The following is a 54016-nucleotide window of genomic DNA, read 5'->3' as shown; positions in this document are numbered from 1 at the left end:
TTTTGGGGCCGATGCCGGGGGCGCCGGGCACGTTGTCGACGCTGTCGCCGATCAGCGCCTGAACCTCGACCACCTTGTCGGGCGTGACGCCGAACTTCTCGAACACGGCCTCTTCTTCGAGGCGGCGGTCCTTCATCGGGTCGTACATGACCACGCCGTCGCCGATCAGCTGCATCAGATCCTTGTCGGAGCTGACGATCACCGCCTCGCCGCCCGCATCGCGGGCCTGACAGGCATAGGTGGCGATCAGGTCGTCGGCCTCATAGCCGGCCATCTCGACGCAGTGGACGCCGAAGGCCTTGGTCGCCTCGCGCACCAGGGGAAACTGCGGGACCAGATCCTCAGGCGCCGGGGGGCGGTGGGCCTTGTATTGATCATAGAGATCGTTGCGGAAGGTCTTCTCAGAGTGGTCGAAGACGGCGACCAGGTGCGTCGGCCCGTCCTCGCCCTTCATGTCCTTCAGCAGCTTCCACAGCATGTTGCAGTAGCCCTGCACGGCGCCCACGGGCAGGCCGTCCGACTTGCGGGTCAGCGGGGGCAGGGCGTGATAGGCGCGGAAGATGTAGGCCGAGGCGTCGATCAACCACAGCCGCAGGGGCGGCCCGTCTTGCGTGAGGGGGCGGGCGGCGGATTCGGCGGGCGCGTCGGTCATGGCGCGAACATAGGGGGCGGCGACGCCCCCGTCATCCGGCCATGTGACGGATTACGGCTGCCAGCCGCCCGGCGTTTCGGGGATGACGTGTTCGCCCTCGTCCGAGACCTCGCCGCGGTTCTTCTTCACCTCGGCCCAGGCGGCGCGCAGCAGTTCGGTCACGCCCTCGCCCGAGACGCCGGACACCAGATAGGGTCGACGGCCCGCGACCGCCTCCAGCTCCGCCGCCTTCTCCTCGCGCGCTTCGGGCGTCAGGGCGTCGATCTTGTTCAGCGCCAGGATTTCGGTCTTGTCGGCCAGGCCCTCGCCATAGGCCTCCAGCTCGCCGCGGATGATGCGATAGGCCTCGGCCACATCGTCCTGCGTGCCGTCGATCAGGTGGATCAGGCTGGCCGAGCGCTCGACGTGGCCCAGGAAGCGCGTGCCCAGCCCTGCGCCGTCGCTGGCGCCTTCGATCAGGCCGGGAATGTCGGCGATGACGAAGCGTTCCGACGGGCTCAGGTCCACCATGCCCAGGTTCGGCGTCAGGGTGGTGAAGGGATAGTCCGCCACCTTGGGCCGCGCCGCCGAGACGGCCGACAGGAAGGTCGACTTGCCCGCATTCGGCAGACCCGCCAGACCGATGTCGGCGATCAGCTTCAGCCGCAGCCAGATCCAGCGCTCCTGGCCTTCCTGGCCGGGGTTGGCGTGGCGCGGGGCCTGGTTGACCGGGCCCTTGAAGCGGGTGTTGCCCCAGCCGCCGTTGCCGCCGGACAGCAGCTTCACCTTCATACCCGCTTCGTCCAGGTCGACGAGCACCGTCTCCTTGTCCTCGTCCAGCACCTGGGTGCCGACGGGGACGCGCAGGACCACGTCCTCGCCCTTGGCGCCGTGCATCTGGCGGCCCTGGCCGTGGTTGCCGGTCGGGGCCTTGAAGTGCTGCTGATAGCGGAAGTCGATCAGGGTGTTCAGCCCGTCGGCCGACTCGACCCAGACGTCGCCGCCCTTGCCGCCGTCGCCGCCGTCGGGGCCGCCGTTGGGTATGAATTTTTCGCGACGGAACGAGACGGAGCCCGCGCCGCCGTTGCCGGAGCGAATATAGATCTTGGCCTGATCGAGGAACTTCATGGGCGCCTTATGACCGAAGAGAGCGGCGAATTACAGGCCGGACCCGTTCGAGATCAGCGAACTTCGAAGACGATGGAGAATTCGTGGAGCCCCTCGAGGCCTTTTGCAGCCCGCGCGGAACGCGTTGCGCGCAGCGCCGTCATGCCGAAGCCGTACCCCGTCGGGCTCTCGGCGACGATGCGGCAGGCGGTCGGCGAACCGTCCATGAAGGCGCATCGCAGGGTGGCGACGCCGCTGACCTTGTCCTGCAGGGCCTTGGGCGGCGTTTCGATACGCGGCGGCGCCGACCAGCGCACGGACGCCGCCGCGGGCGCCTCGGCTGCGGGCGTCGTCTCTTGGAACGCGACGATGGACATCATGACGAGAAGCAGCATGACCGCGCTCCTGAACAGCTAGGATCGTGTTCCTGAGTCGCCGCCTGAACGACGGCAAGCCCGATCGTGCGTCTTCAGCCGCGCGCCCAGACGCCGAAGGGATCGCGCCATTCCATGCCCAGAGCCTGGGCCACGGCCGGGTGGGTGATCTCGCCCTTCAGCACGTTCAGCCCCTTGGCCAGATGCGGATCGGCGCGCAGGGCCTCCAGCCCCCGGTCGGCCAGGGCCAGTCCGAAGGGCAGGGTGGCGTTGTTCAGGGCTTCCGAACTGGTGCGCGGCACGGCGCCGGGCATGTTGCCGACGCAATAGTGGATGACGTCGTCGACCACATAGGTCGGCTGGTCGTGGGTGGTCGGGCGCGAGGTCTCGAAGCAGCCGCCCTGGTCGATGGCGACATCGATCAGGACGCTGCCCTTTTTCATCGAGGCGAGTTGGTCGCGCCGCACCAGGGTCGGCGCCTCGGCCCCCGGCGTCAGGACGGCGCCGATCACCACATCGGCCTTGGGCAATTCTTCCTCGATGGCGTGCAGGGAGGAATAGCGGGTGATGACGCGGCCGCCGGTCAGCTCGTCGATCTGACGCATGCGAGGGATCGAGCGTTCCAACACGACCACCTCGGCGCCCAGGCCCATGGCCATGCGCGCGGCGTTCAGCCCCACGACCCCGCCGCCCAGCACCAGCACCCGCGCCGGCGCCACGCCGGGCACGCCGCAGAACAGCAGTCCCATGCCGCCCTTGTGCTTCAGCAGGGTCTCGGCCGCCGAGAAGACGGCGATGCGCCCGGCCACTTCGGACATGGGCGCCAGCAGCGGCAGGCCGCCGTTGCGGTCGGTCACCGTCTCATAGGCGACGGCGGCGCAGCCGGAAGCCAGCAGGGCCTTGGTCTGCTCGGGATCGGGCGCCAGGTGCAGATAGGTGAAGAGGATGTGGCCGTCGTTCAGCAGGGCGAACTCGGTTGGTTGCAACTCCTTGACCTTCACGATCATGTCGCTGCCGGCGAAGACGGTGCGGGCGTCGGGGGCGATGCGGGCGCCGGCCTTGACGTAATCGGCGTCGGCGAAACCAGCGCCGACGCCCGCGCCGGTCTCCATGACCACGGCGTGGCCGTGGGCGACGTATTCGCGCACGGCGGCGGGCGTCAGGCCGACGCGATGTTCATTGGTCTTGATCTCTCGGGGGCAGCCGACGCGCATCTTCTTTTCAAAGTCCTGGCCCTGTCATAGGGCGCGGCGACGCTAAATGAGCCTTCAGGGTCGCGCTAGTGAAAAATAAAACCCCGCCGGGCGAGGGGCTCGGCGGGGTTGCAGGGCAGTCTTTACGATCAGGGAAGGATCAGTTCTTGGCGTCCCTGGCCGCGCCTTCGACGGCTTGGCCGGCGGCCTGGGTGTCCTTGCCGACGCCCTGAATGGTGTTGCAGGCGGCGGTGGTCAGGGCCGCGGCGGCGACGGCCAGGATGATGAGTTTACGCATGGAATGCTCCTGAGACGTGGGACTGTCGGGACGGAAGCCCTCAGGCTTTCAGAACGCCACGCTCAAGGTCGGGTTCCACTGACCCGGAAGGCGGCGACCTCGCGCACATGGGCCGGGCCGTGGGCTTCGGGCGTGACGAAGGTCAGGCGGGCGATCGAGCCGCCCTCGGGCGCCGGGAGGATCTCGGCCTCGCCGCGCAACTGTTTGGCGAAGGCGATCATCAGGGTGCGTCCCACCCCGGTTTCAGCCGCGTCGGCGACGCCGGGCCCGTCGTCCTGCACCTCCAGCACGCTGACGTCGCCCTGAACCCGGAAACGGACCTGCAGGTCGCCGCCGCGCCCGGCGAAGGCGTGCTTCTGGGCGTTGGAGACGGCCTCGACCACCCACAGGGCCAGGGGCGCCAGCTTGTCGGGGTCGATGACCAGGGGATCCGCTTCGATCGTCGTGGTCACCAGGGGGCCGCGCACCGCCTCGCCGGCGATCAGCTGGCCGACCAGTTCGCGCAGGAAGGTCTCTGAGTCGGCCTCGCGGACGTGCTCGCTCTGGTAGAGAATGCGGTAGATCAGGGCCAGGGCGGCGATCCTCTGGCGGGTGTCGCCCAGGGCCGCGCGCGCGCCGGGATCGGTCACCGCCCGCTGCTGCATCGACAGCAGGGAGGAGATGATCTGCAGGTTGTTCTTCACTCGGTGATGGATTTCGCGCATCAGCGCGTCCTTCTCGTCCAGGGCCTCCAGCAGGGCCTTGTCGCGTCGGGTGATGTTGTCGCCCAAGGCGCCGAGGGTGCGGGCCAGGACGCGGATTTCGGCCGGAGCGTGCTCGGCCTGGACCGGGCGCACCGAAAAGCGGCCGCGCGCATAGATGGCGGCCACCCGTTCCAGATAGGCCAGCCAGCGCACCACGATCCGCTCGGACAGCAGCATGACGGCGGCGAAGGTCGCCAGCCAGGCCGCCAGCGGCAGCAGCAGGGTGCCGAAGGGGTTCAGCCGCGCCCAGGACAACAGGCCCGGCGCGGGGGCGGACAGCAGGACGAAGACGTCGCGTCCCGACAGCGGCGCGCCCGCATAGACGTGGCGGCGGCCGCGCGCGTCCTTGGCCTCGAACAGGGGGGTGTCGCCGCGCTGGGCCTGCGCGGCCCAGGCGGCGATGGCCTGGGGATCGTTGAGCTGGAAGGCCTGGGCGTCGGTCGTGGTCAGCACCCGGCCGGAGGTGTCGATCACCGCCGCCTGAGCGCCGATCGGCAGGGCGGGATCGCGAATGTCCGGCTGCAGCGCCGTCAACGGCAGGATGGCGGCCATGGCGCCCTGGAAGGCGCCCATGGGCCGTTCGGAGCGGACCGCGACCAGCAGGGCGTTCGGCTTCCCGGCGGTCCATTCCATGACCACGTCTTCGCCGCGTCTCAGCCGTTGATACCAGGATCGTTCGCGCACCTCGGCGCCCGTGGGCGGAGGAACGGCGCGGGAGGCGCAGACCGGCTCGCCCGTGGCGCTGAAACGGGCCAGGCCGGCGATGCTGTCCATCCGTTCGACCAGGGTCGTCAGGCGCGGCTCGCAATAGAAGCCGACGCCCTCGGGGGCCAGGGCCTGCAGCAGCACCACGGCGCTGTCGATGTTGTTCTTGGCGTGGGCGGCGCTGCGGTCGGCGGCCAGTTGCAGGTCGATGCGCTGCTCCGCGGCCTGACGGCGGAAGCCCGCCTCGGTCTGGATCACGGCCAGCAGAAGGATCGGCAGCAGGGCGATGGCCATGGCCACGCCCAGGCGGAAGCGGATTCCCTGTACGCTGGGCCTTCCGAGCTTGCGCCCCAGAACCCGGCCGATCCGCAGCACGACTATCTCCGCCCGGCGCCGCTCAGCCTGTCGGCGTCGGCCAGGATGGATCGCATGGCGTCCCCGGCCGACTTTCCGTCGCGGGCGTAGCCGCCGCGCTCCAGCGTGGCCTGCAACGCCTTGCGGGCGCGCGACACGCGACTCTTCACCGTGCCCACGGCGCACTGGCAGATCTCGGCCGCCTCCTCATAGGCGAAGCCCCCGGCGCCGACGAGGATCAGGGCTTCCCTCTGTTCCTCGGGCAGGGTCTGCAAAGCCTGGCGCAGTTCGTCCAGGGCGACGGGCGCCTCGGGATCGTCCACCGCGATCAGGGTGCGTTCGGCGGCTTCCTGATCCAGCTGGGTCTGACGCCAGGACCGACGCTTCTCGGAGTAGAACTGGTTGCGCAGGATCATGAAGGTCCAGGCCTTCATGTTCGTGCCCATCTGATAGCTGGCGCGCGCGTCCCACGCCTTCATCATGGCTTCCTGGGCCAGGTCGTCGGCCGCGGTCGGGTCGCCGGTCAGGGTGCGGGCGAAGGCGCGCAGATGAGGGATCAGGGTGACCAGTTCGGCCTTGAAGGCGCCGTCATCGGCCGACGGGGGCCGGGATGGGGTGCTGGTCACTGTCCCTCCTTAGTGGACGACGCTTGATCGGCGCGTCTGAGGATCTCCAGGAATTCGTCGGGAACGGGTTCGTTCACGACCTCGTCGAACATATGGCGCAGCTTCACGCCGATCGCCTGCTGGCGCAGACGGACCTCTTCAAGCCCTCGATCGTGCGACGGTGTCCCGTCGGGGTGAGCGGGGGTGTCCTTGGTGTTGATCATCGAGTTTACGGCTGCCGCCCAAGCCAGTTGAAACGCCTGTAGAAGCGGAAAACGCCGCCTTACGCATAGGGTTCCTAACGCCAGGCGTTTTTATGCTCAAGCTGGATGACGGCTCGGGAACCGTGGCCCATTTGATACGTTGAGTCCGCTGGTGCGCTGACTAATGTGCGGCGTGAAGACTGTCGGGGAAAGAACCATATGAGCCTTCTGGCCAGACTTGCGCCTCATCTGCCCTACGTTCGTCGTTATGCGCGGGCGCTGACCGGCGACCAGACGACGGGCGACAACTATGTTCGCGTGGCTCTCGAAGCTCTTGCAGCGGGCGAGCGCCAACTGCCGACGGATATGACCCCGCGGGTGGCCTTGTATCACGTTTTCCACACCATCTGGTCGGCCACGGGCGCCCAGCTTGAAGACGGCGGGGCGGTCGAGGGCGATGACGCCGCTCATCGCCTGATGCGGATTTCGCCGCGCTCGCGCCAGGCCTTTCTGCTCACTGCGCTGGAAGGTTTCACGCCGTCCGAAGCGGCTCAGATTCTCGCTGTCGATCCGCGCACGGTCGAGCGCCTGATCGCGGAGGCCCAGTCCGACATCGACGCCGAACTGGCCACCGATGTCCTCATCATCGAGGACGAGGCCATCATCTCGGCCGACATCGAAAGCCTGGTGAAGGAGCTGGGCCATCGCGTTACCGGCACCGCCACCACCCATGACGAGGCCGTGGACGCCGTGGCGCGTCACACGCCGGGCCTGGTGCTGGCCGATATCCAGCTGGCCGACGGCTCGTCGGGCATCGATGCGGTCAAGGACATCCTCAAGCGCTTTGACGTGCCTGTCATCTTCATCACCGCCTTCCCCGAGCGGCTGCTGACGGGCGAGCGTCCCGAACCGACCTTCCTGATCACCAAACCCTTCCAGCCGGAGACGGTGAAGGCGGCGATCAGCCAGGCTCTGTTCTTCCATCCGTCGCGTCAGAAGCAGGCCGCGTAAGGTCGACGCGGCGAGACTGTTTCAAAGGGCCCCGAGCGCTGTTTCGGGGCCTTTTTCGTATTCAGGTGGCGGGATCGGCCAGCGCCGCAGCCGGAGCTTCGGCCGTCGCCTCGACCGGCGCTGGTTCGGCGGCGCGGTCTTGGCGCTGGAAGCCTTTGTTGCTGACGGCCCACATGCCGATCAGCAGGACGGCGGCGGCTCCGGCTGAAAGCAGCAGGATGACCAGAATTCGCCGTCCGCCTCGGCCCTGGCGTACATATTGAGCCTCGACGGCGTGGTGGTCATGAACGGCGTCGGCGGAGTGGGAATGCGGGTCTTGATGGGTCATCGGCTCGCCTCCTTTTCGCGGTCGGAAATCCTCTATGGCCAACGCTGCGGTCGCTCGGCTGTTCCGCGACGGCGACAGGGCGTCGGAGGGGCGGCGTCCTTTGGAACCGAGTTTCGCGCGCGTCGTTATCTGGTCGTCGAGGGCTATTCCCCCGGACCGGCCTGACCGTCGGTCTTCGCCCTCGCCTCATTCTCGATGATGCGACTCCTAGGCGGATCCTGAACGGGTCCGCCTTCTTTTTTGTCGGCCGGCCGGGAGAGCGGGCGATCCGGCGTGCTTGCTCTCTGACGGCGAGGCGCCACTATGGGTTCTGAAAGAAAACGCTTGGAGACGGATGATGAGCCTGCGCAACAGACAATGGATCCTGCGTCAGCGGCCGCACGGCCTGATTCAGGACGGCGACCTGGAACTGGTCGAGAGCGTCACGCCCGATCTGAAGGACGGCGAGGTTCTGGTCCGCACCGTCTATCTGTCGATCGATCCGACCAACCGCACCTGGATGAATGACTCCGAGGGCTATCTGCCGCCCGTCGGTCTGGGTGACGTCATGCGCGGCCTGACCTTGGGCGTGGTCGAGCAGTCGCGCGGCGAACGATACAAGGAAGGCGATCTGGTCATGCCTCTGTCGGGCGCCTGGGCCGACTACGCCGTCGTGCCCGAAGCGGGGCTGCGGCCGGTCCACCGCGCGCCGGGCCTGCCGTTGACCGCCAACCTGTCCGTGTTGGGCATGACCGGCATGACCGCCTATTTCGGCGTCACCGACGTGCTGAAGGCGAAGGCGGGCGAAACCCTGGTCATCTCGGCGGCGGCGGGAGCGGTCGGCTCCATCGCCGGCCAGGTGGCCAAGCAGCGCGGCTGCCGCGTCATCGGCATCGCCGGCGGCGCCGAGAAATGCCGCTGGCTGACCGAAGAGCTCGGCTTCGACGCCGCCGTCGACTACAAGAACGAGGACGTCGGCGACGCCCTGGACCGCCTGGCTCCCGACGGGATCGACCTCAATTTCGAGAACGTCGGCGGCGACATCATGATCGCCGTCTGGAATCGGCTGAAGGTGCACGGCCGCATGGCCGTGTGCGGCCTGATCTCGGCCTACAACGCCACGCGGATGCCGCCCTCGCCCAACTTCGCCCGCATCATCACCCATCGTTTGGACGTGAAGGGCTTCCTGGTCCTCGACTACGCCCACCGCGCCAAGGAAATGGTCGCCGAGATGGGCCCGTGGCTGGCCGACGGGAAAATCCACTGGAAGGTTCATGTCGACGACGGTCTGGAAGGCGCGGTCGGCTCGTTGAATCGCTTGTTCACGGGCGACCATGACGGCAAGCTGATGGTCAGGGTGTCGGAAGAACCGGCCGCCTGACGGAGGGAAGACCACGCATGACCGAGCCGCTGCACGTCCATTTCGAGGACCTCGAGATCGGTCAGGTCATCCCCCTGGGCGCCTGCGCCGTGGATGCGGCGGCGCTGGATCTGTTCGCCGAACGGTTCCAGCCGGGGTGGGACGTGGCCTACGGCGCGCCCGAGGCCATGGTCTACGCCTTGTGGAGCCGTCTGGCCGCCGACCGCACCAGCGGCTGGGCTGGAGCCAAGACCCTGGCGGTCGACGGCCTTCGCTTCCTGCGCAGCCCCCCGGCGGGCGAGCTTCTGCGCGGACGCCTGACCATCATGGGCAAGGATCCCGTCGGAGACGAAAAGGGCGTGATCATCGCCCAGCAGGACCTGTTGGATGAGGCGGGGCGGCTGGTCTTCTCCTGCCTGACCCGAGCCCTGGTGGCGCGCCGCTAAGGTCGCGTCCCTCTCCCACAAGGGGAGAAGGATAAGAAAAAACGCCCCGCCAGTTTCCTGACGGGGCGTTTGATCTTTTGGACTTCAGGGCCTCAAGCAGCGCGAACGCGCGTTAGGCCCACAAAGAGCGCCTCAAGCAGCGTGACCGCGCGTTAGGCCCTCAAACATCAGGCGTTGGCGGCGGCCGGCTGCTGCTTGGCGGCGCGGGTCAGGGCCACGGCGATCAGACGATCCCAGCCCAGCAGCGACACCAGGTGGGCGTAGATCTGGCCCAGGGCGCCGTTGTCGCGCAGTTCTGCCAGCTTCTCGGCCGGCAGGGCCTTCAGCTTGTCTTCCGAGACGGCGAAATACTCGGCGATCTTTTGCGGCGTTCCGGCCGAGCCGTCGGCGTTGCGCGGCGTGTAGTTGGCCTCGCGCACCTCGAACAGGTCCAGTTCCTTCAGCAGGGCGACGAAGGATTCGCTGCGCACGCGCTCCTGCTCGAAGTTGTTGCAGAACTCCATGCCGAAGTTGACGTAGCCGCTGGGCTGGCCGTTCTCGAACAGAGGCGTCTCGCCGCCTTCGACCACGAAGGGGGCGGCGCGGTCGATGCACAGCACCAGGCGCTTCTGCTCTTCGTCATTGGCGAAGACGAAGGGATAGCGGCGGACGTAGGCCGGGATGTAGGCGTCGGGGCGGAAGTCGCCGTCCTCGATGAACAGGTTCTCGCCGGCGTTCAGGCCCATGGCCGCGACCGGCTGCTTGGCGTCGCCGACGAAGATGACCGGATAGGTCAGGGCGGCCGGGGCGAACTCCGTGACCGTCAGCGGCACCACATTGGTCTGGGCGACGAAGGCGTAGGGCTTGTCCGCCGGGGTCACGCCCAGCTTGCCGTGAGCCTCGGCCGACAGGGGCTCGGGCTGGGAATAGAACAGGACGTTGCCCGACAGGGGGCTGTTCGCTTGGATGGCGTCGGTCATGAAAAACGGATCTTCTGAACAGAAAGGACGGTTCTTCTAGCCCATGGCCGGGGCCGCCGCAAACGCCGCTGTTTGGCCACATTGCGCCGGCGGCGGGCGCGGCTCGAGCGGGTGCGACCGTCGATGCGGTTGCAGCGGCGGCCCTGACCTCCTAGCTGTAGGCCATGGGTCTCGTTTGCGATCATGAACACGCGGCCGGAGGGGCTGACGCCGCCGAGGTGGAACGCGCCCTGACGGCGGTCGAGGCGCGCTGCGCCGTGGACGGCGAGCGCATGACCGCCCCGCGTCGCCGGGTGCTGGAGCTGCTGCTGACGGCGGGCGAGCCGGTGAAGGCCTATGACCTGATCGCCCGCTATGGGCTGGATGGACAGGCGGCCAAGCCGCCGACCGTCTATCGTGCGCTGGACTTCCTGGAGCGCCGGGGCCTGGCGCACCGCATCGCCTCCATCAGCGCCTATGTCGCCTGCACCGCCGACGCCCTGGGCGAGGACAAGGGGCATGCCGCGGCCTTCCTGATCTGCGACTGCTGCGGCGCCGCCGAAGAGGTGGCGGTTCAGGGCGGCGACGCCTTCGCCCGCGCCGCCGCCGGCGCCGGCTACGCCATCGAGCGCACCACCATAGAGGGGCATGGCCGCTGCCCGGCCTGTCGCGTGGCGGCCTGAACCTGATGGACGCCCTGGCCCTGTCGGCGCCGCGCCGGATCAGCGTCCCCATCGACAACCGCTGGGGCGGCGGCGAGATGGCGGTGCTGGACTTCGGCGACCGCGAGCGGCCGGTCGATCTGGTCTTCGTTCACGCCAACGGCTTCAACGCCCGCACCTACCGCACCCTGTTGCAGCCCCTGTCCAGCGCCCTGCGCATCTGGGCGCCCGACCTCCGCGGCCACGGCGCGACGCGCCTGCCCGCGGAGCCCGAAGGCCATAGGAGCTGGAAGGATCACCGCGACGACCTGATCGGCCTGCTGGAGGCGATCGGCGGTCCGCCGGTGGCCCTGGCCGGTCATTCCATCGGCGGGACCAGCGGTCTGCTGGCCGCCGCCGAACAGCCCGAACGCGTGTCGCGCCTGCTTCTGCTGGACCCGGTCGTCTGGCCGCGCCCCATGGTGATGGCGCTGAACCTTCCGCTGGCGAACCGGCTGTCGCATCACTTTCCCATCGTCTCGCGCACCCTGAAGCGCCGCGCGGTGTTCGACAGCCGTGAACAGGCCCTGGCCGCCTATCGCGGACGCGGCGCCTTCAAGGGCTGGCCGGACCTGATGCTGGCCGACTATCTGGCCGACGGCCTGGCCGAGACGGATCGCGGTCTGGAACTGACCTGCAGCCCGGCGTGGGAGGCGTCCAACTACGGCGCCCAGGCGCATGACCCGTGGCGGGCGCTGGCCCGCTATCCGGGCGCGGTGCGCATTCTCAAGGGCGAGACCGGCAGCCTGTGCGCGGTTCGACCCTCGTCGCGTCGCGCGAACATGCAGGTCGAGACGGTGGCGGGCGGCGGTCATTTGTTCCCCATGACCCACGCCGAGATCACGCGCGACGCCCTGTTCGACCTGGCGGTCTGAGATCTCGTCGAAAGCGAGGCGTCCTCAGGGGTTGTCGCCGGGCGGTTCGATGCTAGTCCTGACTGCGATGACGCCGTCCGCTTCTTCTTCTCACCTGCCACGCATCCTGCTGGGCGCGCTGATCGGCGCTGTCCTGGGCCTGCTGATGCTGGGGGTGGCGCTGGCCGCCTGGTGGCTGGCGGTCGCGCGTCATGAGCCTCAGTCGATCGTCGCGCCCGAGGGGTTCGAGGCGCGGCTGGAAGAGGCGGCGGGCGGCGCCGCCTTCGGCCTCAGCCCTGTCTACGCCTATGAGCCGGACAGCCCGCGCTCCAGTGGCGCCGTCTGGTTGTCCCAGATCGCCTCCGAGCTTGAGGCTCAGGGCCATGAGATCCGTCCCGTTCCGACGGATGATCCCGAACTGAACCGTGAGATCGAGCGCTTGGCCCGCCGCTGGGCGGAGCCGCCGCGTCGGCCGTTGCTGATCTGGAGGGGGCCGACGGGGCTGATGCTGTGCCGCTGCGATCATCCGCGCGCGCGGGCGCAGGCGCGTCAGCTGTTGGCGGCCTCGGTCTCGACGCCAGCGGATGCGGTCGAAGCGCAGCCTTCTGTGGTCGCGCCGCGCCGAACGGTGGAGCCGACGGGACCGGCCTATCCGCGTCTTGGGCCGCCGCCGGCCAAGATCGCCGCGCCTTCTGCGCCGCCCGTCGCCGCTCCGGCGCGGGCAGCATCCCCGACGCCGTCCTTGCCGGGGGATCCGGCGCCCAGGCGGGCTGAGGCCAAGGCGTCGCCTGCGTCGCCCCGCGCGCCTTCTGCACGTCCCGCTTCGCCCCGGCGCACTGATCCGCCCGAGGCGCGGCGCGACGCCGAGAGCCTGTTCTTCTGAGACCTCAGTCCAGCCGGGCGCAGGCGTGGATCAGCCGCTCCACGTCTTCTTCGCTCTGATAGAGGCTGAAGCCGAAGCGGATGACGTCGTCGCGCACGTCGGCGATGACGTTCATCTCCTGCAGGGCCGCCTTCCAGCGCGGGGCGTCGGCGTGGCGCAGGGCCAGGAAGCGAGCGCGCGGCGCCGTCCCCTCGACCGGGTTCAGGATCTCGGCCTGGGCCAGCGCCCCGGCCTCGTTCGACCGGATCGCCGTCTGGAACCGGGCCTGATGGCCGCGCGCGTGATCTGCGATCATCGCTGTGGTCAGGCCGTGCTGGTCCAGCATCCGGCGCACGGCGTTGAAGCGATACAGGGCGCTGGCGTCGAAGGTGGCGCCCCAGAAGCGGCCGCCGTCGGTGCGGTACTGGACGCCGCCGGGCGGGCCTTCCAGATGGCCGAACTCGGCGAACCAGCCGGTCACGACCGGGCGCGGGCCGAAGCCGGGCGGGGCGTGCAGGAAGCAGGCGCCTTCGCCGGCCATGGCGTATTTATAGCCGCCCGCCAGATAGAAGACCTTGTCCGCCACGGCCGACAGGTCGGTCGGCGTCGCCATGAAGCCGTGGTAGCCGTCCACGACCACCCACGGCCCGGCCGGATCGGCCAGGTCCGCCAGCTCGGCGATACGTTCGAACAGGCCGCCGGTGCGGAAGAAGACTTGGCTGATGAAGATCAGATCATGCCCGCCCGCCTTGGCCGCCGCGACGAAGCGTTCGGCGAAGGTCGCGAACGGGGCCAGGGGCACGCGGGTGACGACGGCCTGCCCGGCCTCTTCCCAGCGTTCCGACTGGCGGCGGAAGGAGTGGAACTCGCCGTCGGTGGCCAGGATGCGCACCGGCGTCTTATCGACCGCCGAGACGATGCGCAGTAGGATTTCATGCGTATTGGGCGCGAAGATCAGGCTGTCGGGCGAGGGCAGGCCCAGCTCGCGCGCAACATGGCCCTGGGCCTCGGGGATGACCTCGCCGAACACCAGATCCCATTTGCGGTCGGCGAAGCGGTTGGCCTCGGCCCAGGCCTGGACCTGGCCGTCGAAGCTGACGTCGGGCCACAGGTGGTGGCTGTGAGCGGCGAAATGCAGGCGTTCCGGATCGAGGCCCAGCGCGCGCGAAAACAGGGGCTTGTAGTTCATGGCGCTACGCTAACCCGCGCCGCGAGCGGCGTCACCGGCCAAAGAAAAAGGCGGGCGCGCCGTACGCACCCGCCTCTCTTAACTCAGTCTTTGGCGCTCAAGCAGCGAGCGACCGCGTCGCGAGCGTAGCGCCGCGGACGTCAGCGCGCCTCAAATAAGACTACCGTGGCAGTGCTTGAACTTGCGGCCAGAGCCGCAGGGGCAGTCGCCGTTGCGGCTGGTGCGCTCCCAGCCGATGGGCAGGGCCTCGACCGGCAGCTTGGAGCGATCATCGCCCGTCAGTTGACCTTCCGGGTTCTGGGCCATCGGGTTCAGCATTTCATTTTCGCCGGTGCCGGGGTTCAGGTGGATTTCCTGGAACTCGGGCATCTCCATCGGCGGCGGCGCCTGGAACTGGAACTCGACCGTCATCAGCCAGCGCGTGACGTTGTGGCGCAGGTCGTGCAGCAGCGTCTCGAACAGGTTGAAGGCTTCGGTCTTGTATTCGTTCAGCGGGTCGCGCTGGCCGTAACCGCGCAGGCCGATGACGCCGCGCAGGTGGTCCAGGTGGACCAGGTGCTCGCGCCACTGCATGTCGATCATCTGCAGCATGAACTGCTTTTCGAGGCCGCGTGTCTGGTCGGCGCCGATCAGTTCGAGGCGTTCGGCGGCGCGCACGTCGGCGGCGGCGAGGATGCGTTCCTCGATCTCCTCGTTGGAGACGCCTTCCTCGGCGGCCCAGTCATGCAGCGGCAGTTCCAGGCCGAGGGTGGACTTCACCTTCTCGTCCAGGCCGACGATGTCCCACTGCTCGGCATAGGCCTTGGGCGGCATGTAGCGTTCGACCAGGTCGTTGATCGCGTCGTTGCGGAAGTCGCCGACCAGTTCCGACAGGTCTTCGGAGTCCATGAACTCCTGACGCTGCTCGAACACGGCCTTGCGCTGATCGTTCACGACGTCGTCGTACTTCAGCACGTTCTTGCGCATGTCGTAGTTGCGGGCTTCGACGCGCTTCTGGGCGGTCTCGACGGCGCGGTTCAGCCACGGGTGGCTGATGGCCTCGCCCTCGGCCACGCCGAACGACTTCATGATCGAGTCCAGACGGTCGCCGGCGAAGATGCGCAGCAGGTCGTCTTCGCACGACAGGTAGAATTTCGAGGTGCCGGGGTCGCCCTGACGGCCGGTCCGGCCGCGCAGCTGGTTGTCGATGCGGCGGCTCTCGTGGCGCTCGGTGCCCAGGACGAACAGGCCGCCGGCGGCCATGGCTTGTTCCTTGGCGGCGGCGATTTCGCCCTTGAACTCGGCTTCCTTGGCCTCAAGGTCTTCCGGCGTCACGGCGACAGCCATGTTGCGCTGTTCCTGGGTCCAGCGCTGGATGCGCATCTCCAGGTTGCCGCCCAGCTGGATGTCGGTGCCGCGGCCGGCCATGTTGGTGGCGATGGTCACGGCGCCGGGCAGACCGGCGTCGGCGACGATATAGGCTTCCTGCTCGTGCTGACGCGCGTTCAGGACGTTGTGCGGAATGCCGCGGCCGGTGACGTAGTCGATGTCATAGGCGGCGTCGCCGACCTTCTGCGCTTCCTTCTCGCGGCCCGCGTATTCGGGCTTTAGGGTGCGTGAGCGCTCGACCTTGTAGTCGTAGGTCTTGAGGACTTCGGACAGTTCCTCGGAGTTCTCGATCGAGACGGTGCCGACCAGGATCGGCTGGCCGCGAACGTGGCATTCCGCGATCTGGGCGGCGATGGCGGCGTTCTTTTCCTTGAAGGTACGATAGACCTCGTCGTCGTAATCCTTGCGCTGGATCGGACGGTTGGTCGGCACTTCCAGGACGTCCATCTTGTAGATGTCGAGGAATTCCTGGGCCTCGGTCGCGGCCGTCCCGGTCATGCCGGACAGCTTTTCGTAGAGGCGGAAATAGTTCTGGATCGTCACCGAGGCCAGGGTCTGGTTCTCGGGCATGATCTTGACGTCTTCCTTGGCCTCGATGGCCTGGTGAAGACCTTCGGACAGGCGACGGCCCGTCATCATGCGGCCGGTGTATTCATCGATCAGGACGATCTCGCCGTCCTTGATGATGTAGTCTTTGTCGCGCGTGTAGAGCGTGTTGGCGCGCAAGGCCTGGTTGGTGTGGTGGACCAGGCTGACGTTGGCCGGGTCGTACAGGTCGACGGTGTCCTCGGCGAAGTGGCCGGCGTCCTGAAGCATCTGCTCCATCCGCTCCGAGCCCAGCTCGGTCAGCAGGGCCTGGCGCTGCTTTTCGTCGAGGTCGTAGGTGTCCTTGTCCTTGACCAGCTCCTTCACCAGGGCGTCCAGCACCTTGTAGAGGTCCGAACGGTCCTCGGTCGGGCCCGAGATGATCAACGGTGTGCGTGCTTCGTCGATCAGGATGGAGTCGACTTCATCGACGATGGCGAAGTGGTGGCCGCGCTGCACCATCTCGCGACGGTCGTAGACCAGGTTGTCGCGCAGATAGTCGAAGCCGAATTCGTTGTTGGTGCCGTAGGTGATGTCGGCGTTGTAGGCCATCTGGCGCTGACCCTGCGACAGGCCGTTGACGATGACGCCGACCTCAAGCCCCAGGAAGCGATAGACCCTACCCATCTGTTCCGCGTCACGGCGGGCCAGATAGTCGTTGACGGTGACGACGTGGACGCCCTTGCCCGCCAGGGCGTTTAGATAGACCGGGGCCACGGCGACCAGGGTCTTGCCCTCGCCGGTGCGCATTTCAGCGATGCCGCCTTCATGCAGGATCATGCCGCCGGTCATCTGCACGTCGTACTGACGCTGACCCAGCACGCGCTTGGAAGCTTCGCGCACCACGGCGAAGGCTTCATTCTGCAGCTTGTCCAGGCTCTCGCCGCCTTCGATGCGGTCGCGGAACGTCTGCGTCATCATGCGCAGTTCGTCGTCCGAGAAGGCCTCGAACTTGGATTCAAGGGCGTTGATCTTATCGACCTGGCCCATGAAGGCCTTGACCTTGCGGTCGTTGGAGGAACCGAGAAATTTCTTGGCGAAGCCGAGCATGGGCGATCCGGGTCAGGCGGTCGAGCGGCTGAAGGCTCTGAGAAAGACAGTTTCACCCGGTCGGAGGGCCGCGATCACGCCGGCCCCGGGCCTTCCCTGCAGATGAGGGCGCGCGAAGGGCCGCGCAGACGATCGAAAACCCCTCGACTTGGGCGCAGGCGGGACTTAAGCACCGCCCTTATCCCTGTCAACGCGAGGGCCTTTTTAAGGCGGCGTGTTTCAGGCGCGAATGTCCGTTTCGACGGCCTGTCCACAGACCCTTGCCCGGAGCGTCCGATGCGAGCGCGACGTCCCCTCCACAGCCTGTTTCTGGTCGCCGTCGCCGGTTTGGCGCTGGGCGTCGCCGCCTGCGGGCGCGGCGGCGATGAAGCCGCCCCGGAAAAGAACGACCGCGTCGTGGCCAGGGTCAACGATCGCGCCGTCTGGGCCTCGGACGTGCGCCGCGAGGCGGTGGCGCAGGGGTTGATCGGCGAGGACGATCCCCTGGACGCCTCATCCGAACTGTTTCGCCGGGTGATGGACGAGGTGGTCGATCAGAAGCTGCTGGCCGCCGAGGCCGAGCGCCGGGGTCTCGATTCCAGCCCCGCCGCCCAACGCCGCCTGCAGGCCGTGCGCGAACGCATCCTGGGCGACATGCTGGTCGAGAAGGTGGTGTCCGGGGCCGTGTCCGAACAGGCGGTCGAACGCCTCTACGCCGAGCAGCAGCGTCTGGCCCGCGCGACCGAAGAGGTGCGGGTGCGCCTGATTCTGGCGCCGACCAAGGAACAGGCCGACGCCGTTCTGGGCGTCCTGGGCCAGGGGGCGGCCTTCGAGGCCGTCGCCGCCCAGCGCTCGATCGACGACGCCACCCGCTATTCCGGCGGCGACCTGGGCTATTCGACGCTGGACGTCCTGCCCGCTCCCTACGCCGCCGCCCTGCAGGGGCAGACGCCGGGCGCGGTCGTCGGCCCGATCCAGACCGAGACCGGCTGGGCCGTGCTCAAGGTCGAGGATCGCCGCGTCGAAACTCCGCCGACGCTGGATCAGGCGCGGCCCCAGATCGTGCGCTACCTGACCTATGAAGGCGTCCGCCAGTTGCTCGAACAGCTTCGCGGTCAGGCCGAGGTCGAGATCACCCTGGACGGGGCCAAGACCGCTCCGCCTTCAGCCCCCGTTGAGTCCGCAGTTGCGCCTGCGGCCCAGAAAACGTCCGCTTCTTCCGCCGGAAACACCTCATGAGCCAGCCGCCCTCCAAGTCCGCCTCGACCGGCAAGAAGATCGAAAACGCCATTGAAAAGGCGTTGGACCCGCTGGCCTCGGCCTTGAAGCGCGCGACGCAATCGGCCACCCAGGCGGTCGCCGCCGCGCCGGGCAAGCCCGGCCTGATGATCTCGCCGCTGGCCGTGCCCTTCCCGACCATTCCGCCGATCGGCGGGGTCGAGATCGCCACCGCCCGCGCGGGCTTCTACAAGCATGAGCGCGATGATCTGGTGGTCTTCCGCTTCCCCGTAGGCGCGTCCTGCGCCGGCGTCTTCACCCGGCACAAGGTCGGCTCGGCGCCGGTCGACTGGTGCAAGCGCCAGCTGGACGCCGACAAGGGCGGCGAGGGGGTCAAGGCCCTGGTCGTCAACGCCGGTTGCGCCAACGCCTTCACCGGCAAGGCGGGCGCCGACGCCGCGCGCCGCACGGCCTCCGAGGTCGCCAAACGCTTCGACTGCCGCCAGCGCGACGTCATGCTGGCCTCGACCGGCGTCATCGGCGTGGTGCTGGACGACAAGAAGATCACCGCCCGCCTGCCCGAGGTGGAAGCCGGTCTGAAGGCCGACGCCTGGGCGCAGGCCGGTCTCGGCATCATGACCACGGACACCTTCCCCAAGGGGTCCTATGCCGAGTGCGAGATCGAGGGGGTGAAGGTCCGCATCGCCGGGATCGCCAAGGGCTCGGGCATGATTGCGCCCGACATGGCGACCATGCTGGCCTTCATCGTCACCGACGCCGACATCGCCCCGCCGGTGCTCAAGGCCCTGCTGAACCTGCACGTCCGCACCACCTTCAACAGCGTGACGGTGGATGGCGACACCTCGACCAACGACACGGCGCTGCTGTTCGCCACGGGCGCGTCCGGCGCGCCGCGCATCGGCCGCGTCGGCGACCGCCGCCTGAAGGAATTCTCGGCCGCGCTGGACGACGTCATGCTCGACCTGGCGCACCAGCTGGTGAAGGACGGCGAGGGCGCGACCAAGTTCGTCAAGGTGACGGTGGACGGCGCCGCCAGCCCCGCCTCGGCGCGCAAGCTGGCCAAGTCGATCGCCGACAGTCCCCTGGTCAAGACCGCCATCGCGGGCGAGGACGCCAACTGGGGCCGCATCGTCATGGCCGTGGGCAAGACGGAGGAGGCGGTCGACCGCGACCGCCTAGCCATCCGCTTCGGCCCCCATGTCGCCGCCGTCGACGGGGCCCCTTCGCCGACCTACGACGAGGCGGTCATGAGCGCCTATATGAAGAACCCCGAGATCGACATCACCGTCCATGTCGCCTCGGGCCGCGCCTCGGCCACGGTCTGGACCTGCGACCTGACCAAACGCTACATCGAGATCAACGGAGACTACCGCTCGTGAGCGAGGCGCCCGCCGTTCCCACCGTCCTGGTCGTCGCCGTCGCCCTGATCGATCCCGACGGCCGCGTGCTGATCGCCAAACGGCCCGAGGGCAAGCAACTGGCGGGCCTGTGGGAATTCCCCGGCGGCAAGGTCGAGCCGGGCGAGCGGCCCGAGGCCGCCCTGATCCGCGAGCTGAAGGAAGAACTGGGCATCGACGTCAAGGAGGCCTGCCTGGCTCCCTTCGTGTTTACCAGTCACGCTTACGAATCCTTTCACCTGTTGATGCCACTCTACCTGTGCCGGCGCTGGTCCGGCGTGGTCGAGGCGCGCGAGCATGCGGGTCTGGCCTGGGTGAAGCCGGACAAGCTGTCAGCCTATCCCATGCCTCCGGCCGACGAACCGCTGATCGCCTGGCTGCGCGATCTGCTCTGACAGGCCGACGACAGGGGAGGGCCGGGCGTGAAGGGTTTCATCTGCCGGTTCCACCGCGACGAAGGCGGCGCCACGGCCATTGAATACGGCCTGATCTGCGCCCTGATCTTCCTGGTCATCATCGGCGCCGTGGCCGCCTTTGCGGCGCGGTCGACAGCCATGTACGACTACATCTCCACGAATATCAGCGCCGCCATCAGCGGGGCCTAGACCCAAGGAAGGCGGGCGTCAGCCCTCTTCGCCGGTCTGCTCCCTGACGCCCAGCGCATCGGCCAGGCGCGTCTTGGCCGAGCCGCGTTTGGCGGGCTTCTGCTGGCTGTCGTGCGGCGCCCATCCGGCCAGGTGCACCATCTCGAAGGTGGCGGGGATGCGCCCGTCCGCCTCGGCGTGGCGCTCGGCGTAGAGCTGGGCCGCGCGGGCCAGCACGGCGCGGCTGAGCGGCCGGATCGGCCCGGCCAGCACATTAGTCTCGCTCATCGCCCGCAGGTCGCGCATCAGGGCGAAGGGGTCGCCATAGCGCACCGTCACCCGGTCCACGTCCGTCACCGGCAGGGCGAACCCGGCCCGTTGCAGCAGGGCAGCCCCGTCGAAACCGTCGGCGAAGGGCGAGACGCGCGCCTGGGCGCCGCCGTTGACCTCCAGCTCCGCCTCGGTCAGCACGCCGCGCAGCTCCTTCAGCGTCGCCGCCCCGAACAGGCTGGCCACGAACAGGCCGTCGGGTTTCAGTGCGCGCCGGATCTGGCTCAGAGCGCCCGGCAGGTCGTTGGCCCAGTGCAGGCCCAGCAGGTTGACGATCAGATCGGCCGCTCCGTCCTCAAGCCCCAGCGGCCCGGCGCCCGGCGCGGCGCGCTCGGCGGTCGAGCCGGCGGCGCGCACCTGCGCCACCCTTTCGCGCGCCGGGCTGGCGGCCAGGGCGCGGGCGAAGACGCCGGGGTGCGGCGACAGGTCGACGGGCGTCTGAAACTCGCGCAGGATCACTTCGAGGCTGTTCACCGCATTGTCGGCGGCGCGCAGGTGCAGGAAGTCGGCGTCGGGGAAACGCCGCTCGGCGCGGCTCAGGCGCGCGGCGCGGCGCGCGGCGTCGAAGATGATCGGGGGACCGGAGGAAGAAGAGGGGGCGCTCATGTCGGTTCAGGATGGGGGCTGGCGGGGTCGATTGAAAGCCAGAACGGCTAATTGGACCTCGCCTTTAGCATCCGGCGCGCGCGATGCGGGCCGGGGCCTGCTGGATATCTTGCTGCCGCCCGTCGCGCATGACAGCCGCGAGGCGTCGGCCACGGCGGGCCTGTCGCCCGACGCCTGGAGTCGGGTGGCCTTTCTGGAGGCGCCCGTCTGCGACGGCTGCGGCGCGGCGTTCGAATATGACGGCGGCGACTTCGCGGCTGAGCGGTGCGCGGCCTGCACGGCCAGCCCCTACGCCTTCGACCGGGCGCGTGCGGCCTGCGTCTATGACGAGGCGTCGCGTGGCGTCATCCTGAAGTTCAAGCATGGCGATCAGCAGGAGTTCGCCCCCCTGTTCGCGCGCTGGATCAGCCGCGCGGCCGCGCCTCTGATCGAGACGGCCGACGCGGTGGTTCCCGTGCCCCTGCACCACGCCCGCCTGCTGTCGCGCCGTTTCAACCAGGCCGCCGAGATCGCCCGGCCTCTGGCCCGCGCGGCGCGGCTCGACTATCTGCCCGACGCCCTGATCCGCCCCCTGCCGACCGTCAGCCAGGGCGGCAAGTCCGCGCGTGGGCGGCGATTGAACGTCAAGACGGCCTTCGCTGTGACCGAGGCGGGGCGGCGGCGGATCAAGGGGCGGCGCCTGCTGCTGATCGACGACGTGTTGACCACGGGGGCCACGGCCGAGGCCTGCGCGCGGGTCTTGATGGAGGCCGGAGCCCGCGCCGTGGACCTGGCCGTCATCGCGAGGGTGAAAAACGCGCGCGAACCGCTTAAGTGAGGGGGAACCTTCCCATTCGCCTTCAGGAGTTCCCCTTGGCCGAAGTCGTTCTCTACACCAAACCCGGCTGCCCCTACTGCATCCGCGCCATGGCCCTGCTGGACCGCAAGGGTGCGGCCTATACGGAGATCGTCGCCTCCAACGACCCTGCCAAGAAGGCCGAGATGGTCGAGCGCTCGGGCGGCGCGGCCACCTTCCCGCAGATCTTCATCGACGGAAAACACGTCGGCGGCTCGGACGACATCCATGCCCTGGACCGCAAGGGCGAGCTGGACGCCCTGCTGGCGGCCTGAAGTGACCGACACGCTCGACATCGCGCTGATCCAGACGCGGACGCCGGCGACGGCGGCTGCGGGGCTGGCGCATGTCGAGCCCCTGATCCGCCAGGCGGCGGCCGGGGGCGCGCAGCTGATCCTGACGCCCGAGGGGACCAATTTCCTTGAGCAACGCCGCGCCTTGCGCGACGCCGCCTTGTCGGATGAAGGCGCTGATCCCGCTGTCCTGGGGCTGAAGGCCCTGGCCGCTGAACTGGGCGTCTGGCTGTTGGTCGGCTCGGCCATCGTCCGTTCGGGCGCGGCGGATGACCCGCGCGCCGCCAACCGGTCCCTGCTGATCGACCCCAGCGGAGCGATCACGACCCGCTATGACAAGCTGCACGTCTTCGACGTCGACCTGCCGAACGGCGAGACCTATCGCGAAAGCGCTTCGGTGCGGCCGGGCCAGGCGGCGTCGGTCGCCGCTGCCCCCTGGGGGCGTCTTGGCCTGACCATCTGCTACGACCTGCGTTTTCCGCATCTGCATCGCGCCCTGGCCCAGGCGGGCGCGACGTTGATCGCCGTCCCCGCCGCCTTCACGCGCCCGACCGGCGAGGCGCACTGGGAGACCCTGCTGCGCGCCCGCGCCATCGAGACCGGCGCCTTCGTCCTGGCGCCAGCCCAGGGCGGGACGCATGAGGACGGCCGCCAGACCTGGGGCCGCTCCCTGGTCGTCGGGCCGTGGGGCGAGGTGATCGCCCGGCTCGACCACGACGAACCGGGCGTCCTGCACGCCCGGCTAGACCTTTCGGCCGTCGACAAGGCGCGCGCCAGCGTGCCCGCCCTGCGCCACGACCGCCCGTTTGATCCGCCGCTATGATCCGCTACGCCCTGTCCTGCGACCGCGACCATGGCTTCGAAGCCTGGTTCGGCTCCTCGTCCGACTATGACGACCAGGCGGCGCGCGGCCTGGTCGAATGCCCCTTCTGCGGCTCGACGGCGGTGAAGAAGCAGGTGATGGCCCCGGCCGTCTCCGGCACGAAGAAGACCGCGCCTTCGCCCGACGCCCTGAAACCTGAAGCTCTGCAGCATATGCAGTCGATGATGATGCAGGCCGCGCGCGAGGTGCGCGACCACGTCGAGCAGAATTTCGACTACGTCGGCGACGCCTTCGCCCGCGAGGCGCGCGACATCCATGAAGGCCGCAGCGAAAAGCGCGAGATCTATGGCGAGGCCACCCCCGCCGAGGTCAAGAAGCTGAAGGACGACGGCGTGCCCTGCGCCCCCCTGCCCAGCCTGCCGCCCGACCCCAAGAAGGCGAACTGACCGCAGATGGGGGAGGGGGAGCGGTACGAGGAATTCGCCCCGCCTGAAACCTTACGGCCCTTCGTGCGCCTGCTGTGGACCTACGCCGCGCCTCGCCCCAGCGGCGGGGTGCAGCGCATCGCCCCGGACGGCTGTCCCGAACTGGTCGTCGATCTGGCCGCCCCCTATGAGGAACAGGACGCTGACGGCGCCTTCCGCCTGCAACCGCCGGTGATCTTCGCCGGTCAGATGACCCGGCCCATGGCTATCCGCCCGGTCGGTCCGGTCGAGATCGTCGCCGCCAAGTTCGAGCCCGACGGGGCGCGGGAATTCCTCGGCCGCCCGCTGATCGAGGCGACGGACCGGCGGCTGGACCTCGTGGCGCGGCTGGACGGCTTCACGGCTCCGTCCGGCGATCCGGCGGGACAGGCCGCCGCTTTGGGCTCTTGGCTGGAAGAACAGCGCCGGGCGGGCGATTGGCGCATCGACTCCGCCGTCCGCGCCCAGGTCGTCGCCGCCGAGGATGATCTGGAGGGGCCGTCCCTCAACTCGGCCGAGCGCCGCGCCCTGCAACGCCAGTTCCGCGACCGCGTCGGCGTGGCGCCGCGCACCCTGCGCTCGGTCTTTCGTTTCCGCCGCATCTTCGATCACGTCATGGGCGAGAGCGCTGACGCCGCCTCCTGGCTGGAGGCGGGCCTGGCCGCCGGCTATTTCGACCAGCCGCAGATGGCGCGCGACTTCCGCCGCTTCTTGGGCTGCACCGCCACCGCCTGGGCGCGCGAACAGGTCGAGCTGGCGCGGCGGCTGGCGTCGCATTCCTACAAGCCCGCGCCGTGAGGGCGGCGTAAGCTCCCTTCCGTCCTTGAGGAGGGAAGAGCCCATGTCCGTTTTCAGCCTGCTGGCCGCCGTCCTGTTGCAGACCACCGCGCCTGCGACGTCTGCGCCCGACCTGTCATGGCTGGCGGGCTATTGGCTGGACTGTTCCGACGGGCGCGAGGCCTCCGAGACCTGGAGCGACCCGCGTGCGGGGCTGATCGTCGGCCACTCGGTGACTGTGCGCAATGGCCGCAGCGGTTTTGAGAGCGCCCGTATCGGTCCCCTGAAGGACGGTGGCCTGGCCTATTTCGCCCAGCCCGACGGAGCGCCCGCGACGCCCTTCCGGCTGATCGACAGCGGCCCGCAGCGGGCGGTTTTCGCCAACCCCGACAACGACTTTCCGCACCGCATCATCTATGAACGCGCGGGGGATAGACTGACCGCCCGGATCGAAGGGGCGGACGATGACGAGAACCGGAGCGTGCAATGGCGATTCAACAGGGCGGAGCTGAACGCCCGCTGTCCACTCTGAGCTGGCGGCCGATGACGGCGGACGACCTCGACGGCGTGGTCGCGGTGGCCCAGCTGTCCTTCCCCGATCATCCGGAAGAGCGCGCCTGCTTCGCCAACCGCCTGGAGTTGCACCCCGAGGGCTGCTTCGTCCTGGCCGCCGAAGACGGGCCGGTCATGGGCTATCTGGTCGCCTATCCTTGGAAGCTGAATGCGGCCCCGGCGCTGAACGTGCTGATCGACGCCATCCCGGCCGAGGCCGAGGTGGTCTATCTGCATGACCTGGCCCTGCACCCGGACACGCGCGGCGGCGGCCACACCCGGCCGGTGGTCGAGCGCCTGGCCGAGCAGGCCAAGGCGGCGGGCTGGCCGGCGGTCGCCCTGGTGGCGGTCAATGACGCATCCAGCTTCTGGGCGCGCAACGGCTTCGAGATCCAGAACCCGCCAGGCATGGCCGAGAAGCTGGCCAGCTACGGCGACGACGCCCGCTATATGGTCAGGCCGCTGTAAGCGTCTTCAGCACGAAGGTCAGACGTTCGGCGACGGGCGCCTTCGGCAGTTCGATCAACTCATAGCCGAAGCGCGGATAGGTCTCGACCATGGCGTCGAAGGTGCGGCGGGCCTCGTCCAGATCTTGTTTGCGTTCGGCGTCCTGCCCGAAGATCTCGGGCCAGACGGGGGCGATGAAGGCGCGCCGGTCGTAGCGGATGTCCTGCGCCGCCCGCTCCATATGGGCCGGGACCGGCAGGCCGCACAGGGTCAGATAACCGACCACGTCCGGAACGCCGCGATCGAAGAAGACGGGCCCGGCGGCGCCCTCGGCGCCGGTGTGAGCCTCAAGCTCGCGATCGAGCATCAGTTCGGCGAACAGGGCGCGGTCCTTCCACGGCAGGGCCTCGCCGTCGATGGCCTGCTGGCGGCGGATGATCGCCCGCCCGGCCTCGGGCGAGGTCGCATGACCCGCCGCCGACAGCGCTTCCAGCAGGGAGGTCTTGCCCGAGCCGGGACCGCCGGTCAGGACGATGCGGCGCGGGCCGCTCATGCGTCGCGGGTCGCCATCATCATGTAGTTGATGCCCACGTCGTCGCCCTCGCTCCAGCGGTCGTTCAGCGGATCATAGGCCAGCCCATAGGGGCCGGTGACGGTCAGGGGCTCGCCGTCCAGCATGGCGCGCAGTTCATCGGGCTTGAGGAACTGGCGCCAGTCGTGGGTGCCCGCCGGCACCCAGCGCAGCACATACTCCGCCGCGACCTTGCCCAGCAGCAGCCCCTTCAGCGTGCGGTTCAGGGTGGCGACGATCATGATGCCGCCCGGCTTGATGAGCTTTGAGCAGGCGCGGATGAAGGCTTCCGGGTCGGCGACGTGTTCGATGACCTCCATCGTCAGCACGACGTCGAAGGGGCCGGCGCCCGCCTCGACCATCTGCTCCACCGTGGCGGCGCGATAGGCGATGTCCAGACCGACCTGTTCGGCGTGGGCGCGGGCGGTGCCGATGTTCTCGGACGAGGCGTCGATGGCGGTGACCTCAAAGCCCATGCGCCGCATCGGCTCGGCGATCAGGCCGCCGCCGCAGCCGATGTCGATCAGGCTGAGGCCGCTGAACGGAGCCCGTCCTCGGACGTCGCGCTCGAAATGCTCGGCCGCCCGGTCGCGCACGAATTTCAGCCGCGCCGGGTTGAAGCGGTGAAGCGGGGCGAAGGGGCCCTTGGGGTCCCACCACTCGGCCGCCTGAGCCGAAAAGCGCGCCACATCGGCCGGATCGATGCTCGGCCCCTCGGCACGATCGGTTGCAAAGGGTGAAAAACCCTCTTCGCTTTGGGGTTTGCGCGGATCAAGGCTGTCGTTAGAAGCGGGCATGGGGTGAGGCATGGACCGCCTTCGCCCGCCATGCAAGCAGGGGATCAGACGCCAGGATGACGCGGGCCGACACGAACCGGTTGGTGATGAAGTTCGGCGGCACCTCCATGGCCGACCTGGAACGCATCCGTCGCGCGGCGCGCATCGTCGCCGCCGAAGCCGGCAGGGGCAAGAAGGTGGCCGTGGTCGTCTCGGCCATGGCGGGCAAGACCAATGAGCTGGTCGCCTGGACCGACGGCGTCGGCGCGGCGGCGCCCGGCCTGTACGGCGACGGCGTCCTGTCGGATGACGAATACGACGTGGTGGTCGCCTCGGGCGAGCAGGTGACGTCGGGCCTGTTGGCCCTGACCCTGCGCAACATGGGGTTCAAGGCGCGTAGCTGGATGGGGTGGCAGATCCCGATCCTGACCGATGACGCCCACGGCCGCGCCCGCATCGAAGAGGTGCCCGGCGACGCGCTGGGGGCCGCGCTCGACGCGGGCGAGATCGCCATCGTGCCGGGCTTCCAGGGCGTGACCCGCGACGGGCGCATCACCACCCTGGGTCGGGGCGGCTCGGACACCTCGGCCGTGGCGGTGGCGGCGGCCCTGGGCGCGCCGTGCGACATCTATACCGACGTGGACGGCGTCTATACGACCGACCCGCGCATCCAGAGCCGCGCCCGGCGCCTGGAGAAGGTCTCTTACGAAGAAATGCTGGAGATGGCGTCGCTGGGCGCCAAGGTGCTTCAGACCCGCTCGGTCGAGCTGGCCATGCACAAGCGCGTGCCGGTGCGCGTCCTGTCCAGCTTCATCGAACCGGATGAAAACGGAAACCTGCCGCAACACGCCGGCACCCTGATTTGCGACGAGGATGAGATCGTGGAAAAGCGCATCGTTTCCGGCGTGACCATGAGCCGGGACGAAGCCCGGATCACGCTGCTTGGCCTGTCGGACCGGACGGATGCGCCAGCCGACGTCTTCACTCGCCTGGCCGAGGCCGAGGTCAACGTCGACATGATCGTGCAGAGCCAGGCCCGCACCGAAGGCGCGGTCAACCTGACCTTCACGACCGGCCGCCGCGACGCGCGCCGCGCCGCCGAGCTGATGACGGCCGCCAAGGCGGACATCGGCTTTGAGGAGCTGCGCGTCGACGACGACGTGGCCAAGGTCTCGGTGATCGGCGTGGGCATGAGAAGCCACGCCGGCGTGGCCCAGACCATGTTCCGCGCCCTTGCCGACAAGGGCGTGAAGTTCCAGGCCATCTCGACCTCCGAGATCAAGATCAGCGTGCTGATCGATTCGGATTACGCTGAGTTGGCGGTTCGGGCGTTGCACGCGGCCTACGGTCTGGACGCGGAAGACTAGGATAACGGAATCGCCGCCCTATCTGGAAGCTGAAACCAGAGGGCGGCAAGGCGGGAGCAGGCATGGTCAAGGGCGTGGCAGTGACGGCGAGGGGGCCCCGCCTTCTGCTGCGCCAGATTCGCGAGGCTCTGGCCGGGGCCGGCGGCGGCGCGCCTGCGCAGGACCGGCTGAACATGGTGGTGCGGATCATCGCCCGCTCCATGGTGGCCGAGGTCTGCTCCATCTATCTGCGGCGCGCCTCAGGCGAGCTTGAGCTGTTCGCCACCGAGGGCCTGAACCCCGAGGCCGTCCACAACACCCGCCTGCGCCCCGGCGAGGGCCTGGTCGGCGAGGTGGCCCGCACGGCCGCGCCGATCAGCCTGTCGGACGCGCAGTCGCATCCCAGCTTCTCCTATCGGCCCGAAACCGGCGAAGATCCCTATCACGCCTTCCTCGGCGCGCCCCTGCTGCGCGGCGGCCGGGCCATCGGCGTCCTGGTCGTCCAGAACCGCGCCGCCCGTCGCTATGACGAGGAAGAGGTCGAGGACATCCAGACCATCGCCATGGTCCTGGCCGAGACGGTGGCCTCGGGCGAACTGCTGGCGCTGGAGGAGCTGCGCGACGTCGAGGTGGCGCCCCACCGGCCCGAGCGGCTGAAGGGGCAGAAGTTCGCCGAAGGTCTGTCGTTCGGACAGGCGGTGCTGCACGAGGCGCCGATCGCGCCGGAACAGCTGCTGTCCGACGATCCCGCCGCCGAAGAGGTGCGGCTCAAGGAGGCGCTGGAGCGTCTGCGCACCAGCATCGACGCCCTGTTGGAGGGCAGCCAGGGCAAGCTGGGCGGCACCCCCTATGAGGTGCTCGAGACCTATCGGATGTTCGCTGACGACCGGGGCTGGAACCGGTCGCTAGAAGAGGCGGTGCGCTCGGGCCTGACGGCCGAGGCCGCCGTCGACCGCGTCCGCAACGAACATCGCGCCCGCTTCGCCAACGCCCGCGACCCCTATATCCGCGAGCGGCTGCACGACTTCGAGGATCTGGCCAACCGCCTGCTGCGGCTGATGGCGGGCGATCATCCGGGCCAGCGCGACCTGCCTGACGACGCCATCCTGGTGGCCAAGAACCTGGGGCCGGCGGACCTGCTGGAATATCCGCGCCACAAGCTGCGCGGCCTGCTGCTGGAAGAAGGCTCGGCCGCCGCCCACGCGGCCATCGTCGCCCGCGCGCTTCAGATTCCTTGCGTCGGCCGCCTTCAGGGTCTGCGCGATCGTCTGACCGAGGGCGACCAGGTCATCGTCGACGGCGAGACGGGCGAGGCCTATCTGCGGCCCCGCCCCGACATGCTGGCGGCGGTCGAGAGCCGTATGGCCGTGCGCGAACAGCGCCGCGCCGAGTTCGATCAGTTGCGCGACACCCCCGCCGTCACCAGGGACGGCAAGCGCATCATGTTGCTGGCCAACGCCGGACTGGCGGTGGACCTGGAGAATCTGGACGCCACCGGGGCCGAGGGCATCGGCCTGTTCCGCACTGAATTCCAGTTCATGGTCTCCGACGAGCTGCCGCGTCTGGACGCCCAAGCGGCGCTCTACAAGCTGGTGCTGGATGCCGCGGGCGACCGGCCCGTCACCTTCCGCACGCTGGACATCGGCGGCGACAAGGTGCTGCCCTATCTCGACAATGAGCGCGAAGAAAACCCGGCGCTCGGCCGCCGCGCGATCCGCCTGGGCCTGGATCGCCCGGCTCTGCTGCGGATGCAGTTGCGCGCCCTGCTCAGCGCCGCCGCCGGGCGCGAGCTGCGCGTCATGTTCCCCATGATCGCCACGGTGGACGAGTTCCGCGCCGCGCGTGAACTGGTCGATGTCGAATGCGACTGGGCGCGGCGCCGGGGGCGGCCGCTGCCGTCCTTGTTGCGGGTCGGGGCCATGATCGAATGCCCCAGCTTGCTGTGGCACCTGGACGCCCTTCTGCCGCTGACCGACTTCGTTTCGATCGGCACCAACGACCTGCTGCAGTACATGTTCGCCGCCGACCGGACGAACCCGCGCGTGGCGGACCGCTATGATCCCCTGTCGCCGCCCTTCCTGCGCGCCCTGGCCGATATCCAGCAGAAGTGCGCCGACAGCGCCACGCCGGTCTCGGTCTGCGGCGAGCTGGCCGGCCGCCCGCTGGAGGCCTTCGCCCTGATCACCCTGGGCTACAACCGTCTGTCGGTTCCGGCGGGCGGGGTGGGGCCGGTCAAGCGCATGATCCTGTCGGCCGATCTGAACGCGGCGCGGCGGGGGATGAACGTTCTGCTCGGCTCTTCGGCCGGGTCGGTGCGCGGCGAGATCGAGTCCCTGGCGCGCAAGCTCAACGTCGAAGTCTGAACAAGCGGGGCCGCTTTCCCGCGTTGCCCGCGCTTGCGGCCTCGTCTAAGCGGGGAGGACGGGCGCATCGGCGCCCCTGCGTGACGGAACCCCGACCCTATGGACCAGGATCGGCAAGCCGCGTTCGACTTCGACGCCGACGCGACGCTGGATCAGACCCCGGAGGCGACGCCTGAAGCGACGCCTGAGGAGCCCTCGGACGATTCCCTGGGCGCCTCTCTGCGCGCCGCGCGTCTGGCGTCGGGCCTGTCCCTGGCCGAGCTGTCGACCAAGACGCGGGTGCATCCGCGTTTCCTGACCGCGCTGGAGCAGGGCGAATACGCCGTCCTGCCGTCGCGTATCTTCTCCATGGGCTATGTGCGCGCCTACGCTGGGGCGCTGGGTCTGGACGAGTTGAACGCGGTTGAGCGGTTCAAGCAGGAATATCCCGATGCGGCGGTGCCGCTGCAGCCGCCGACGGGCGCCGCCCTGCAGCAGATGCGCCAGAACTCGCCCAAGATCCTGGGCGTCATCGGCGTCTTCCTGGCGGTGGTGATCGGCTGGAACGTTTTCCAGCGCATCAACCGCATCGAGGCGCCGCACCCTTCGGACCTGGTCGCCGTGCCCAAGGACTGGGCCGAGCAGGCCGATCATCAACGGGACCGCGCCCTCTATCTCGGCGCGCCCAAGGCGGCCCCGCCGGACCAGACGACGCCGGCCATGTACATCACGCCGGGGCTTGAGGCTCAGTTGACCGGGATCGACCCGGACGACCCCAACGCCGTCCCGCCGCCCGCGCCGCCGGTGCAAGCCGCCTTCAACCCGCGGGGGGCCATCTACGGCGCCTCTGCCACGGCCTCTCAGGTCATTCTACAGGCGCGCAAACCCGCCATCCTGGTCATCCGCCAGGGCGACGGGCGCATCCTGTTCGCGCGCCAACTGGCGGCGGGCGAAGCCTGGCGCGCGCCTCCGGGCCTGTCGGCCACAATCGACACGCCCGATCCGGCCGCCTTCGACGTCTATCTGAACGGCGAGCACGGCGGCGTCCTGCCCGCGCCTCAGTCGCCGCTCGGGTCGCTGAACAATCGCGCCCAGGCGGCCGCGCGTGAGTCCGAGGCCCGCGCCGCCGCCGCCGTCGAGGCCCGCGCCCGCGCGGCCCAGGCGGCCGCCGCGGCGGCGGCTGCTGCGACGCCAGCGGTCACGGCCCCCGCCGCCGCTCAAGCGCCGTCCGCCGCCCCGCCCGCGGCCGGCTGATCTTTTTGGCGAGCGGAGGCGCGATCTTTCGCCGCCTGTCGTGGTTTTGCCGCTCTTCCTGTCCTATGTTCCCGGCGTCATGAGAGACCATTCCGAACTCGGCCATATCCGTCCCTGGCGCCACATCGAGCGCCGCAAGAGCCGCCAGATCATGGTCGGCTCCGTCCCTGTCGGCGGCGACGCCCCGATCAGCGTCCAGTCGATGACCAATACGCCGACGACCGACGCGGCGGCGACGCTGGATCAGATCCGTCAGCTGGAAGAGGCCGGGGCCGACATCGTCCGTGTCTCCTGCCCGGATGGGGAGTCGACGGCGGCCTTCCGGACCATCGCACGCGAGGCTCGCGTACCGCTCGTGGCCGACATCCACTTCCACTACAAACGCGGCATTGAGGCGGCCCAGGCGGGCGCGGCCTGTCTGCGCATCAACCCCGGCAACATCGGCTCGATCGACCGGGTCAAGGAAGTCGTCCAAGCGGCTCGCGACCACGGCTGCTCTATGCGCATCGGCGTCAACGCCGGGTCGCTGGAGAAGGATTTGCTGGAGAAGTACGGCGAGCCCTGCCCCGATGCGATGGTGGAAAGCGCCCTGAACCACGCCCGCATTCTTCAGGATCTGGACTTCCACGAGTTCAAGATTTCAGTGAAGGCGTCCGACCCCTTCCTGACGGTGGCGGCCTATCAGCAACTGGCCGACGCCATCGACTGCCCGCTGCATCTGGGCGTGACCGAGGCGGGCCCCTTGCGCACGGGCACCATCAAATCGGCCATCGGCATGGGCAACATGCTGTGGTCGGGCATCGGCGACACCATCCGCGTGTCCCTGGCCGCCGATCCGGTCGAAGAGATCAAGGTCGGTTTCGACATCCTGAAATCGCTGGGCCTGCGTCACCGGGGGGTGAACATCATCGCCTGTCCGTCGTGCGCCCGTCAGGGCTTCAACGTCATCGAGACGGTGGGAATTCTGGAAGAACGCCTGGCGCACGTCTCGACGGCCATGTCGCTGTCGATCATCGGCTGCGTGGTCAACGGGCCGGGCGAGGCCCTCTATACCGACATCGGCTTCACCGGCGGCGGCAAGGGGGCGGGCATGGTCTATCTGAACGGCAAGATCGCTCACAAACAGGCCAACGACGGCATGATCGACGAGATTGTCGCCCAGGTCGAAGCCAAGGCCGCCGAACTGGACGCCGCCCGCAAGGCGGCCGAATAGTCGGGCGAAACGAGGGGGAGAGACGATGCTGAAACACGCAATCCTGGCGATGGCGCTGTTGGCGGGGACGGCCTGCGCGCCGGCGCCTGAGGTTGAGCCGTCGTCTCAGGCCGTCGGCATGGCCAACCCCGCTTCGGTCAACTGTCAGCGCGAGGGCGGCAAGTCCGAAATCCGCCGCGACGCCCAGGGCGGCGAGTACGGCGTCTGCGTCTTTGAAGACGGCCGTCAGTGCGAGGAATGGGCCCTGTTCCGCGACAAGCGCTGCGTGGCGCCCCAAGCGGCGGAGTGAAGACGGCTACAATGAAACTCTACATCACCACCCCCTCGCCCTTCGCGCGCAAGGTTCGCATCGTCGCCCGTGAAAAGGGCCTGGCCGACCGGATCGAGGAGATCGTCGTCGATCCCTATGGCGATGCGCCGGAACTGTTGTCGACCAATCCCGTAGTGCAGGTTCCGACCCTGATCGCCGAGGACGGCCTGCCGCTGACCGACAGCCCCGTCATCGCCGAATACCTGGATGTGCTGGGCGCCGGGCCGCGTCTGCTGCCGGCCGAGGGGGCGGAGCGCCTGCGGGTCAAGCGGCTGGAGACCCTGGCCAACGCCGCGCTGGAGATGGGCGTCAAGCTGGTGCTGGAGAAGCGTCGGCCCGAGCATGAACGCTCGCCGTCGTGGATCGCGCGCTGGACCGTCAACATGGGCCGCGCTCTCGATGCGCTGGAGGCCGCCGCGCCGGACGCAGAGGCCCTGGACATGGGCGTGCTGACGGCGGGGATCGCCGTCACCTGGATCGGCTTCCGCCACCCGGACTACGACTGGAAGACGGGCCGCCCGAACCTGGTCGCCCTGCAGGCGGCGCTGGAGCAGCGCCCCAGCTTCATCGACACCTTCCCGCGCTAACCGATCAGCTTCAGCAACTGGGCGCCCTGGAAGGCGGCCAGGATCAGCAGCAGGAAACCGACCGCATAGGTCAGGACCTTGCGCGGGACTTTCTTGACGATCAGCCCGGCGAAGGGGGCGGCGATCAGGCCGCCCACCACCAGCCCGCCGACGGCCGCCGCATGGTTCTTCAGCGCGCCGGCCTCCTCCCAGTGGCCGCTGACCAGGGCCCAGACGAAGGTCGCCGAGACGGCCACGGTCAGGAAGAACTCGGCCGTGTTCACCGTGCCGATGGCCTTGCGCGGCTCATGCCCGGCGCCGACCATGGTCGAAGAGACGGTCGGCCCCCAGCCGCCGCCGCCCACGGCGTCCAGAAAACCGCCGACCAGCCCCAGCGGCGCCGTGACCCAGGCGGGCAGGTGGCGTGGACGGATGTCATGGCCGGCGCGCCACAGGATCCACACCCCGACCAGCGCCAGATAGCCGACGACGAAGGGCTTGATGGTCGAGGCCTCCAATCCCGTCAGCACATAGGCGCCCAGCACCCCGCCGACCACGCCGGCGACGGCCAGGGGCAGCAGCAGCCGCCATTCGACGTTCTTGTGCCAAACGTGGCTTCCGGCTGAAGCGGCGGTGGTGAAGACCTCGGCGGCGTGGACGCTGGCCGAGGCCGTGGCCGGGGGCACGCCCAGCGCCAGCAGCACCGAGGAAGAGATGACGCCGTAGGCCATGCCCAGGGCGCCGTCGACCGCCTGAGCCAGGACACCGACCAGCAGGAACAGGAAGAAGGTGTCCATTCAGCGCCTCAGGCGGGTGGGGTTCAGGGCCATCAGACGCAGGTCGCGACCCGCCTGGCAATGGCTGTCGTATCGGGCGTCAGGCGAACTCCAGCCGGGCGATGGCGTCCAGCACGTCGCGGCCGGTGTAGGGTTTGATCACCATGGCGGCCGCCAGTTCGGCGTTGTGCGCCGCCGCGGTCACGTCGCCGGACAGGAAGATGACCGGCATGCCCCAGCGCGATTTCAGCTTGCGCGCCAGGTCCACGCCCGTCGCCTCGCCGGACAGATTGATATCCAGCAGGGCCAGGTCGATGGAATGCAGGGCTGTCGCCGCCTCGGCCGCCTCGGCGCTGTGGAAGGGGCCGACCACACGGTGTCCAGCGGCGTCCAGCGCCTCGGTCAGATGGGCGGCGGCGTCGGCGTCGTCCTCGACTAGCAGCACGGTCTTCGGCTCGATCTCGACCGGGATCGAGACGGCTTCCGGCGGCGCCTGCCGCACCAGGACGGCCCGGACGTAGGGCCACAGTTCGGCGGCCGGGCGCTGGGCGTCCAGGTCGAAGATCTTGGCCAGAGCTTTTAGCTCGCGTTCGGCCTCGGTCGACACGACGCCGCCCGTCTGCAACAGGCCGTCGTAGAGGGCGCACAGTCGCGCCGCATCAGTGTTCGCCGCGCCCGGCGGGGCGGCGTTCTGAGGCTTGATGACGGTCATGCCCCTGTCTCCTGTTTTGTTTCAGCCTTACAGGAGCTAGGGGTTTTGCAGTTGCGAAGAAACTGGGCTGACGGGCTTGTGACGGCTGTTCACAATTGCTCCATGAGCGCGTGTAGAGGCGTTTTTATCGACAGGGCGGCGCGTCGCGGGTAAGGCTCCGCGCTCGATTTTCTCAGCAAGGACACGCCGTTGCGACTGCCTCAGGCCCGGCTCGATCAGGTGCTCGACCGCTTCCATCAGGTGGAGGCGCGCATGGGCGCGGCCACCGACGGCGTCGAGATCGTGCGCCTGTCGAAGGAGCACGCCGAGCTCAAGCCGGTGGCCGACGCGGTGCAGGCTCTGGCCCGCGCCCGCGCCGAGGCGGACGACCTCAAGGCCATGGCCGCCGACCCGGAAATGGCCGCCCTGGCCGTCGATGAGCTGGACGCCCTGACCGAGCGCCTGCCGGGTCTGGAGCGCGAGGTCGCCCTGCTGCTGGCCCCGCGCGACGCCGATGAAAACGCCTCGGCCGTGCTGGAAGTGCGCGCGGGCACCGGCGGCGACGAGGCGGCCCTGTTCGCGGGCGATCTGTTCCGCATGTATTCGCGCTACGCCTCCACGCGCGGCTGGCGGGTCGAGATCGACAGCGCCGCCGAGGGCGACGCCGGCGGCTTCAAGGAGATCATCGCCACCGTCAGCGGCGAGGGCGTCTTCGGCCGCCTGAAGTTCGAGAGCGGCGTCCACCGCGTCCAGCGCGTGCCGACGACCGAGGCGGGCGGGCGCATCCACACCTCGGCGGCCACGGTCGCCGTTCTGCCCGAGGTCGAGGACGTCGAGATCGAGATTCTCGACAAGGACATCCGCATCGACACCTACCGCTCGTCCGGCGCGGGCGGCCAGCACGTCAACAAGACCGACTCGGCGGTGCGCATCACCCACCTGCCGACCGGCATCGTCGCCACTTCGTCCGAGAAGTCGCAGCACGTGAACCGCGACAAGGCGATGAAGAATCTGCGCGTGCGTCTCTATGACATGCAGCGCCAGGCCAAGGACGCCGCCCGTTCGGATGCGCGCAAGTCCCAGGTCGGCTCGGGCGATCGCTCCGAGCGCATCCGCACCTACAACTTCCCGCAAGGACGGGTGACGGATCACCGCATCGGCCTGACCCTGCACAGCCTGCCGCAGATTCTCGAGGGCGACCTCGACCCCATGCTCAACGCCCTGATCGCCGAGGACCAGGCCGCCCGCCTGGCCGATCTGGAAGCCGAACTGGGCTGATCGGGTTCAGCGGCGTCCGCACCTGACGCCGCCCGGCTTTAATCTGGCTCCGACTCCCGCTAGGAACGGAGCATGAACATGCTGGACATCATCCTGTTGGCCTTTGTGGCGATCGCCGCGGGCGGCTTTTTGTGGGCCTATATGGGCTGGCAGAAGACACGCGGCGCGCTGGACGTCGCCGATGCACGACTGGCGCTGATGGAGGAGAGCCGGGACTCCATGGCGGAGTTCCTCAAGGCCCAGGCCGCCCAGTCGGCCGAGGCCGTGGCGTCCAAGCTGGTCGCCCGCGCCACCGAGACCTTCCAGGCCCAGGACCGCGTCGCGCGCGAGCGGATGGAGGCCCAGCTCAAGCCCGTGTCCGACACCCTGGCCAAGTTCCAGGAACACGTCACGGCGCTGGAGAAGGCGCGCGCCGACGAGACCGGCGGTCTGAAGGAACAGCTCGGCCTGCTGATGGCCGCCTCGACCGCTACCCGCGACGAGGCGCGGCGCCTGACCGAGGCGCTGAAGGGCAACACCGGCCGCCGCGGCCGCTGGGGCGAGCAGACCTGCCGCAACGTGCTGGAGGCGGCGGGCATGGCCGGTCGCTTCGACTTCGAGGAGCAGAACTCCTCGGCGACCGACGAGGGCCGTCAGCAGCGCCCGGACTTCATCGTCAAACTGCCCGGCGGCGGCATGTTCGTCATCGACGCCAAGGTGTCCCTGGCCTTCGCCGACGAGGCCGACGGCGACGAAGAGGCCCAGGCCCGCGCCATGTCCCTGCGCACCGCCGCGAGCATGAAGACTCATGTGCGCCAGCTGTCGTCCAAGGCCTACCAGGACCAGTTCAAGCCCAGCCCCGACTTCGTCGCCATGTTCGTGCCGGGCGACGCCTTCCTGGCCGCTGCGCTGGATCACGAGCCGGACCTGATGACCACGGCCATGGCCTCGCGCGTGGTCATCGTCACGCCGACCACCCTGTTCGCCCTATGCAAGGCCGTCGCCTACGGCTGGCGCGCCGAGGAGCAGGCCAAGAACGCCGAGGACGTCGCCAGGCTGGGCAAGGAGCTCTACAAGCGCCTGTCGGTCATGGGCGGCCACGCCGCCTCGGTCGGCAAGGCGCTGGACGCGGCGGTCGGCCGCTACAATCAGTTCGTCGGCTCGCTGGAAAGCCAGGTCATGGTATCGGCCCGCCGCTTCGAGGATCTGAAGGTCGACCATGAGGGCAAGGAGCTGCCCGAACTGAACGCCGTCGAGCAGTCCCCTCGCGCCCTCAGCCGCCCGGAGCTGCTAAACGCCCCGGAGTGACGACTGGATGTGACAAACATGCTTGACGCCCTGCGGTCGGGCTGTAAAACTTGCTTGTCAAATCAGTTCACGTGCGGCGGGGCCCATGAAATCGACGAAACCTCTCGGCTTGAAAGGCGTCGCCGCGCTGTTCGGGTTGGTCTTGCTGATCGGCGTTGTCGGCGGTCTGGCCAGCGGTTTCCTGGCCGATCGTCCCGGTTCGGGGGCGTTCTGGACGACGTTGGCCTTCACCGTCGTGATGATGGTCGCCGTCCTGGGCGTGTCCTTCTGGTGGTGGAGCCGTCTCGACGAGGCGGCGCGCGAAGCGCACAAATGGGCCTGGTACTGGGGCGGCAGCACCGGAATGCTGATTGGCCTTGTTCTCATGATGGTGTTGACCACGCGCCCGGCGGACATCGCTGTTCCCGCCAGCCTGGGCGAGACGCCCGCCGATCTGATCGGGGCAGGCATGCTGGCCATTCTTCTGTTCCAACTCACCGGCTACGGCCTGGCTTGGGCCTGGTGGTGGTTGGGCCGTCGTTGAGGAGGATGTCGTGAGCGATAGCGCTTTCCTGGGCGACAGGCCCCTGGCCCGAACCGGTGTGTTGTTTCTGCTGAAGATGGCGGCGGGCGTCGTCTGGCTCGCCGGCGCCGCCTGGGGCGGCGCCTATCTGTCCAAGGGCGGCGACGCGCTGCCTTTGAAGGCGCTGGCCGCCGCCGCCGTTGTTCTGCCTGTCTTCGTCTGGATCGCCGTGCTTCGCCGACAGGCGGCGATCGATGAGCTGGAAGAGCGTTTGGCCCTGATGGCGCAGGCTCAGGGCGGCTGGTGGGCCCTGGCCTACGGCTCGACCCTGTTCGTCATCTCGAGCCTGATGGGCGATGGAGCCAGCCCTGTCATGCTGGCGACGCTGCCTGCAGGCGGTTTCCTGTTCGGCGAGGCGATGGCCCAGGTGGCGCGTTTCAACCTGTCGCGTCCCGGCAAGGAGGGGCGCGCATGAAGAACCGTCTCAAGGTGCTGCGCGCCGAACGCGACTGGAGCCAGGCGCACCTGGCTGACGAACTGGGCGTGTCGCGTCAGACGGTGAACGCGCTCGAGACCGGCCGCTACGACCCTTCCCTGCCGCTGGCGTTCAAGATCGCCCGGCTGTTCCAGATGCCGATCGAGTCCATCTTCATCGATGAAGAAGGCTGACGGCTGTTTTCTCCCCTTGCGACCCTTAGGAGCCTGACCATGATCCGCCGACTCTGGAGCCGCGCCGCCGCCTCCGTCTCCGCCGCCGCCCTGGCGGCCGTCCTGCTGGCGCCGACCACGCCTGCGCTGGCCCAGGCCGCGCCCGTGGCCGCCGATCCCGCCGCTGTGACCGTCGCCCCGGTCGGGTCCGGGCCGCGCCTGTGGGTGGTGAAGGATGCGGATTCGACCCTCTATCTGTTCGGCACCGTCCATGTGCTGAAACCCGAGACGCCGTGGGGCAGCGCCAAGCTGGACCGCGCCTTCGCCAGCGCCGACGAATACTGGTTCGAGATCGCCGACCTGAACGACGTGGCCGGCGCGGTGCCGATCATCCAGTCCAAGGGGGTCTCGCCTGACCGTCCCCTGTCCAGCCTGCTGACCGCCGAGGAACAGGCCGACCTCGACGCCGCCGCGCGCTCGATCGGCGCGACGGCCGCCCAACTGGACCCGCTGCGTCCGTGGTTTGCGGCCCTGCAACTGGCCATGGCCAGCATCACCAAGGCCGGCTACCTGCCGCAGAACGGCGGGGACCAGGTGTTGCACGCCCGCGCCGCCGCGACCGGCAAGCCGATCAAGGGCTTTGAAACCATGCCCCAGCAGATCGGCTTCATCGCCGACATGTCGGAAGAGGCGCAACTGGCCATGCTGCGCTCGGGTCTGAAGGAGTTCGATCAGGCGCCGGAGTTCCTGGGCCGCATGGTGGGCGCCTGGTCGACCGGCGACGTGGACGGCCTGGACGCCCTGATCGGCCAGGAGATGAAGGCGGAATCGCCCGAAATGTTCGAGGTCATGCTGACGCGCCGCAACACCGACTGGACCAATCAGATCGTGACCCTGCTGGAAGGCTCGGGCACGGCCTTCATCTCGGTCGGCGCGGGGCACCTGGCGGGGGCCGACAGCGTCCAGGCCATGCTGGCCAAGCGCGGCGTGATGGTCGAGGAAGTCCGCGACTGATCCGCCGCGACCGGCGTCAAAAAAACCAAAGGCCCGGTTCGCCGGGCCTTTTCTTTTGCCCCGCGCCCTATATCTTCGCCGCTCGCTTCGGCGACGCGGGTATAGTTCAGAGGTAGAACGTCAGCTTCCCAAGCTGAATGTCGCGAGTTCGATTCTCGCTACCCGCTCCAACACTCCCCGAAAAGACAGAGCCTTTCTGAAGCTGGCGGTTGGCTTTGCGCCGGCCTCCGAGAGACTACATCCATGAAAAGGCCGCCTGGTTGATCGCCGGGCGGCCTTTCCTGTTCGTGGCGACGCTTGAGACTCAGCGCGCCGTCGTCGCCGGGCCGTAGAACAGGGCGTTGAACAGCAGGCGGCTGGAGGCGCGAGCCTGGGCGCGGTTCACCACGTCGGGACCCAGGACGATGACGCGGCCCTGGCCGTGTTCAAGGTCCAGCACGGCGTCGGCGCCTGACAGCTTGTCCGAGCCGATGGCCCAGCCGCTGGAGACCGAGACCTGCTGCGGATAGCGCACCAGGGAGGCCCCTTCGCCCGCATGGCGGAAGCCCGCGTTGCGGTTGAAGAAGACGTCCATCTGGCGCGACGCGCCGAAGGTCAGGGGGCGGCTGTTGTCGACCTCGGTCTTCATCACCGCGCCGGGGATGAAGAAGTCGGTCGAGGCCAGAGGCTTGCCGTCCGCGCCGGTCAGCACGTCCTGCACCGGCGCGCCCATGGCGGCGGCCAGGCGGTGGGCTGAGCCGATGGTGACGACGCTGCCGCCCGCCCGCGCAAAGGCGTCCAGTTGCGGCACGGTCTTCTCGGCGGTGATGTGGCCCAGCCAGCTGCGGTATTCGGCGGGGATGCTGTCCGGCGCCGGTTGCGGGCGCTGGGCGGCGGCGGACAAATCGGCCGGGATCATGTCCGAGGCGAACAGCAGGATGTCGAAGTCCTTGTTCAGGTCGCCCGCGTCGAGGCGCTGGGGATGGACCACCTCGAACGGATATTCGAACTGTTCGAGCATCCATTTGGTCCAGCCTGAGGCCATCGAGCCGCCGTAGCGGTCGACCAGGCCGATGCGGACCGGCTTCAGCGTGATCCGTTCGCCGCCGGGGGCGCGGGCGACGGCGTGGGCGTTCAGGCCCAGGTCGCGCACGGCCGCCTCGACGATCGGACGGGCCTTGTCGTCGGCGGGAATCCACAGGGCGCCGGGCGCCAGGGTCGTGCGGCCCGCGCGGGTCTCGCCTTCCTGCCAGTAGACCGGTACGCCCGCCGCCAGCAGACGGTTGGTCAGGATGTAGCCGTTGATCGGCGCATGATCGATCAGCCAGCCGGCGCGGCCGGCGCCCTCGATCTTGCCGGGCGGCGGGGCCATGACGTCGGCGACGCGCTCGGTCGGCGCCTCGAAACCGTCGAGGATGCGGTCGAACGTCACGCCCATCTGCAGCGCTAGGGTGTAGCCGGTGGCGTCATAGGGCAGGGCGGGCGGGCCGCCCGGATACTGCAGGTCGTGCGGGTGATCCTGCGGCTCGAACATGTCGAGCACGTGCGGGCGATAGGCCTGGGCCGTCTTCACTACATAGGAGCCGGCCGGATAGGTCTTGCCGCCCACGGTGAAGGCGCGTGTGGCGCGCTCGACGTCGACGCCGGTCTTGATCAGGCTGTTCAGGAAGGCGACGGCGGTGGGCAGGTCGGCCTGATCCGCCGGGATGACATAGCCGCGCGGGTCGCGCCGGGCCGGGTCGCGCATGACCTGTTCATACAGGGCGGGGTCGATTCCGCGCCGGGCGTCGACTTGCGTTCCGGCCGCCGCGTTTAGGGCGTCCACCGCCGAGGGAGTGAGGCGCCAGGTGTCGGTCTCGCCCTTGTCGATGGCGTTCTGGCCCATGCGCCAGATGTTGAACAGCGTCCGGTCCTTGTTGCGCGAGGCGTAGTTCAGCACCGCGCGGTTGATCGACTGCGAATAGTCGATCGACTGGGCGAAACGCCAGGTCTGGGGCGCGACCGGCATGGGCAGGTCGTTGCGCGGCAGCTGGTTCTGCGGGATCAGGCTGATCCGGCTGGGCGTCGGGTGGCCGGTGATCTCGGTCAGCAGGCCGACGGCGTTGTGGAAATAGGTGACGGAGCGCTCCATCCCGTTGTTCCAGGTCGAATAGTTCGCCCCGCTGCGCATGGTCGAGCCGGGCTTGCCTTCTTCGATCAGGCGGCTGTGCATGGCGGCGCCGACCTCGGACAGGGTGCTCATGACCAGCGGGTCGTAGTTGTAGTTGAAGGGGTCGCGGAACGGCGGCATGAAGACCACGGTCCCCGCCGGCGCTGTCTGGTGGTGGTTGTAGATGATCTGCGGGAACCACTCGCGGAAGAACTGCCGGTTGACGTTGGTCGTCTCGGTCATGGCCGACAGGTAGTAGTCGCGGTTGTTATCGTGGCCGACGTACTTCTGATACAGCACAGGGATGCTGTCGTACTCGCGCTTCAGCGGATCCTCGTTGCGCATGTACCAGGTGGAGACCAGCTCCCACCCGTCCGGGTTCAGCGGCGCGAACAGGATGACCACGTCGTCCAGGATGCGCTTGGCCTCGGCGTCCTCGGCCGTCAGCCATTCATAGAGGGCGGCGATCAGGGCCTGGGGCGGTACCGTCTCGGTCGAGTGCAGGCCGCCGTCGATCCAGACCACGGCCTTGCCTTCGGCGGCCAGGGCGCGGGCTTCTTCCTCGCTGACGCCCTCGGCCTTGGCCAGGCGACGCGCGATCTCCTGATAGCGGTCGATGTTCGCCAGATTCTGCGGCGAGGAGACGACGGAGAGGTATTGCGTCCGCCCCTCTGATGATCGGCCGATCTCCAGCAGCTTCATCCGGTCCGACTGTCCGGCCAGGGTGTGCAGATAGCGCTCGAACTGGGTGTAGGTGATCAGGCGATAGTCGGCGCCGACCTCATGGCCGAACGCTTCCATCGGCGTGGTCAGGGTGCGGGCGGGCGCTGCGGTCGCCGCCGGCACGGTGGAGATGGAGGCCGCCGCCTCCAGCGCCAGGGCGCTGGTCGAGGAGAGGGCCAGGACTGCCAGCCCGGCGGCCAAGCGGCGCGCGGAACCAAGGGTGGGACGGGACATGCGGACTCCTGATGCGTTCACTCGATCAGCCTTCTGCGAGGCTTGGGCGCAGCTTGGCGTCTTCGAGGCGCGGACGCAATTTGCGTCGCGCCGGTCATCGGCGCATCGGGCGAGTATTTTCCTGCGCCGCCTCGGACAATTCGGGTGAGATCGCCCCTTTCCGGAATTTGCTTCAGGCGTGGACGAATTTTCAGACTTCAGGCCGGAAAATATTCGTTTCTAGGCCGAAATTCGACGGCCAATCCATGCTTCGCGCGCCTGGACCTCGAGGAGTTCGTTGGAGGTCAGAGGATTTTCGTTTATTCGCTGCCTCTTCCTTCTGGGCGGGTGGGGATCCTCCATCGGTTTGTAACTGCGGTCCGGCGACGTCGGGCCTGCAAAGCTGGACGACTTTTTGTATGAAACGCTTGTTCGCCTATTTCATCGTCGGAGCGATGATATTGGGGGTCCTGACGGGTTGGGGCCTCAATCATTTCCTGACGGCTGACGAGGCGTCGGCCGCGGCGTCGAACCTGAATTTGATCACCGACGTCTTCCTGCGGCTGATCAAGATGATCATCGCGCCCCTGGTGTTCACGACCCTTGTGGCGGGCATCGCCCACATGGAGGACGCCGCCTCGGTGGGGCGGATCGGGGTCAAGACCATGACCTGGTTCATCGGCGCCTCGATCGTGTCGCTGGTGCTGGGTCTGGTGATGGTCCAACTTCTGCAGCCGGGCGCGAACATGCACCTGCCTGAAGCCGTGGCGGCCGCCGCGCCGGCGGCTTCGACGGACGCCTTCTCGCTGCATGGCTTCATCACCCACCTGGTGCCGACCTCGATCTTCGACGCCATGGCCAAGAACGAAATCCTGCAGATCGTCGTCTTCTCGGTCTTCGTGGGCACGGCGGTCGCCGCCCTGGACGACAAGGCCCCGGCGGTGCTGCACCTGGTCGAACAGGCCGCCTCCATCATGCTGAAGGTGACCGAGTTCGTGATGAAGATGGCGCCCTTCGCCATCTTCGCCGCCCTGGCCTCAACCATCGCCACGCAAGGTCTGGAGATGCTGGGCACTTACGCCAAGTTCGTGCTGGGCTTCTACGGCTCCATGGGCGTGCTGTGGGGCCTGCTGTTCCTGGCCGGCGCCGTGGTGCTGGGCAAGCGGGTGATCCCGCTGTTCCAGGCCATCCGCACTCCGACCTTGCTGGCCTTCTCGACCGCCAGTTCGGAAGCGGCCTATCCGCGCATCCTTGAGGCCCTGCCCAAGGTCGGCGTGCGCCGCCGCATCGTCAGCTTCGTCCTGCCGCTGGGCTATTCGTTCAACCTGGACGGATCGATGCTCTACTGCACCTTCGGCACCATGTTCATCATGCAGGCCCACGGCGTGCAGCTCAGCGTGTCGCAGCAGATCTTCATGCTGCTGCTGCTGATGGTGACGTCCAAGGGCATCGCCGGCATCCCGCGCGCCTCCCTGGTGGTCATCATGGCCACCCTGACCTACTTCGGCCTGCCTGAGGCCTGGATCGCCATCGTTCTGGGCGTCGACCACCTGCTCGACATGGGCCGCTCGGCCACCAACGTGGTCGGCAACTCCGTCGCCGCCGCCGTGGTCGCCAAATGGGAAGGCGAACTGGACGACATCCCCGATCCCTCGGACGAGACCGGCGGGGCTGAACAGCCGGCCGTCGCCTAGTCTTCTGAGGCGCTCACATGGAAACGGCGGTCCTGCGAAGGGCCGCCGTTTTCAATTGCGCCCACCGACTTGAAGGCGACGCCCGCCGTATCCGCGTGAGGATGAGATTGGGCGTGAATGCGTCATTTGCAGCGAAGCTTAACCCTGAAATGTGAAATTCAAGTCGCAAAAAGCAATAAAGATGCGCTTCCTGTGGATATGCGTTAAGGTGTCGTTAGTGCTCAGGCGTTGCTTACGTTGAAGATGCGGCCGGCTTCGAGCGAAGCCGTGCGCCAGTCCTGGAGCGTTGGTGTTGGAACAAGCTGTGTGGGAGGCCGGCCGGGCAGGACGCCGGGCCGGAGAGGGGGCGTGGTTCGCCCCGGACAGACGATTGAACCCGGATCGCCGTCGACGGCCATGGATGGCGCCTGCCGACGATGTCGAGGGGCAGTGCAATCGCGCCCTGGCGGCCTGGATCGATCACGAGATGCGCGCACGCCTGCTGGTCACGCGGACGCTGGAGGTGGTGTGGCTGAATGAAGCCGCGCGCGCGCTTCAAGAGGACGGTGAGCTGTTCGGCGTCGAGGGAGGGCGGCTGTCCACACGATCGCGCGCCTTGCCGCGCCTGATGGCCCAGGCCCGATCAGATGAGACGCGGTGCCTGGCGGCGCCGGGGTCCGACGGGCGGACCTGGGTGATCTGGGCGCGCGAGGTGGCGTCGGCCCCAACCTGCCTGATCGGCCTGACGCTGCAGTGCGTCGGCGGCGAAGTGCGATTCCAGGCCCTGATCGAGACCCATTTGCTATCGCCGTCCGAAGGGCGGATCGTGGAGATGTTGCTGGCGGGCAATGAGACGGGCCGCATCGCCCAGATCATGGACGTCTCGCTGGAGACGGTCCGGTCTCACCTCAAGCGGGCCTATCAGAAAATGGGCGTCCGCAGCCGGGGCGAGTTGTTCGCCCAGGCCATGGCCTTCGTGGTGCCCTGAGAAGAAGGCGGCCTAGGGCGCGATCGGCGCCGTCAGGGGCGCGGGCGTCGCCGCCGCAGGCGCTTCGGCGGCCTTGTCGATCAGCAGAGGGCCCATGGCGAAGGCGGCGACGGCGGCGCCGGCCGACAGGGCCAGCACGGCCACCACGCCATAAGCGATTAGCGAGCGCGACCGGCGACGGCGAAACCCGCCCGGCCGCACGTTGCGCACCAGCACATAGGGGTGATTGCTGAAGGCTTCGGAGCCGATGATGTTGTGCTGGGACAAGAAGACGCTCCCGACTTTCCTTGAACGGAACGGCTCAGAGAGCGGTTTCTTGGGGCCAAAGGATGGCGAACGCTGATCAAACGACGACGGCCGCGCAGGAACGCGGCCGTCGAAAAACTGCTCAGCTAACGGCCTAGTTTACAGCCTGGCTAACGGCTCAGCTGGGGGAGTTTCAGCCGCCGAGCGTGACATTGACGGCCCGGCCGCCGCGGGTCTGCACCCGGCGCATCAGCACCATTACGCTGTCGTCGGCCTTGACCGGGGCGATCAGGAACCAGCTTCCGTCCGGCAGGCCGGAGAAGCGGAAGCCGCCGTCGGCGCAGGGCTCGGCCCGTTCATAGGAGCGATAGTCGGCGCCCTGTTCGCCGGCCGACCGGGCGCGCACCACGGCGGCCGGGACGGCGGCGCGATCGGCGGCGCCGTACAGGCGGTCGATGCGGGCGCGGGTGTAGCGGGTGTCGGGGATCAGGCCGATGTTGCCGGCGCACTGGAAGGCGCGGCCGTCCTGGACGAAGGCCACGCGGCCTTCGATCGAGGCCTGGCCGGCGCGGGTCGACCAGGCGAAGTCGTCGGCGTTGAAGACGGCGGGGCCGACGGCGCTGCCGCCCATCGGCGTCGTGGCGCAGGCGGAAAGCGCCAGACCGCCGATCACGAGGGCGGCCAGCCCCTTGAGGCGGGCGGGCGAGCGCGAGAAGGTGGTCATGAGGGCGGCTCCCGGTTTCAGTTCAGGCGTCGATCCGGCATGACCTTGCTGGGCGGGGCGAGTCAAGGTTGCTCGCCGTCGCGCCCTGTTCCACAAGGGGATCGTAGACCGGACGAAAGAGGCCGGCCGTAAACAAAATCAGGGACTTCATGACCGTCACCATCGACGATATCCGCGAGGCGCAAAAACGCATCGCCGGTCAGGTCGACCGCACGCCCGTCCGCTACTCCCGCCGCCTGTCGCAGCTGACCGGCGCAGAGATCTGGATCAAGTTCGACAACCTGCACTTCACCGGCAGCTTCAAGGAGCGCGGCGCCCTGAACCGGTTGCTGCAGCTGACGCCGGACGAGAAGAAGCGCGGCGTCGTCGCTGCTTCGGCGGGCAACCACGCCCAGGCCCTGGCCTATCACGGCGGCCGTCTGGGCGTGCCCGTGACCATCGTCATGCCCGAAGGCACCCCCTTCGTGAAGGTGGACGGCACGCGCGCCCACGGCGCCAACGTCGTCATCCACGGCCTCGATTTCTCCGGCTCGACCGAGGAGGCCAAGCGGCTTCAGGCCGAGCACGGCTATGTCTTCGTCTCGGCCTTCGACGACGAAGGCATCGTCGCGGGGCAGGGCGTCTGCGGCCTGGAATTTCTGGAGGACGCGCCGGACCTCGACGCCCTCATCATTCCCATCGGCGGCGGCGGCCTGATCGCGGGCAGCGCCATCGCGGCCAAGGCGATGAAGCCGGACATCAAGATCTTCGGCGTCGAGGCCGCCCGCTATCCGTCCTTCACCGCGCGGCGTCGCGGCGAACCGGCCAAGTGCAGCGGCCAGACCATCGCCGAGGGCATCGCCATCAAGGCCGTGGGCGAAATCCCCTTCGCCCTGGCCGACAGCCTGATCGACGAGGTCTTCGTCTGCGAAGAGGCCGACTTCGAAAAGGGCGTGGCGCTGCTGGCGACGCTGGAGAAGACGGTGGCCGAGGGCGCCGGCGCCGGCGGTCTGGCCGCCATTCTGGCCAACCCGGAACGCTTCAAGGGCATGAAGATCGGCGTCGAGCTGACCGGCGGCAATATCGACGCCCGCATGCTGGCCGTGGTGCTGAACCGCGAAATGGTGCGCGAGAAGCGACTGATCGTCTATCGCATCCTGGGCGACGACCGCCCCGGCATGCTGTCGGCCATGGCCGCCGTGATCGGCGGCCATGGCGGCAATATCATCGACGTGGTGCACAACCGGCTGGCGCTGGACGTGCCCGCCAAGGGCGCCGAGTTCGACATCATGGTCGAGACCCGCGACGCCCGTCATGCCGAGGAAATCGGCGCCGCCTTGAAGGACCAGGGTTATGAACTTCGCATGGGCTAAGCGCCCCTCTATCGCCGCCGTCGCAGCGACCGCCCTGCTGGCTCTGGCCGCCTGCGGCCGCCCGGCTGCGGCGCCCGAAGACCTAGCGAAGAACGCCGCAGAATCCGCCGCCTTCATGAAGCAGAACGCGACGGAAGAGGGGGTGCAGACCCTGCCGTCCGGCCTGCAGTACAAGGTCGTGGCCTCCGGTCCGGCGGGCGGCGTCCAGCCTGACCGCAATGATCTGGTCAAGGTCGATTATGAGGGCACGCTGACCGACGGCACGGTGTTCGACAGCTCGTTCAAGCGCGGCGCCCCGGCGGTCTTCTCGCCCGAGGGGGTGGTGCCCGGCTGGACCGAAGCCCTGCAGATGATGAAGCCCGGCGACGAGTGGATTCTCTTCCTGCCGCCGGAAATGGGCTACGGCGAAATGGGCGGCCCGCCGATGATCCCAGGCAACGCGGTGCTGGTGTTCCGCCTCAAGCTGCTGGACGTGGCCCCCGTGCCCGGCGGCGGCCGCGGCGTGGGCCAGGCGACAGGGTAATCTGCCTTCTCCCCTTGAGGGAGAAGGTGAGCGCCGGAGGCGCTCGGATGAGGGGTGTTGGCGCAGCGTTCAGGAATGAGAGGCGACGTCGTGGCCGAACCTTCAAGCCGCCGCGACGCCACCCCTCATCCGTCTCGCTGCGCGAGCCACCTTCTCCCTCAAGGGGAGATACATCTACAGCTGAGACAGAAACACGCCTGTCCCAAAATGGTTAACGACATCAACGACGTGCATCATTTTGGGATAAAATACAGGCAGTTAGGCTGTGAACGATCCATGGGACCAATTGGGACCACGGATGCCCACTTAGGACCACTGATGGTGGTTCCAGCGGTGGTTCAGATTCCTCTCTGACTGGCCCAGCCGTTGCGGAACTTCCTCCGTTTCCCACTACGGAGGTAATCAGTTGACTACGTCTATCCCCACCCGACTGCGGTTAACCAACCGCGTTGTCGACGACCTTGTCGGCCTGCCGCCCGAACAACGGGCACGGCGCTACTGGGACACCAGCGTTCCAGAATTGTATCTTCAGTTTAGTCGTGCTGGCACGCCTAGCTTCGTTCTTCGTTACACCAAGCTTGATGGTTCAGATGGCGACTACGCCATTGGCAAAGCCGATCGGGTGACTATCGACAGCGCTAGGGCTGTTGCCAAGGCCGCGCTCAACGACCTCGAAGCACACGATGTCGACCCCGTGGAGGCCAGGCGGCGGCTGCGCTTGGATGCTCGGGTGCCTAAGCTGACAACTTTCGGCGACATTATGGAGGACTACATTGAAAGCAAAAGCACGTTAAGACCCGGCGCGGCGGAACACGATGACGTCTATTACCTCCGCCGCTATGTCTATCCTGAGTTGGGCGCCCGCAAGTTCGAGACGATCACGGTCCAGTGCGTGCTCGACCTGCTTACCTCTATCAAGAATCAGATCGCCGCACGGAATTGTCGCAAAGGCGCAAACGGTAAAACCACAGCGAATGTGTGCCACCGAGCAATCAAACGCGTCTACCGACGTGCGGTGAACAAAGAGATTGCCAGCCGGAATCCGGGTGACTTCCCGTGCCTGTTTCCCATCCGCCGAGCGAAGCGTCGTGGCCGCCTCGATGAAGGCCGGTTCAATCTCTTCTGCGGCGTTTTGGTGCAGCGTTGCCAACAGAAGTCCTGGCGGCGGATTCCACTCGCGATCCTGCTCTATATGCTGACGTTGCAGCGTCCGATCGACATAGCGCGCGCCAAGCGAGATCATTTCGATCTCAATCGGCGTATCTGGATCATCCCGAATGATTACACCAAGACCGGATATCCGTATCACATCCCGCTTTCGGAGCAGGCGCTTCGGTTGATCCGCATCGCTATGGCGATGAGTGACAGCCAGTACCTGTTTCCGGGCGCGCAACCCGGTCGGCATCTCAATGAGCAGTCCTTGTCTGCGGCCTGGGCGCGATATCGCAACGAGATCATCGCGAGCGGCGTGCTGGATGATCGCGACATCGAACTCTACGACTGTCGACGTTACGGACGAACGCAGGTTCGTAAGAAGCTGGGCTTTGCCAATGAGGTTGCTGAGGCCGTGATCAACCATGTCGGCGAAGACCACAGTCCCTCCCAGCTCTACGACGTGGGTGAAATGTTGCCCGACATGGCGCAGGCTCATGCCGCATGGAGCGCAGAGGTCGATTGCCTGACTCACGGACGCCTTTCGGCCTTGCTGGATCGCCTTGAAGATGAGGCGGATTGATCGCCTCGTCTCCGGCTCTGCGCGCTCGCTCGCTCGCGACGATGATCGCGGGCGGGCGAGCGTGTTTTGCACGCCAAGTGCATCTTGCGGTGCGCACTATATTTCCATAATATTGGAAATATGGAATCAGAAGTTGCCATCCTTGCCCTCGCAGCCCTGGCGCAGCCGACGCGGCTGGAGACCTTCCGCTTGCTGGTCCGGCACGAGCCCGAGGGTCTGCCCGCCGGCGAGGTCGCGGATGCCCTCGCCGTGCCGGCCAACACCATGTCGGCGCATCTCGGAGTTCTGTCCCGCGCCGGTCTGATCAGTTCGGAGCGGCGCAGCCGGTCGATCATTTACCGGGCTGACCTGGACCACCTCCAGGCGCTGGTCCTGTTCCTGCTGAAGGACTGCTGCCAGGGCCGCGCCGAGCTGTGCGAGCCGCTGCTGGCCGAACTCTCGCCCTGCCGCGCCTGAGGTCATCATGGACGTCGTCATCTATCACAACCCCGCCTGCGGGACGTCGCGCAACGCCCTGGCCCTGATCCGCCACGTCGGGATCGAGCCGCATGTCATCGAGTATCTGAAGACGCCGCCCAGCCGCGCCATGATCCTGGAACTGGCAGAGCGCATGGGTGCCCCGCTGCGCAGCCTGCTGCGCGAAAAGGGCACGCCCTTCGCTGAACTGGGCCTCAATGATCCCGCCCTGACGGACGATCAACTTCTGGACGCCGTCGAAGCCCATCCGGTTCTGCTAAATCGCCCCATCGTCGTGTCGCCGCTGGGCGTGAACCTGTGTCGGCCGTCTGAAGCGGTTCTCGATCTTCTGCCATCCGAAGGTCTGAAACCCTTCACCAAGGAGGACGGGGAAGTCGTTGTCGACGCCGAGGGTCGGAGGGTCCGCTGATGGTCAATGCCGTGATTACTGAACAGCCGCAGCGCCGCCTGTCCTTCCTGGACCGCTGGCTAACATTGTGGATTTTCGCGGCAATGGCGCTGGGCGTGCTGCTGGCCACGCTTGTGCCGGGCCTTCCCAGTTGGATCGACGGCCTGTCGGTCGGCACGACCAACATCCCCATCGCGATCGGCCTGATCCTGATGATGTATCCGCCGTTGGCGCGGGTGAAATACGAGGAACTGCCGCGCGTCTTCGCCGACAAGCGCGTGCTGCTCCTGTCCCTGTTCCAAAACTGGGTGCTGGGGCCGGTGCTAATGTTCGCCCTCGCGGTCATCTTCCTGCGTGATCAGCCGGAATACATGACCGGCGTCATCCTGATCGGCCTGGCCCGCTGCATCGCCATGGTGCTAGTCTGGAACCAGTTGGCGCGCGGCGACAACCAGTATGTGGCGGGCCTGGTCGCCTTCAACTCGATCTTCCAGATCGCCTTCTTCAGCCTCTACGCCTGGCTGTTCCTGACCGTGCTGCCGCCCCTGTTCGGGCTGGAGAGCAGCGTAATCGACGTCAGCGTCTGGACCATCGCCGGCGCCGTCCTGGTCTATCTGGGCCTGCCCTTCCTCGGCGGCTTCCTGACCCGGCGGACCCTTGTCGCGAGGAAGGGGAACGACTGGTACGAGACGCGCTTCCTGCCGCGCATCGCTCCGATCACCCTGATCGCCCTGCTGTTCACCATCGTCGCCATGTTCAGCCTGAAGGGCGGCGAAGTGGTCGCCCTGCCGCTGGACGCCCTGCGCATCGCCGTCCCCCTGACGATCTACTTCTTCGTCATGTTCGTGGTCAGCTTCCTGATGGGGCGCCTGATCGAGGCGGACTATCCGCGCACCACGGCCCTGGCCTTCACCGCCGCCTCCAACAATTTCGAACTGGCCATCGCCGTCGCCATCGCCGCCTTCGGGCTGGCCTCGCCGGTCGCCTTCGCCGCCGTCATCGGCCCCTTGGTCGAGGTGCCGGTGCTGATCCTGCTGGTCTCGGTCGCCCTGTGGCTGGGCCGCCGCTACTTCCCCGCGACAGCCCCGAAGAAGGACGCATGCTGATGGCCTTCAACGTCCTGGCATTGCCCGAGCCCACCCCTGACCTGATCGCTGCGCTCAAAGCCGCCGACCTGCCGACGGACGACCTCCAACAACCCGGCCGTCATTTCTACCGCTTCGAGGACGATGCCGGACTGATCGGCTACGGCGGACTAGAGCAGATCGGCCACGACGCCCTGATCCGCTCCATGGTCGTCGTCGATGCCCGTCGCGGCGGTGGTCTGGGCGCGGAAGTCCTCTCATGGCTGGAAGCCAGCGCGGCCGAGCAGAAGGCGACCGCCCTCTACCTGCTCACGACCACGGCGACCGCCTTCTTCCAGCGACAGGGCTACGTCGTCCTGCCGCGTTCGGCTGCGCCGGCCGCCATCGCCGCCTCCCGGCAGTTCAGCACTCTGTGCCCGGCCTCGGCGGCTTTCATGTTCAAGGAGTTGCGTACCCAATGACCCGTCTTCGCGTCCTGCCCGATCCCGACCACCTGCCCGCGCTCGACCCGGCTTACCTGTCCAGCCAGCCCGCGCTGGGCCTCGGCCCGAACGATCATCCGCCGCGCATCCTGCTGCTCTACGGTTCGCTGCGGGATCGGTCCTTTTCCCGCCTGTGCGTCGAAGAGGCCGCGCGCCTTCTGCGCTTCATGGGCTGCGAGACGCGCATCTTCGATCCATCCGACCTGCCGTTGACCGATCAGGTCGACTACGACGATCATCCCGCCGTCCACGAACTGCGCGAACACGCCCTGTGGTCGGAGGGCATGGTCTGGAGCAGTCCCGAGCGCCACGGCCAGATTTCCGGGATCATGAAGCTCCAGATCGACCACTTGCCGCTCAGTATGGGCGGCATGCGCCCGACCCAGGGCCGTACCCTGGCCGTCATGCAGGTCTCAGGCGGCTCGCAGAGTTTCAATGCAGTCAACACCCTGCGCCTCCTGGGCCGCTGGATGCGGATGATCACCATCCCCAACCAATCCAGCGTGGCCAAGGCCTTCATGGAGTTCGACGACGACGGCCGCATGAAGCCGTCCAGCTATTATGACCGCATCGTCGATGTGATGGAGGAACTGGTGCGCTTCACCGTCCTGACGCGCGCCCATGCTGGCCAGTTGGTGGATCGCTATTCCGAACGGAAATCCTCAGGCGTGCCGATCGATGCGGCCAATGATCTGTCCGCCATCGCGATCAGGTCGGCTTAGCGCTTCAGTTTAATCCGCATGTCGAACTGTCTGACGAGGCGAGTTTTGGAAGGCGATGATCTGCGAAAGAAGCCATGATGCCACCGCTGTGGTTACAGGCCCCCAGGAGATTGGCTATGTCCAGATGACGTCCGACGGCCCTGGTGAACTTCGCCCCCCGCATCTGAGTTATGGGGCCCTCTTCATGCAGTTTCTGCGCTTCGGCACCCTGGCGTTCGGCGGTCCCGTCGCCCAGATCGCCATGATCCGACACAGGCTGATCGACGAAGGTCGATGGATGTCGAGCGAGCGCTTCAATCGGCTGCTCGCCGTCCTTCAGATTCTACCTGGCCCGGAGGCGCATGAACTCTGCGTCCACCTGGGCATGAGGGCCCGAGGCCGGATCGGCGGCGTCCTCGCCGGGCTCGGCTTCATGCTGCCCGGCCTCGTGCTGATGCTGGGGCTGGCCTGGCTCTACTTCTCGATCGGCGTGAAGTCGGGCTGGATGACCAGCGCCTTCATCGGCGTTCAGATCGCTGTTTTGGCCGTGATCGTGCGAGCCGCCCACCGGATCGGCCGGCACGTCATGGTCGACCGCAGCCTCTGGTTCATCGGCACCGCCAGTTGCGCGGCCTCGCTGCTGGGCGTGAGTTTCTGGCTGATCCTGCCGGCCGCCGGCGCAGCCTACGCCCTTGCCCAAAGGGGCCGTCGTCTTGAAGCGGCCGTGCTCTTCCTCATAGCGCTCTCGGCCGGTCTGGCGGTGCGCTACTGGCTCAACGACCACGGAGCGCCCC

60 protein-coding genes and 1 tRNA gene (2 of these 61 running past the window's edge) are annotated in these 54016 nt (G+C 67.9%); 41 read left to right on the top strand and 20 right to left on the bottom strand.

Going from position 1 to position 54016, the window contains the following annotated elements; genetic code table 11:
* From polA to nepR, 8 genes are all read right to left on the bottom strand, one after another.
* Window positions 1-652: the 5' end (the start) of a DNA polymerase I gene (polA, locus tag AC3IPP_RS15275; protein WP_489149574.1), read on the bottom strand. 2243 nt of this gene lie to the left of the window's left edge; 652 of the gene's 2895 nt are visible here — the first part of the coding sequence; it begins with the start codon at window positions 650-652; its stop codon lies off the left edge, out of view.
* Window positions 653-703: 51 nt separating this feature from the next.
* Window positions 704-1759, bottom strand: a complete 1056-nt coding sequence (obgE, locus tag AC3IPP_RS15270; protein WP_489149573.1) for a GTPase ObgE — start codon at window positions 1757-1759, stop codon at window positions 704-706.
* Window positions 1760-1812: 53 nt separating this feature from the next.
* Window positions 1813-2133, bottom strand: coding sequence for a hypothetical protein (locus tag AC3IPP_RS15265; RefSeq protein ID WP_489149572.1), 321 nt, complete (start codon window positions 2131-2133; stop codon window positions 1813-1815).
* Window positions 2134-2207: 74 nt separating this feature from the next.
* On the bottom strand, window positions 2208-3326 hold the full coding sequence (ald, locus tag AC3IPP_RS15260) for an alanine dehydrogenase (protein ID WP_087139143.1): 1119 nt from the start codon (window positions 3324-3326) through the stop codon (window positions 2208-2210).
* Window positions 3327-3465: 139 nt separating this feature from the next.
* Window positions 3466-3603: an entericidin A/B family lipoprotein gene (locus tag AC3IPP_RS15255; RefSeq protein WP_024355200.1), complete on the bottom strand. Its 138-nt coding sequence runs from the start codon at window positions 3601-3603 to the stop codon at window positions 3466-3468.
* A 62-nt stretch (window positions 3604-3665) separates the two neighbouring features.
* The gene (gene phyK / locus AC3IPP_RS15250) at window positions 3666-5345 is read right to left on the bottom strand and encodes a sensor histidine kinase PhyK (protein ID WP_087139189.1); all 1680 of its coding nucleotides are present in this window, start codon (window positions 5343-5345) and stop codon (window positions 3666-3668) included.
* Between the two features lie 83 nt (window positions 5346-5428).
* Complete coding sequence (locus AC3IPP_RS15245) at window positions 5429-6031, bottom strand: sigma-70 family RNA polymerase sigma factor (protein WP_087139142.1); 603 nt, start codon at window positions 6029-6031, stop codon at window positions 5429-5431.
* On the bottom strand, window positions 6028-6234 hold the full coding sequence (gene nepR, locus AC3IPP_RS15240) for an anti-sigma T factor NepR (RefSeq protein WP_087139141.1): 207 nt from the start codon (window positions 6232-6234) through the stop codon (window positions 6028-6030). The genes AC3IPP_RS15245 and nepR overlap by 4 nt, the downstream gene beginning before the upstream one ends.
* Before the next feature lie 198 nt (window positions 6235-6432).
* Here nepR and phyR point away from each other — a divergent pair, with 198 nt between their 5' ends.
* On the top strand, window positions 6433-7224 hold the full coding sequence (gene phyR, locus AC3IPP_RS15235; RefSeq protein ID WP_489149571.1) for an anti-anti sigma factor/receiver protein PhyR: 792 nt from the start codon (window positions 6433-6435) through the stop codon (window positions 7222-7224).
* Window positions 7225-7285: 61 nt separating this feature from the next.
* On the opposite strand, the gene AC3IPP_RS15230 is transcribed toward phyR, so the two are convergent.
* Window positions 7286-7552 (bottom strand): hypothetical protein, encoded by a 267-nt coding sequence (locus AC3IPP_RS15230; RefSeq protein ID WP_087139139.1) that lies wholly within the window; start codon window positions 7550-7552, stop codon window positions 7286-7288.
* Between the two features lie 337 nt (window positions 7553-7889).
* On the opposite strand from AC3IPP_RS15230, the gene AC3IPP_RS15225 reads away from it, so the two are divergent.
* The gene (locus AC3IPP_RS15225; protein ID WP_489149570.1) at window positions 7890-8912 is read left to right on the top strand and encodes an NADP-dependent oxidoreductase; all 1023 of its coding nucleotides are present in this window, start codon (window positions 7890-7892) and stop codon (window positions 8910-8912) included.
* A 17-nt stretch (window positions 8913-8929) separates the two neighbouring features.
* Complete coding sequence (locus tag AC3IPP_RS15220; RefSeq protein ID WP_087139138.1) at window positions 8930-9337, top strand: MaoC family dehydratase; 408 nt, start codon at window positions 8930-8932, stop codon at window positions 9335-9337.
* Between the two features lie 167 nt (window positions 9338-9504).
* On the opposite strand, the gene AC3IPP_RS15215 is transcribed toward AC3IPP_RS15220, so the two are convergent.
* Window positions 9505-10296, bottom strand: a complete 792-nt coding sequence (locus AC3IPP_RS15215; protein ID WP_087139137.1) for a SapC family protein — start codon at window positions 10294-10296, stop codon at window positions 9505-9507.
* Window positions 10297-10460: 164 nt separating this feature from the next.
* On the opposite strand from AC3IPP_RS15215, the gene AC3IPP_RS15210 reads away from it, so the two are divergent.
* From AC3IPP_RS15210 to AC3IPP_RS15200, 3 genes are read left to right on the top strand one after another with little or no spacing between them, the layout of a single operon-like run.
* A complete protein-coding gene (locus tag AC3IPP_RS15210; protein ID WP_489149569.1) occupies window positions 10461-10958 on the top strand; it encodes a Fur family transcriptional regulator in 498 nt (165 codons plus the stop codon).
* 5 nt (window positions 10959-10963) lie between these two features.
* A complete protein-coding gene (locus tag AC3IPP_RS15205; protein ID WP_489149568.1) occupies window positions 10964-11851 on the top strand; it encodes an alpha/beta fold hydrolase in 888 nt (295 codons plus the stop codon).
* 49 nt (window positions 11852-11900) lie between these two features.
* Complete coding sequence (locus AC3IPP_RS15200) at window positions 11901-12713, top strand: hypothetical protein (RefSeq protein ID WP_489149567.1); 813 nt, start codon at window positions 11901-11903, stop codon at window positions 12711-12713.
* Between the two features lie 4 nt (window positions 12714-12717).
* On the opposite strand, the gene AC3IPP_RS15195 is transcribed toward AC3IPP_RS15200, so the two are convergent.
* Both AC3IPP_RS15195 and secA read right to left on the bottom strand, forming a co-directional pair.
* A complete protein-coding gene (locus AC3IPP_RS15195; RefSeq protein WP_489149566.1) occupies window positions 12718-13881 on the bottom strand; it encodes a kynureninase/PvdN C-terminal domain-containing protein in 1164 nt (387 codons plus the stop codon).
* Window positions 13882-14031: 150 nt separating this feature from the next.
* On the bottom strand, window positions 14032-16884 hold the full coding sequence (gene secA, locus AC3IPP_RS15190; RefSeq protein ID WP_489149565.1) for a preprotein translocase subunit SecA: 2853 nt from the start codon (window positions 16882-16884) through the stop codon (window positions 14032-14034).
* A gap of 276 nt (window positions 16885-17160) precedes the next feature.
* Between secA and AC3IPP_RS15185 the strand changes: the two genes are divergently transcribed.
* From AC3IPP_RS15185 to AC3IPP_RS15170, 4 genes are read left to right on the top strand one after another with little or no spacing between them, the layout of a single operon-like run.
* Window positions 17161-18102, top strand: a complete 942-nt coding sequence (locus AC3IPP_RS15185) for a peptidylprolyl isomerase (protein WP_489149564.1) — start codon at window positions 17161-17163, stop codon at window positions 18100-18102.
* Window positions 18099-19481, top strand: coding sequence for a bifunctional glutamate N-acetyltransferase/amino-acid acetyltransferase ArgJ (gene argJ, locus AC3IPP_RS15180; RefSeq protein ID WP_489149563.1), 1383 nt, complete (start codon window positions 18099-18101; stop codon window positions 19479-19481). The genes AC3IPP_RS15185 and argJ overlap by 4 nt, the downstream gene beginning before the upstream one ends.
* Window positions 19478-19894: a (deoxy)nucleoside triphosphate pyrophosphohydrolase gene (locus AC3IPP_RS15175; RefSeq protein WP_489149562.1), complete on the top strand. Its 417-nt coding sequence runs from the start codon at window positions 19478-19480 to the stop codon at window positions 19892-19894. The genes argJ and AC3IPP_RS15175 overlap by 4 nt, the downstream gene beginning before the upstream one ends.
* A 27-nt stretch (window positions 19895-19921) precedes the next feature.
* Complete coding sequence (locus AC3IPP_RS15170; RefSeq protein WP_489149561.1) at window positions 19922-20104, top strand: Flp family type IVb pilin; 183 nt, start codon at window positions 19922-19924, stop codon at window positions 20102-20104.
* Window positions 20105-20122: 18 nt separating this feature from the next.
* On the opposite strand, the gene AC3IPP_RS15165 is transcribed toward AC3IPP_RS15170, so the two are convergent.
* Window positions 20123-21019 carry a methyltransferase domain-containing protein gene (locus tag AC3IPP_RS15165; RefSeq protein ID WP_489149560.1) on the bottom strand — a complete coding sequence of 299 codons (897 nt, stop codon included), beginning with the start codon at window positions 21017-21019 and terminating at the stop codon, window positions 20123-20125.
* Here AC3IPP_RS15165 and AC3IPP_RS15160 point away from each other — a divergent pair.
* The 7 genes from AC3IPP_RS15160 to AC3IPP_RS15130 are packed head-to-tail and all read left to right on the top strand — an operon-like array spanning window position 21018 to window position 25231.
* Window positions 21018-21836 (top strand): ComFC family protein, encoded by an 819-nt coding sequence (locus AC3IPP_RS15160; protein ID WP_489149559.1) that lies wholly within the window; start codon window positions 21018-21020, stop codon window positions 21834-21836. The genes AC3IPP_RS15165 and AC3IPP_RS15160 overlap by 2 nt on opposite strands.
* Window positions 21837-21871: 35 nt before the next feature.
* Window positions 21872-22129 (top strand): glutaredoxin 3, encoded by a 258-nt coding sequence (grxC, locus tag AC3IPP_RS15155; RefSeq protein WP_003164178.1) that lies wholly within the window; start codon window positions 21872-21874, stop codon window positions 22127-22129.
* Window position 22130: 1 nt separating this feature from the next.
* Window positions 22131-22970 carry a carbon-nitrogen hydrolase family protein gene (locus AC3IPP_RS15150; RefSeq protein WP_489149558.1) on the top strand — a complete coding sequence of 280 codons (840 nt, stop codon included), beginning with the start codon at window positions 22131-22133 and terminating at the stop codon, window positions 22968-22970.
* Window positions 22967-23416, top strand: coding sequence for a DUF1178 family protein (locus AC3IPP_RS15145; protein ID WP_489149557.1), 450 nt, complete (start codon window positions 22967-22969; stop codon window positions 23414-23416). Before AC3IPP_RS15150 ends, AC3IPP_RS15145 begins: the two co-directional genes overlap by 4 nt.
* A gap of 6 nt (window positions 23417-23422) precedes the next feature.
* On the top strand, window positions 23423-24232 hold the full coding sequence (locus AC3IPP_RS15140; RefSeq protein ID WP_489149556.1) for an AraC family transcriptional regulator: 810 nt from the start codon (window positions 23423-23425) through the stop codon (window positions 24230-24232).
* Between the two features lie 43 nt (window positions 24233-24275).
* Window positions 24276-24743, top strand: a complete 468-nt coding sequence (locus tag AC3IPP_RS15135; protein ID WP_489149555.1) for a DUF6265 family protein — start codon at window positions 24276-24278, stop codon at window positions 24741-24743.
* On the top strand, window positions 24698-25231 hold the full coding sequence (locus tag AC3IPP_RS15130) for a GNAT family N-acetyltransferase (RefSeq protein ID WP_087139121.1): 534 nt from the start codon (window positions 24698-24700) through the stop codon (window positions 25229-25231). Before AC3IPP_RS15135 ends, AC3IPP_RS15130 begins: the two co-directional genes overlap by 46 nt.
* On the opposite strand, the gene AC3IPP_RS15125 is transcribed toward AC3IPP_RS15130, so the two are convergent.
* Window positions 25218-25763 carry an AAA family ATPase gene (locus tag AC3IPP_RS15125; RefSeq protein ID WP_489149554.1) on the bottom strand — a complete coding sequence of 182 codons (546 nt, stop codon included), beginning with the start codon at window positions 25761-25763 and terminating at the stop codon, window positions 25218-25220. The genes AC3IPP_RS15130 and AC3IPP_RS15125 overlap by 14 nt on opposite strands.
* The gene (gene ubiG / locus AC3IPP_RS15120; RefSeq protein WP_489149553.1) at window positions 25760-26578 is read right to left on the bottom strand and encodes a bifunctional 2-polyprenyl-6-hydroxyphenol methylase/3-demethylubiquinol 3-O-methyltransferase UbiG; all 819 of its coding nucleotides are present in this window, start codon (window positions 26576-26578) and stop codon (window positions 25760-25762) included. Before ubiG ends, AC3IPP_RS15125 begins: the two co-directional genes overlap by 4 nt.
* Window positions 26579-26634: 56 nt before the next feature.
* On the opposite strand from ubiG, the gene AC3IPP_RS15115 reads away from it, so the two are divergent.
* From AC3IPP_RS15115 to AC3IPP_RS15090, 6 genes are all read left to right on the top strand, one after another.
* Window positions 26635-27924: an aspartate kinase gene (locus tag AC3IPP_RS15115; RefSeq protein WP_087139119.1), complete on the top strand. Its 1290-nt coding sequence runs from the start codon at window positions 26635-26637 to the stop codon at window positions 27922-27924.
* A 62-nt stretch (window positions 27925-27986) separates the two neighbouring features.
* On the top strand, window positions 27987-30266 hold the full coding sequence (ptsP, locus tag AC3IPP_RS15110) for a phosphoenolpyruvate--protein phosphotransferase (RefSeq protein WP_087139118.1): 2280 nt from the start codon (window positions 27987-27989) through the stop codon (window positions 30264-30266).
* A gap of 99 nt (window positions 30267-30365) precedes the next feature.
* Window positions 30366-31499, top strand: a complete 1134-nt coding sequence (locus AC3IPP_RS15105; RefSeq protein ID WP_489149552.1) for a helix-turn-helix domain-containing protein — start codon at window positions 30366-30368, stop codon at window positions 31497-31499.
* 79 nt (window positions 31500-31578) lie between these two features.
* Entirely contained in the window at window positions 31579-32712 is a 1134-nt protein-coding gene (gene ispG / locus AC3IPP_RS15100) for a flavodoxin-dependent (E)-4-hydroxy-3-methylbut-2-enyl-diphosphate synthase (RefSeq protein ID WP_489149551.1), read from the top strand.
* A gap of 25 nt (window positions 32713-32737) precedes the next feature.
* Complete coding sequence (locus AC3IPP_RS15095; RefSeq protein WP_489149550.1) at window positions 32738-33001, top strand: putative hemolysin; 264 nt, start codon at window positions 32738-32740, stop codon at window positions 32999-33001.
* An 11-nt stretch (window positions 33002-33012) separates the two neighbouring features.
* Entirely contained in the window at window positions 33013-33609 is a 597-nt protein-coding gene (locus AC3IPP_RS15090) for a glutathione S-transferase N-terminal domain-containing protein (protein ID WP_489149549.1), read from the top strand.
* On the opposite strand, the gene AC3IPP_RS15085 is transcribed toward AC3IPP_RS15090, so the two are convergent.
* Window positions 33606-34385: a sulfite exporter TauE/SafE family protein gene (locus AC3IPP_RS15085; RefSeq protein WP_087139114.1), complete on the bottom strand. Its 780-nt coding sequence runs from the start codon at window positions 34383-34385 to the stop codon at window positions 33606-33608. The genes AC3IPP_RS15090 and AC3IPP_RS15085 overlap by 4 nt on opposite strands.
* Before the next feature lie 79 nt (window positions 34386-34464).
* Entirely contained in the window at window positions 34465-35076 is a 612-nt protein-coding gene (locus tag AC3IPP_RS15080) for a response regulator (RefSeq protein WP_489177421.1), read from the bottom strand.
* Between the two features lie 189 nt (window positions 35077-35265).
* Here AC3IPP_RS15080 and prfA point away from each other — a divergent pair, with 189 nt between their 5' ends.
* The 7 genes from prfA (at window position 35266) to AC3IPP_RS15045 (ending at window position 39954) form a co-directional block, all read left to right on the top strand.
* Entirely contained in the window at window positions 35266-36333 is a 1068-nt protein-coding gene (gene prfA, locus AC3IPP_RS15075; protein ID WP_489149547.1) for a peptide chain release factor 1, read from the top strand.
* A 72-nt stretch (window positions 36334-36405) separates the two neighbouring features.
* A complete protein-coding gene (locus AC3IPP_RS15070) occupies window positions 36406-37620 on the top strand; it encodes a DNA recombination protein RmuC (RefSeq protein ID WP_489149546.1) in 1215 nt (404 codons plus the stop codon).
* A gap of 85 nt (window positions 37621-37705) precedes the next feature.
* Window positions 37706-38143 (top strand): hypothetical protein, encoded by a 438-nt coding sequence (locus AC3IPP_RS15065; RefSeq protein WP_256968056.1) that lies wholly within the window; start codon window positions 37706-37708, stop codon window positions 38141-38143.
* A 10-nt stretch (window positions 38144-38153) separates the two neighbouring features.
* Window positions 38154-38597: a hypothetical protein gene (locus AC3IPP_RS15060; protein WP_087139110.1), complete on the top strand. Its 444-nt coding sequence runs from the start codon at window positions 38154-38156 to the stop codon at window positions 38595-38597.
* On the top strand, window positions 38594-38791 hold the full coding sequence (locus AC3IPP_RS15055) for a helix-turn-helix transcriptional regulator (RefSeq protein WP_003164157.1): 198 nt from the start codon (window positions 38594-38596) through the stop codon (window positions 38789-38791). Before AC3IPP_RS15060 ends, AC3IPP_RS15055 begins: the two co-directional genes overlap by 4 nt.
* A gap of 39 nt (window positions 38792-38830) precedes the next feature.
* Window positions 38831-39784, top strand: a complete 954-nt coding sequence (locus AC3IPP_RS15050) for a TraB/GumN family protein (RefSeq protein WP_489149545.1) — start codon at window positions 38831-38833, stop codon at window positions 39782-39784.
* Window positions 39785-39879: 95 nt separating this feature from the next.
* Window positions 39880-39954, top strand: a tRNA-Gly gene (locus AC3IPP_RS15045).
* A gap of 134 nt (window positions 39955-40088) precedes the next feature.
* On the opposite strand, the gene AC3IPP_RS15040 is transcribed toward AC3IPP_RS15045, so the two are convergent.
* Window positions 40089-42869 (bottom strand): M14 family metallopeptidase, encoded by a 2781-nt coding sequence (locus AC3IPP_RS15040; protein ID WP_489149544.1) that lies wholly within the window; start codon window positions 42867-42869, stop codon window positions 40089-40091.
* Between the two features lie 398 nt (window positions 42870-43267).
* Between AC3IPP_RS15040 and AC3IPP_RS15035 the strand changes: the two genes are divergently transcribed.
* Together AC3IPP_RS15035 and AC3IPP_RS15030 are read left to right on the top strand one after the other, a co-directional pair.
* On the top strand, window positions 43268-44542 hold the full coding sequence (locus AC3IPP_RS15035) for a dicarboxylate/amino acid:cation symporter (RefSeq protein WP_489149543.1): 1275 nt from the start codon (window positions 43268-43270) through the stop codon (window positions 44540-44542).
* A gap of 400 nt (window positions 44543-44942) precedes the next feature.
* Window positions 44943-45509, top strand: coding sequence for a helix-turn-helix transcriptional regulator (locus AC3IPP_RS15030; protein ID WP_087139031.1), 567 nt, complete (start codon window positions 44943-44945; stop codon window positions 45507-45509).
* Between the two features lie 12 nt (window positions 45510-45521).
* On the opposite strand, the gene AC3IPP_RS15025 is transcribed toward AC3IPP_RS15030, so the two are convergent.
* Window positions 45522-45776: a hypothetical protein gene (locus tag AC3IPP_RS15025; RefSeq protein ID WP_489149542.1), complete on the bottom strand. Its 255-nt coding sequence runs from the start codon at window positions 45774-45776 to the stop codon at window positions 45522-45524.
* Between the two features lie 172 nt (window positions 45777-45948).
* Window positions 45949-46479, bottom strand: coding sequence for a hypothetical protein (locus AC3IPP_RS15020; protein ID WP_087139029.1), 531 nt, complete (start codon window positions 46477-46479; stop codon window positions 45949-45951).
* A gap of 149 nt (window positions 46480-46628) precedes the next feature.
* Between AC3IPP_RS15020 and AC3IPP_RS15015 the strand changes: the two genes are divergently transcribed.
* From AC3IPP_RS15015 to chrA, 9 genes are all read left to right on the top strand, one after another.
* The gene (locus AC3IPP_RS15015; protein WP_489149541.1) at window positions 46629-47831 is read left to right on the top strand and encodes a threonine ammonia-lyase; all 1203 of its coding nucleotides are present in this window, start codon (window positions 46629-46631) and stop codon (window positions 47829-47831) included.
* Window positions 47812-48354 (top strand): FKBP-type peptidyl-prolyl cis-trans isomerase, encoded by a 543-nt coding sequence (locus tag AC3IPP_RS15010; RefSeq protein ID WP_489149540.1) that lies wholly within the window; start codon window positions 47812-47814, stop codon window positions 48352-48354. Before AC3IPP_RS15015 ends, AC3IPP_RS15010 begins: the two co-directional genes overlap by 20 nt.
* 406 nt (window positions 48355-48760) lie before the next feature.
* Window positions 48761-50089, top strand: coding sequence for a tyrosine-type recombinase/integrase (locus AC3IPP_RS15005; RefSeq protein ID WP_303682714.1), 1329 nt, complete (start codon window positions 48761-48763; stop codon window positions 50087-50089).
* Window positions 50090-50209: 120 nt separating this feature from the next.
* Window positions 50210-50545, top strand: a complete 336-nt coding sequence (locus tag AC3IPP_RS15000; protein ID WP_303682713.1) for an ArsR/SmtB family transcription factor — start codon at window positions 50210-50212, stop codon at window positions 50543-50545.
* Between the two features lie 7 nt (window positions 50546-50552).
* Entirely contained in the window at window positions 50553-50975 is a 423-nt protein-coding gene (arsC, locus tag AC3IPP_RS14995) for an arsenate reductase (glutaredoxin) (RefSeq protein WP_303682712.1), read from the top strand.
* A complete protein-coding gene (arsB, locus tag AC3IPP_RS14990) occupies window positions 50975-52060 on the top strand; it encodes an ACR3 family arsenite efflux transporter (RefSeq protein ID WP_303682711.1) in 1086 nt (361 codons plus the stop codon). The genes arsC and arsB overlap by 1 nt, the downstream gene beginning before the upstream one ends.
* The gene (gene arsN2, locus AC3IPP_RS14985) at window positions 52054-52500 is read left to right on the top strand and encodes an arsenic resistance N-acetyltransferase ArsN2 (RefSeq protein WP_312054155.1); all 447 of its coding nucleotides are present in this window, start codon (window positions 52054-52056) and stop codon (window positions 52498-52500) included. The genes arsB and arsN2 overlap by 7 nt, the downstream gene beginning before the upstream one ends.
* The gene (arsH, locus tag AC3IPP_RS14980; RefSeq protein WP_489149539.1) at window positions 52497-53243 is read left to right on the top strand and encodes an arsenical resistance protein ArsH; all 747 of its coding nucleotides are present in this window, start codon (window positions 52497-52499) and stop codon (window positions 53241-53243) included. Before arsN2 ends, arsH begins: the two co-directional genes overlap by 4 nt.
* A gap of 184 nt (window positions 53244-53427) precedes the next feature.
* A protein-coding gene (chrA, locus tag AC3IPP_RS14975) for a chromate efflux transporter (protein ID WP_303682708.1) crosses the window boundary here: on the top strand, window positions 53428-54016 show its 5' portion. 563 nt of this gene lie beyond the right edge of the window; 589 of the gene's 1152 nt are visible here — the first part of the coding sequence; the start codon lies at window positions 53428-53430; its stop codon lies off the right edge, out of view.

The organism is Brevundimonas sp. KH_060, from assembly GCF_057838275.1.
Note: the sequence above shows the minus strand (reverse complement) of the source record. Positions and strands in the feature narration are given on the sequence as shown.

Bases quoted from the DNA above. Each gene is read 5' to 3' on its own strand.
- obgE (WP_489149573.1), bottom strand. From the start codon at position 1,759: ATGAAGTTCCTCGATCAGGCCAAGATCTATATTCGCTCCGGCAACGGC.
- AC3IPP_RS15265 (WP_489149572.1), bottom strand. From the start codon at position 2,133: ATGCTGCTTCTCGTCATGATGTCCATCGTCGCGTTCCAAGAGACGACG.
- ald (WP_087139143.1), bottom strand. From the start codon at position 3,326: ATGCGCGTCGGCTGCCCCCGAGAGATCAAGACCAATGAACATCGCGTC.
- AC3IPP_RS15255 (WP_024355200.1), bottom strand. From the start codon at position 3,603: ATGCGTAAACTCATCATCCTGGCCGTCGCCGCCGCGGCCCTGACCACC.
- phyK (WP_087139189.1), bottom strand. From the start codon at position 5,345: ATGGCCATCGCCCTGCTGCCGATCCTTCTGCTGGCCGTGATCCAGACC.
- nepR (WP_087139141.1), bottom strand. From the start codon at position 6,234: ATGATCAACACCAAGGACACCCCCGCTCACCCCGACGGGACACCGTCG.
- phyR (WP_489149571.1), top strand. From the start codon at position 6,433: ATGAGCCTTCTGGCCAGACTTGCGCCTCATCTGCCCTACGTTCGTCGT.
- AC3IPP_RS15230 (WP_087139139.1), bottom strand. From the start codon at position 7,552: ATGACCCATCAAGACCCGCATTCCCACTCCGCCGACGCCGTTCATGAC.
- AC3IPP_RS15225 (WP_489149570.1), top strand. From the start codon at position 7,890: ATGAGCCTGCGCAACAGACAATGGATCCTGCGTCAGCGGCCGCACGGC.
- AC3IPP_RS15220 (WP_087139138.1), top strand. From the start codon at position 8,930: ATGACCGAGCCGCTGCACGTCCATTTCGAGGACCTCGAGATCGGTCAG.
- AC3IPP_RS15215 (WP_087139137.1), bottom strand. From the start codon at position 10,296: ATGACCGACGCCATCCAAGCGAACAGCCCCCTGTCGGGCAACGTCCTG.
- AC3IPP_RS15210 (WP_489149569.1), top strand. From the start codon at position 10,461: ATGGGTCTCGTTTGCGATCATGAACACGCGGCCGGAGGGGCTGACGCC.
- AC3IPP_RS15205 (WP_489149568.1), top strand. From the start codon at position 10,964: ATGGACGCCCTGGCCCTGTCGGCGCCGCGCCGGATCAGCGTCCCCATC.
- AC3IPP_RS15200 (WP_489149567.1), top strand. From the start codon at position 11,901: ATGCTAGTCCTGACTGCGATGACGCCGTCCGCTTCTTCTTCTCACCTG.
- AC3IPP_RS15195 (WP_489149566.1), bottom strand. From the start codon at position 13,881: ATGAACTACAAGCCCCTGTTTTCGCGCGCGCTGGGCCTCGATCCGGAA.
- secA (WP_489149565.1), bottom strand. From the start codon at position 16,884: ATGCTCGGCTTCGCCAAGAAATTTCTCGGTTCCTCCAACGACCGCAAG.
- AC3IPP_RS15185 (WP_489149564.1), top strand. From the start codon at position 17,161: ATGCGAGCGCGACGTCCCCTCCACAGCCTGTTTCTGGTCGCCGTCGCC.
- argJ (WP_489149563.1), top strand. From the start codon at position 18,099: ATGAGCCAGCCGCCCTCCAAGTCCGCCTCGACCGGCAAGAAGATCGAA.
- AC3IPP_RS15160 (WP_489149559.1), top strand. From the start codon at position 21,018: ATGTCGGTTCAGGATGGGGGCTGGCGGGGTCGATTGAAAGCCAGAACG.
- AC3IPP_RS15165 (WP_489149560.1), bottom strand. From the start codon at position 21,019: ATGAGCGCCCCCTCTTCTTCCTCCGGTCCCCCGATCATCTTCGACGCC.
- AC3IPP_RS15145 (WP_489149557.1), top strand. From the start codon at position 22,967: ATGATCCGCTACGCCCTGTCCTGCGACCGCGACCATGGCTTCGAAGCC.
- AC3IPP_RS15140 (WP_489149556.1), top strand. From the start codon at position 23,423: ATGGGGGAGGGGGAGCGGTACGAGGAATTCGCCCCGCCTGAAACCTTA.
- AC3IPP_RS15135 (WP_489149555.1), top strand. From the start codon at position 24,276: ATGTCCGTTTTCAGCCTGCTGGCCGCCGTCCTGTTGCAGACCACCGCG.
- AC3IPP_RS15130 (WP_087139121.1), top strand. From the start codon at position 24,698: ATGGCGATTCAACAGGGCGGAGCTGAACGCCCGCTGTCCACTCTGAGC.
- AC3IPP_RS15125 (WP_489149554.1), bottom strand. From the start codon at position 25,763: ATGAGCGGCCCGCGCCGCATCGTCCTGACCGGCGGTCCCGGCTCGGGC.
- ubiG (WP_489149553.1), bottom strand. From the start codon at position 26,578: ATGCCCGCTTCTAACGACAGCCTTGATCCGCGCAAACCCCAAAGCGAA.
- AC3IPP_RS15115 (WP_087139119.1), top strand. From the start codon at position 26,635: ATGACGCGGGCCGACACGAACCGGTTGGTGATGAAGTTCGGCGGCACC.
- ptsP (WP_087139118.1), top strand. From the start codon at position 27,987: ATGGTCAAGGGCGTGGCAGTGACGGCGAGGGGGCCCCGCCTTCTGCTG.
- AC3IPP_RS15105 (WP_489149552.1), top strand. From the start codon at position 30,366: ATGGACCAGGATCGGCAAGCCGCGTTCGACTTCGACGCCGACGCGACG.
- ispG (WP_489149551.1), top strand. From the start codon at position 31,579: ATGAGAGACCATTCCGAACTCGGCCATATCCGTCCCTGGCGCCACATC.
- AC3IPP_RS15095 (WP_489149550.1), top strand. From the start codon at position 32,738: ATGCTGAAACACGCAATCCTGGCGATGGCGCTGTTGGCGGGGACGGCC.
- AC3IPP_RS15090 (WP_489149549.1), top strand. From the start codon at position 33,013: ATGAAACTCTACATCACCACCCCCTCGCCCTTCGCGCGCAAGGTTCGC.
- AC3IPP_RS15085 (WP_087139114.1), bottom strand. From the start codon at position 34,385: ATGGACACCTTCTTCCTGTTCCTGCTGGTCGGTGTCCTGGCTCAGGCG.
- AC3IPP_RS15080 (WP_489177421.1), bottom strand. From the start codon at position 35,076: ATGACCGTCATCAAGCCTCAGAACGCCGCCCCGCCGGGCGCGGCGAAC.
- AC3IPP_RS15070 (WP_489149546.1), top strand. From the start codon at position 36,406: ATGAACATGCTGGACATCATCCTGTTGGCCTTTGTGGCGATCGCCGCG.
- AC3IPP_RS15065 (WP_256968056.1), top strand. From the start codon at position 37,706: ATGAAATCGACGAAACCTCTCGGCTTGAAAGGCGTCGCCGCGCTGTTC.
- AC3IPP_RS15055 (WP_003164157.1), top strand. From the start codon at position 38,594: ATGAAGAACCGTCTCAAGGTGCTGCGCGCCGAACGCGACTGGAGCCAG.
- AC3IPP_RS15050 (WP_489149545.1), top strand. From the start codon at position 38,831: ATGATCCGCCGACTCTGGAGCCGCGCCGCCGCCTCCGTCTCCGCCGCC.
- AC3IPP_RS15040 (WP_489149544.1), bottom strand. From the start codon at position 42,869: ATGTCCCGTCCCACCCTTGGTTCCGCGCGCCGCTTGGCCGCCGGGCTG.
- AC3IPP_RS15035 (WP_489149543.1), top strand. From the start codon at position 43,268: ATGAAACGCTTGTTCGCCTATTTCATCGTCGGAGCGATGATATTGGGG.
- AC3IPP_RS15030 (WP_087139031.1), top strand. From the start codon at position 44,943: ATGGCGCCTGCCGACGATGTCGAGGGGCAGTGCAATCGCGCCCTGGCG.
- AC3IPP_RS15020 (WP_087139029.1), bottom strand. From the start codon at position 46,479: ATGACCACCTTCTCGCGCTCGCCCGCCCGCCTCAAGGGGCTGGCCGCC.
- AC3IPP_RS15015 (WP_489149541.1), top strand. From the start codon at position 46,629: ATGACCGTCACCATCGACGATATCCGCGAGGCGCAAAAACGCATCGCC.
- AC3IPP_RS15010 (WP_489149540.1), top strand. From the start codon at position 47,812: ATGAACTTCGCATGGGCTAAGCGCCCCTCTATCGCCGCCGTCGCAGCG.
- AC3IPP_RS15000 (WP_303682713.1), top strand. From the start codon at position 50,210: ATGGAATCAGAAGTTGCCATCCTTGCCCTCGCAGCCCTGGCGCAGCCG.
- arsC (WP_303682712.1), top strand. From the start codon at position 50,553: ATGGACGTCGTCATCTATCACAACCCCGCCTGCGGGACGTCGCGCAAC.
- arsB (WP_303682711.1), top strand. From the start codon at position 50,975: ATGGTCAATGCCGTGATTACTGAACAGCCGCAGCGCCGCCTGTCCTTC.
- arsN2 (WP_312054155.1), top strand. From the start codon at position 52,054: ATGCTGATGGCCTTCAACGTCCTGGCATTGCCCGAGCCCACCCCTGAC.
- arsH (WP_489149539.1), top strand. From the start codon at position 52,497: ATGACCCGTCTTCGCGTCCTGCCCGATCCCGACCACCTGCCCGCGCTC.